The following is a 57,671-nucleotide window of genomic DNA, read 5'->3' as shown; positions in this document are numbered from 1 at the left end:
CAACAACGCCGCGCTGCATGCGGCGCCTAGGTTGGCATGTCCATCAGAGCCACGCGCCGCTCGATCACATCGCTGCCAGCTTTGCCCGGATTGACATGGAACGCGCAAAGCGGCGCAGCTAAGCCGCAGCGACCCCTGCAGTTCCAGCGCGGCGCTCCAGTCAGCCGTGCGCAACACGACGCGCCTTACATTCAAGGCGCTGTCGCGCGCTCCAGGGCGGCGAGCATCGCCAGCGCCTGCGTCCGCGAGCTGCCGCACATCTCCAATGAAGGACGCAGGCTGGCGCAGACCGCCGGGCGGCTCGGCTGCCCGAACAGGCGGCAGCCCCACTGCGCATCCAGCTGCACGCACGGCACACCGGCCGGCTTGCCGTGCGGCATGCCCGGAATCGGCGAACTGATGGACGGGGCAATGCAGCACGCGGCACAGCCGGAGCGGCACGAAAGGGTGGAGGTCATGCGCACAGTCTAAGAGCAGCTATCAAAAAACTACTGCGCAGCCGCCAGGCGGGCGCGGCCGGTGCTCGGAATCGGCATGTACCCACGTACACTCCGGTTCCTCCGCGCCGTCCGCACCCACCTGACAACTGCTCGCTACGTTTTGTTAGCCACTCTAAACCGCGGCCGCTCGCGCGCAGTTGCGAGTGCCTGCGCTATTGCTGCACATGGATGAACCGTTTGGCGCAGCGGGATGGCGTGCTCGACGTTTGATGTCATCGCCCCAGTGGCAGTCACGTTTGGCCGCCTGTTCACCCGGCAGCTGCGTGCTACCGTGCGAGATCACCGGAACGCGCCGCGACGGTTGCAGCAGCAACAGTCCTGGCGCGGTCTAATTGCCAGCCATCGCTCGCTCACGTTGTCGATCCCGCCATGCCCGAATACCGCTCCAAGACCTCCACCCACGGCCGCAACATGGCGGGCGCCCGCGCACTCTGGCGCGCCACCGGCATGAAGGATGGCGATTTCCACAAGCCGATCATTGCCATCGCCAATTCGTTCACGCAGTTCGTGCCCGGGCATGTGCACCTGAAGGATCTTGGGCAACTCGTGGCACGTGAGATCGAACGTGTCGGCGGCGTAGCCAAGGAGTTCGACACCATCGCCGTGGACGACGGTATCGCGATGGGCCACGACGGCATGCTGTATTCGCTGCCCAGCCGCGAGATCATCGCCGACTCGGTCGAATACATGGTCAACGCGCATTGCGCCGACGCGCTGGTGTGCATTTCCAACTGCGACAAAATCACCCCCGGCATGTTGATGGCCGCGCTGCGGCTCAATATTCCCACCGTGTTCGTCTCCGGCGGCCCGATGGAAGCCGGCAAGACCAAATTGTCCGAACATAAACTCGATTTGATCGACGCAATGGTCATCGCCGCCGACGACAGCGCCTCCGATGAAAAGGTGGCCGAGTTCGAACGCAGCGCTTGCCCCACCTGCGGCTCGTGCTCGGGCATGTTCACCGCCAACTCGATGAACTGCCTGACCGAAGCACTGGGCCTGTCGTTGCCGGGCAACGGCACCGTCGTAGCCACGCACGCCGACCGCGAGCAGCTGTTTCTGCGCGCCGGACGCGTGGCGGTGGAGCTGTGTCACCGCTGGTACGGCGGCGAAGATCCCACAGCCCTGCCGCGCGGCATCGCCACCTTCGAAGCCTTCGAAAACGCGATGACGCTGGATATCGCCATGGGCGGCTCGACCAACACCATTTTGCATCTGCTCGCCGCCGCGCAGGAAGGCGAAGTGCCGTTCGGCATGCAGGATATCGACCGCCTGTCCAAGCGCGTGCCGCAGCTGTGCAAGGTCGCGCCGAACACGCCGAAGTACCACATCGAAGACGTGCATCGCGCCGGCGGCATCATGGCCATCCTCGGCGAACTGGCACGCGGCGGCCTGCTGCACACCAACGCGGCCACGGTGCACGCACGCACGCTGGCCGACGCCATCGCGCAATGGGATGTCACCCAGACCGACGCGGAAGCGGTGCACACCTTCTACAAGGCCGGCCCGGCCGGCATCCCCACCCAGATTGCCTTCAGCCAGGCCACGCGTTGGGACACGTTGGACACGGACCGCAGCGAAGGCTGCATCCGCGATGTCGCCCACGCGTTCTCGCAGGAGGGCGGCCTGGCCGTGCTGTACGGCAATATCGCCCGCGACGGCTGCGTGGTGAAGACCGCGGGCGTGGACGAATCCATTCACGTCTTCGAGGGCAATGCCCGCGTCTACGAAAGCCAGGATTCGGCGGTCAAAGGCATCCTCGCTGACGAAGTGAAAGCCGGCGATATCGTGGTGATCCGCTACGAAGGCCCCAAGGGCGGCCCCGGCATGCAGGAAATGCTCTACCCCACCAGCTATCTCAAATCCAAGGGCCTGGGCAAGCAATGCGCCCTGCTTACCGATGGCCGCTTCTCCGGCGGCACCTCGGGCCTGTCGATTGGCCACGCCTCGCCGGAAGCCGCCGCAGGCGGCGCAATCGGCCTGGTGCGCGATGGCGACAAGATCCTGATCGACATTCCTAACCGCTCGATCAACCTACTGATCTCGGACGAGGAACTTGCTCTTCGTCGCGCAGAGCAGGATGCCAAGGGCTGGAAGCCGGTGGAGGTGCGCCCGCGCAAGGTCACCACGGCGTTAAAGGCGTATGCGTTGCTGGCGACCAGCGCGGATAAGGGTGCGGTGCGGGATAAAGCGTTGCTGGACGGCTAGGGCCAGCGAATACGACGTGGCGAGGCATGCATGCACGCCTCTCTTCGCGCGAGAGCACCGCAGGAATGCGCCTCGGCCGCTTGGCACGCACCAGATTTCCATCCACGGCAGCTCGATGCGCAGAACCTCGCGATAAAGAAATAACAGCGTTGCCAATGCCTGGTTCTGCATCCCCGCAGACACCTGCCCGTCGATCGCCAGCCGGGTCAGGAAGGCCTCGACGTCCGCCTGCTCCATCTGCCTCGGATGCCGCTTGCCGTTAGCCAGGATGAAACGCCGGATCCAACTTACGTACGCCTGCTCGGTGCGCACGCTGTAATGCCGCACGCGCAAGCGGTCGCGCACCTGATCCAGGCGCCTGATCGAAGGGCGTGCTGTTACGCCTTCGTTTTTCTGGCTGTCTCATCCGCCTGCGTCCTTGCTGGATAACGCCAAAAACATCCGTATGGTCGCGTCGGCTTGCCATCGTGCGACCCCGTGATTGCGGCTAGGAGTTCCTCCTTTTACAAAATTCTTGCAATCGAAGATACTCGCTGCGGCACCGCCTTTTGGCGGTCCGATAGTAGTTAGGGGGCATAGGAGGTTCCGTGATTACTCACCCAATACACGTAAGTGCTCGACAGTACCGAGGCAACGATCCGAAGAGACTTCGCAAGCACTCAGAAGAGTCTTCTGCTGCAATGGCGCTTGAGCGTTTGATCAACGGGATGCTTCTCGCGCAGGAGCGACCAGTTCAGATCTACCTGTACTACGACATTGCACGCGCCTCTGGCTACCCAATTGAGTTGGTACGCAAACTTTGCTTCGCAATTGACTGCGGAGGCAACGGTTTCACCGCCATCAAGCCGGGCATGACGTACGAGGAGGCAATGAGTGCGCACAGTGCCGCCTAACAGTTCATTCAAGCCGACGCTGCTTCGCGTCGCGGCTCAATTCAGGCATTAGGCAACATGAACAAGATTGCCGCCCAGCAATTCGCAGCAATGAGCGCGCCAATGCTTCGGCTTACAGAAGCAAGGTACCTGTTTGATCAGTTCAAATCCGCACGTAACGCAGAGCCCAACCAAGGCCTGTTCCTGCTCACGGTGTACTTCGATGCCTTCTTGTTCTGCTTTATATCCATCGAGGAGATGGTCGACACCGCAACACGTGACAAGTTGCGGGCCATTCCATCATTCACGTTCTTCAAGGCGCTTCGCAACATAGCGACACATCACAGCGTTCTTTCCGGAGTCAAGGGGAAGTTCGCCAGACCAATCTCCCGCATTGTCTCTGTTGGCGTTGGCTGTAATGTCGAGTTCTCGGAGCAATTCTTTTTGCTGCCAGAAAAACTTAGAGCCATATTCGACGCAGTCCTGCAGGAGCGTCCTGGCGAGAAGCGGACAATCGAGGCAGCGCGGAGCTACCTGTCGCAACTTGAAAATACTGGCAAGCAAATTATGCTCGTGGATCTGACTCAGGCAGTAGTCTCGGAAGTTGAGCCGCACGTTGCCTAGGAATTCATTCAAGCCGAAGCCGCTTCGCGGCCCGGCTTAACTCAGGTGTTAGGCGCTGCCAAAAAATTGGAATCAATCCGCATGAAGAGCATCCTTTCACTCCTTGCTGGCTTATTTTGCACTAGCGCATTTGCGCAAGATCCAGCCCAAGGGCGCGTTCAACTTGAACTCACCGATACAATGTCTGGGGTTCAGGACAGGAGCACCATTGCTGCCTCTTGTGCCAAAGTTGCAGACGCCGCGGTGAGTGCACATGCGGCCGGGAAACTTTCAGAAGTTATCAACCAAGCCGCAAAGGCAAAGCAAACCGGCTCCAGCGACGACCCTTACTTCAACAGTCTTGTTCGCAGCTATAGCTTCGACCCAAGAGATGATTTTATTTTCTCGGCCCTCTTCTTCTCTCAGCTGAATATAAAGTTGCTAGAGCAAAAGCAACCTTATCAAAGTGGGCTTGAGTCACTATACAAGGCATACGTAGCTGCTTCTTGTGCGCAAGTGGCCAAGATCAGCAGGAGCGACAAGTCATGAATCATGCGCCTAACAATTCATTCAAGCCGAACTGGCTTCGCCAGTCGGCTTAATTCAGGTGTTAGACCTCATGACTATCGACATCGACAAACTGACCGAGGCCGAGCTCATCGACCTCAATCATCGGATTGTTGAGAGACTTCGCTTCATGCAGCAAGCGCGAGCTCACGCAACTATGCTCCGCTTCAGCATTGGTGATCGCGTCACGTTTGAGCCGGACATGCGAGGGCCGGTTTATGGCGTTATCGTTCGCTACAACAAAAAATCGGTCTCCGTGCTTACGGATGACGGTCAACGTTGGAATGTAGCGCCTGGTCTTCTACGTCCAGCATCAATAAAGGGCACTAAGCATTCGTCTTCTGGCAACGTTGTCGCTTTGCCTCGCAAACCGCATAATGAAGCCTAACAATTCATTCAAGTCGACGCTGCTTCGCGGCGCGGCTTAATTCAAGCGTTACGCCTCAGAGGAGAGTGCAATGGCAGATGATGGTTTGGAAGGCGCAGAGAAGCGCGATCTCGCTATCCAGACTGGGTTGCAGCTGATTCCGTATGTCGGCGGCTCCCTCTGCACGCTCTATTTCGGAACAAAGCAGGAGAAGCGTTTTAAGCGCATAGAGTCGTTTTATGCTGAGCTGGCAGAAGAGCTGAAACAGGTTAAGGGGGCCATTCCTCCCGTCGAGAAGCAAGACGCTCCTGCCCTTGAGGCGATCATGGAGTCATTGCACGACAAGGTTGAGGCGGAGCCCACCGCTGAAAAGCGCCAGTTCTTTTTGAACTACCTCAAGCACACTCTGCTCCAGCCAGTCTCGGGAAACTTCGATGAGCGCAAGTACTTTCTCACTGCCCTAGATGAAATGAGCCTTCTAGAATGCGAACTTCTTGCCTTCATTAATGGCTCTGCTCAGGTACAGGTCGGGAGCATACAAAAGCCTGGCACTGAGCAGTACGCAATGGTTGGCGCCATTGGGCGGCTCAAGGCAAGAGGTTTCCTCACTGCCTCCCAAGGCTCCTTTGCCATTGGAGGCGGGGCGGATAACTCGCTCCAAGAAATCGTGCAGGTCTCGTCGTTTGGCAAGCGCTTCCACAGTTTCTGCCTAGATGCATAACAATTCATTCAAGCCGAAGCCGCTTCGCGGCTCGACTTTTACATCGATCGTGTAGGTGCTTGCTCAACCGTCTCCTGCTGCGACCGCTGCGCATCCAAGGCTTGAGACTGGCGGACGCTTTCCTGCAGTGGAGGCACGGCCTCAGACAGATCCACCTTGGCCCGGAAGCCCGGCGTCTGGCCAAGAATAAAGATGCTTCCTTGGTGCAGGGTCACGCTCTGCAGCTGATCGTCACGAAGGATGCCCGCGCGCTTGGCTTCGACGGTGGCGTGCATTGCAACCTCATCAGAGGTGCCCTCTGGCAGCTTGCTGTGAATCGATCGATACAGAGGGTCGTTTGAGACCATCGCAGGTGCAGGCGCAACGCAGCGCTCCAACGACCCACCAATCGGCATCTGCCAGCCCGGTGGCACATAAACTGGCGCATCCTCGCTTTGCATGCGCTGCTGCACCTCCTGCCACCGTGTCGCAGCCATTTCCGTGCGTCCGGCACCTGGGGGAAGCGGATCGCGCAAGTGATCGATGCCATCCGCCAGGCTCATCCCTTGAATGACCCTCGCATTGAAGGTCACGCCCATCCTCAACGTCTCAACATCGCCGCGATACTTGTCGATCATCGGCGCGTGTTGCCGGGCCAGCAGCTGCGTTTGAGGGTCTTCCAACACCGAGCGATCCGGTTTGCCGTTGGCGTCCAACGGAAGGAAGTTGTGGATCCGATGCGAATCTCCCAAGTCCGTTGCGACCATTGGATTGCGTGCATCCAAAAGACTGCTGTCGTTGGCGTAACCAGCCCTATCCAACGCAGTGGTCTCATGCGACGCGGCGTATACCTTCACCTGCCCATAGTGCTTACTTGCAGCACTCACGGCATCGCCTGCCATCACGTGATTGATCACGTCGTTGCCACCTTCCGGAATGCGCCGGTCCAGGCTGACCGCACCATAGGCGTTAAAGGTCTCTCCCTTAAGGCCGAAGTGGTGGGCAGTGACCTGGGCGAGGTTGCCGCCCAGAGAATGACCGGTGACGGTGACATCAGGAGCAGGTTGGCCGGTCTTGAGGTGCTTTTGTTCTGCATACTTCAATGCATTCTGAGTCAATTCGATCGCATCATCGACCTGACGATTGTGACGTGCTGCAACCATGCCACCGTCAGCATACGCACCATCTTGCTTCGGTTGACGATCAAACTCGGTACCGCGATGGGCGACGATAATTTCGCCTGTTTCTATTTTCTCGTAGATAATTCCCTGATAGCCGGACGGGCGATCCATATATTCCAGACGCCTGAACGAGACGCTGCCGATCTTTACTGGCGTACTGTCAGACCCGGTTTCGCCGGGTCGCGCATATACATCATTCGCGAGAAAGGCATTTTGCTGTTCGGCCAGGCTCATTTGGACACCTTCTCAGATTTTAGCGTCACCTGAAATAAACTTCCTCGATTTGACTCAGCATATTTATCCACACTGTATTCACCGGTGTCGGGATAGTTATCCATCTGACTTTGCGGATAGCCTCCTTTCCAGAAATAAAATTTAACGGGCGCTGAATCGTATATTTGCGTCTTAAAGAGCACCGGCTGGAAACGTGTCTCCTCTTTTTTGCCGGTCGCCTTCAGTGTGACACCAACACCATTGAGTTCAAAATTACACACACCCTTTCCGTAATAATCCGCATTGACCATGCCATCTGCATAGATCGTCGCCACATATGTCGTCGGATCTATTTTTTGAAATTTGATGGGTATCCCATCTTCTTTTGACTTACTCCAAACACCCGCAATAGGCTCTATCGGCGTGCATTGCTCATGGTTCGTCATTTGATAAAAGGCGGTGCCCGATATCCACTCAAACGGACCCGGCGCATCCTCGATCGTCATGGTGAGCTTGTAAGCTTCCGTCGGATGTTGATTTTTCCGATAGACCGGGTCTCCGTCGGCCGTGGTCTCGCCGTTTTTTTCGTACTTCTCAGACGCAGCATTCATTGGGTTGCACCCTGTCAAAAGGACTAGGAAAAGACATCCGACAATCTTGATTTTGAAATATACGTTCATGCCACCTCGGTGCCCTGCGTGTTTAGAGTTGGGAGCGAACGGCCTGCCGGTGCGGTACGGCCTGAGTCGCAGTGACTGCAAACCAAGACCTATCATCAGCCGTCCGGCACCCACGAAGCAGCTACTGGACCTTGGACAAATCCAGGAACACCGCTTGTGCAGCTGGAAGATCCTTTGTTGGAGTGTAGCGAATGTGCATTGACTAACCCGCTCTTGACCAATGCCCAGCTCTGACTTTGCCTGGTGAAGCGCCGACGCGCAGATCTTCTATCAACGCTATCCAGAGCGCCGGCATCAACCGGTTGACATGTCACGCAGCGCGTAGCAGTCTCCTCGGCAAGGAGCGTAGAAACTCCTCAGAGAGCGGTACCCACCTCCGTCAAACCGGTGGGTTTTTTGTGCCTGCAGATTCTGTGGGTGCAACCGACGCGATGCCTGCGTCGGGAGGGCGGCTAATACAACACCCTTCGGGGAAATACGCCCGCCGGCTCTCTGCGGTTTCTAACCTCCCGACATCCCGTCGCCACCCGGCGGCGGGGCCTGTTCGTCAAGGAGGGCTTTGCCATGCGTCGACCCACATCCCGTTCCACATCCGCACGCAAGCGCGCCACGGAGCCACCGCCCACCGAGATCGTCTGGCACTCGCTCGACCCCTCGATCAAGCCGCGGCCCTATGTCGAACGCACCCCCATCCCCCCACCTCGCATCGAAGCCCGGGCTCCACGCCCCGGCCACCCACGTGCACCGAGGCACTGCACCGTCGGCTACGGCTATTACCCCGCCAGCGACCTACGCGTGCCCACGCTGCGCCTGCGTGGCCGCTGGCTGGAACAGCTTGGCTTTGCCATCGGCAGCAAGCTGCAGATCCGCATGCGCGATGGCGAGTTGGTCGTCAGCCTGGCACCCGCCGACTGAGCCGGTGTGCCGCACACGCGCAGCATGCACGTGCGCGCCCGCATCGAGTGCAACGCGCACGTCGCACACCGTGCGCGCTTACTGCTCCCCGCGCAGAGGAGGACACAGATGGACCACCCCGCCGTCGTCTTGCATCTCACGCTGGACCAACGCGACCAGCTCGACCGCCTGCTACGCACCCTCATCGCCCACGGCGACGTCATCGCCATGAGCAAACCGGAGTGCCTGGAGGTGCAGACTCTGCCAACGTTGGGACAAGCCATCTTCGATGCTGCCCTTGCCGTGCGCGAGATGCTTGAGCAGCGGGTGGAGCAAAGGCCGGGCAGGTCGTATCTGCACGCCGAAGATGGCGGTTAGGTTGGTTTGAACCTACTGATGGCTAAATTGCTGTCGCATGACGGCATCTTGAAATCTCAGCGGCTTGCCGCGTTACGCCGCACGTCGTCGAACGTAACGCGATGTCCCTGCAAAGATGCGGCATGGCATATGGCCATGGGCAGCCGCACTGTTGCGAAGGCCATGCGATTCACAGGCTTGCAGCGATTGACGGCCGTCAACGCCTCGGCGAGGATCGTGTTACACCGCGCTCAGGCGGCCCAATGATAGCCAGGCGGCTTGGAGGTTCGATGGAGTTGATACTTCTTTTGGGTGCGGTGCTTGCTCTTGGCAATATCGTTGCATCGGTTGCAGTACTTCGCGTTTCGGTGCTCTCGCCATCGACATCCCTAGCATCTGGCGGAAGTTGAGGATCATGGTCTCGTTCGGCACATCATCCAGCCCGCCAATCCCGGTGAAACGACGCATCGACACCGTGTCAGACAAAGCTTCTTCCGCACCTGGGTTGCTCAGTGCTTACCATTGCTGCAAAAAGTGGATGCGAAGCACTGCTTCCGGCGGGCGCGGCTGACGGCCCGGCAGGCTTGACGTCGGATAGTGCCGCTTGATCAGTGCTAGCAGCTCCTTTGACGCCCCCCTGATCCATCTCGGAAAGAAACACCTCTCGACGCGTCCGCTTGCGCTTGCCGTTGTACTCCAAGTCGCCAAAAGAAAGCTGCATCGTCGTCGTCCGGTTGGGGCCGGTGGGAGTGTCGCAGCATAAGGGGGAGTTGTTCAGACCTTCCTTAGGGAACTGTCATTTGCTTGCCTCCACCACGAGAAGGAAGCTATGAGCGCTGATGGTGATCTTGCTTAGCTATAGAAAAAAAGCGCATTCCAATAGGCAACTTCGCTTTGGGCTTTTGCCGCCCAGGCAGAATTAGTAAAAATAGCGCTTGCGACTTAATCTTGACTCAATAGTGCATAGATTAACCTCATTATTCCAGAAAATGAATAGAGGCTGTAAAACCTACAATTGGGAGGTGAGTTCAGCTACCTTAAAAGCCGCCAAAGCTGTGCGTTAAGAGTGTCATGAGCATGGCGAGATGTCGCACACGCTTCCAGCCTGATGCTCTGTAAACCGCAGGTGCTCGTAATCCACACACGTCAAGTGCGCCGGATTATTTTAAGAAAATTTTAACCATACATAGGAGTTGATCATGTTAAAGGCCAAGCCAGTTATTCCAAAATACTCATCGTTTGAAAGATCAGAAACATCGGCGGATTCGGTGAGCGCTGAATTTAATAATAATAAATCAATTGTTGATGGGAAGGAAAGTGACACTTCACGCTTTTCAGTGCTTAGTTCCTCATTGTCACCTGCTCCACAACGCGCTCTTAAATTTAAGAAAAGCTATAGCGCAGCAACTATTGATGGGAAAATATATCATCCCAATGAAAAAACAGATTCAAGCATAGTTGACTTTCTTTCGCAGTCTTTATCGAACAATGCCTATCGTTCGGAAAAGCACCTCCGTAGGCGTGCGCTTGCATATATAAACCATATAAATGCCGAGAATAAACTTATTTCCAATGCTTGCTTCGCAATGAAAGATGTAAGCTCATTTGCTCACAAACAGTCAGAATGGCTTTGCCATCTAGAGCGTAGCTCATGGAAAGATGAGCCTGCGCTACAACGTCGTGACCGTCAACAGCTTGGCGATGAGATCCTTGGACTCAAACAGCCGGATGCACAATCCCCTTATGCCAAGCCACGTGCTTGGAGAATCTCGGATCAGGCAGCGTCCGCTTTTGCGATGATGTTGAAAGGAGAATTGGGCCCCTTCACTAAAGAGCAAGTAAAAACAGGCTTTGAACTGTGTCAAGAGGGCGAATTGTTGGCAGGACGTTTAAAAATACAGGCGAGAATGGCGTTTCGCTTGAAGAATCGCCACGACGCTAACCGCTCGGGGACACATTCAGTTAAGAGCACATCGGGAATGCATCTGTCCAACGATGTAGGCACCCAGATCCGCGAATTCTTTCAGATTCCAGTTATGTCGGGAACATCAGGGACATCGTCAGACGTGGTTATCGCTGCCCGCTATGCAGCTATGCATTCAGGTCTTCAATGGTCCGCGCCAGAGTTGACCGTTGATCAAGCGAAAGACGCCTTAATTGATTTGTCGTTGGATTTCTTCAGGCAAAATAGCCCTGCTATAGTAATGGCCCTACGTATGAATAGCGTACGAAAGAACCAAGGTCTTCCCCACAAGGAGGTGGATAGATATCAGGTATTTACCCATAGTTACGCTGAAATTCATGGTGCAATTTCACTCACGATTGATGGAATCGATCCGACTGACAAGGCCGGAGTTGAAAATCAGCTATACAGCTACACTCTTGATGCAAAGGCAACATTGATGAAGACAGCTGGTCGTTTGATTGAAGAAGCGACCGGTAGAAGTGAAACCGCTAAGATCAACGTCGCCTCTCTGCAAACTCCGCAGCTTCGGCGAGTTATAGAAAAAAAGAAAATAGTGCAAAAAGTAGCGGAACTTTACAACAAAATGGGTAAGGTTGGAAATTTTTCTGCGCTTGAGGAAATAATTAATGAATCGTCCGTCAAAGATCTTCTAGTAAATGACAAGTCGGAAATTTCTAGAGACTACGCTGATGGAAAACCCTTGATGGTTCGAAGTCTGCGATTCTCGCACGATCGTGAGGCTACCAACAGTTTTGGTTCAGCCGGGAAAACACCGGCAAAAAGAGAGATTGATACGCTTTGCAATAATTCAACGGCATTTGATATTGTGATGACGCCTTTTTCCATTATAAATGCAAAGGCAAAGGGCGCGACTATATCCGAGATGAAAGTCCCTCATAGGCCAAAGTGGAAAGGGTTACCTTCAGTACTATATAAGGCTACTGCAGTTGGCGATCTTCCGGAATATGCTAAGGCACGACCAGGATTTGGAGACGTTCATTCATTTAATTCGAATAAGGCATTTAATTCTGAATTTGCAAGGGTTTGTAACTTACTTAGCCACGCGGAGAAAATGGGGCTTATTGAAAATAGTTTAAAGCATTATATAAAGCCTGACCCAGATAGAAATTCATATGATTTCCACCACTCTCTTGATGATTTGGTCGATGCCCAGTGCATGCTGCAATCGAGAAAGCCTGGCTCTATTTTGAGGCACAACGAGTATTGCGCCAAGCTGGAATTATGGGATGCTAAAGCTATAGAAGTTGGAGAGTCACGCTCTGTAGCCGTGGCAACGTTAATCGAGTTCAATATCGAAATGTTGTCCGCTGCGCGTTATATTGAGGATGAGGGCTACGATGGAAAGTTAATCTCGGATTTTCTTGAGCGTCAATTGTCTTGGCTTGGCCAAAATGCTGCGCTTGGCAAGGAAGACACGCTAAAAAAGCTTTCGGGACTGTCTTTTCATGAAAGAAAAACTGTTGCGGAAAAGGTCTGTGAGGCGCTCCGCCAAGGCGTTTCGCTTTGTATTTACGAGAAAAATAAGGAAGGAAGTCGAATTCGAGAATTGAGCCTGCTTGACTTCAATGCCTATGACATTATGCGTGGGATCGAGCTCTTTCTTTCTTCCAAGCTTCTCCAGCCTCCGACTGCGGCCGGTCCAACTATCAAGTCCAGCCTGTAGTGGTATGCGCTGATGCTGGTCAGCTGGATTACTCGTCCGTATTCAAAGGCCATTACCGACGGGTTCTTTGTGCCTGCAGCGTCTTGCGGGCATAACCGACGCGATGCCTGTGTCGACTCCCCACAATTCAGTGCCAGCCAAAACTAGAGGTCTGCGGTAGATGTTGATCACGGAACTCGGCGGGCGTTAGCCCGCCCAGGCTGTCGTGCGGGATCTGCTGGTTGTAGTCGGCCAGCCAGTGTTCGGTCTGTTCGCGAACCTCGCTCAGCGTGCGTAAGAGATGCATGTCCAGCACGCCGCGCCGGTAGCTGCCGTTGAAGCGTTCGATAAAACCGTTTTGCATTGGACGCCCCGGCTCGATGAAGTCCAAGGCGATGCCTTTGCGCTCGGCCCACTCCGCCAAGGCTAATGCGACAAACTCCGGGCCATTGTCCAAGCGAAGTTTGGCGGGGTAGCCGCGCCAGGCTGCGATGCGTTCCAAGGTGCGGATGACGCGGGCGGCCGGAAGATTCAAGTCCACTTCGATCGCCAAGGCTTCCCGACTGAAGTCGTCAATGACATTGAACGTGCGGAAACGCCGACCATCCCACAGCGCATCGGACATGAAGTCGATCGACCATCCAGCATTGGGGCGTGCTCCGCATGCTAACGGTTGTGGATGACGGGTCGGGACCCGGCGCCTGCTGCGACGACGTTGATTGAGCTTCATCAGGCAATACACGCGCCACACCCTTTTGTGATTCCACACATGTCCGCGACGGCGGATGATCTGAAAGAGCTTTCCAAAACCACGCTCGGGGAAGCGCTCGACCAATTCGGACAACAGCGCAATGACCTCCTCATCCCGATCGGGACGACGCCGATAGCGCACTGTCGAGCGAGCCACGCCAACCACCGAACAGGCCCGGCGCTCGCTCCAGCCATGCTGCTCGATGAGCCAGGCAAGAAGCGGGCGTTTGTGCGCCGGGTCTACAGCTTTTTTGCGATGACATCCTTCAATGCATGGTTTTCCATGGCGAGCTCGGCGTACATGCGTTTGAGCTTGCTGTGCTCGGTCTCCAGGTCGCGAAGGCGCTGCACATCGGCTGCCTCCATGCCACCGTACTTGGACTTCCAGACGTAGTACGTCGCATCGGAAATACCCAGCTCACGGCATACATCTTTGACCTGGCGACCGCCCTCCACCTGCTTCAGCGTGGCGACAATCTGGCTCTCGGTGAACTTGCTCTTGCGCATCGTTGGTCTCCTCGGTGGCTAGTGTGCCCGGAGACCTCTAACTATGGATGGATCAATTTTACGGGAGGCTGACACCGCACCTGCTTGCTTACTACTTGCGAATCTTCATGGTGGCTTTGAAGAAGACTGGAGATGCGATAAGGCGGCGGCGCACGGATGCGAAAGTAATTTCGCAACCTGCTAATTCATTTCGCACCTGTCCGTTAAATTGCGGTGTAGCCGCCTCATAATAAGCGCTTATCTAGACCGTCGGTGGCGCCACACCTATAGATCAAACTTCGAATAAAACGCCATATCCTGCTTGCCCCTAAGCAAAAAGCATTCCAGATGCTCCGCGCCCTGCGTCCGAGGTTACTCTTCCCGAGGCGCTGCAACTGCGCCGCGTAGTCGCGCCATCCAGCTCCGCTGACCAGTCAGAATATGCCGACATTAGATCGATGTCACTTTTATTATATTGGAGATCTCCATATAGGCTAGACGATTTACCGCATTTGTTAACCGGAGGTGGTTGGACGGTCAATTAAATTCTGACCCGCGGCCAAGCATAGCGCTCATTGGCCAAGATCCCGCCTCATTTTTAATCATGAAACAGCGCATCAACGCGGCTCTTCCAGTAAAAATAAGAAGGTCCATGCCAAACATCTGGTGTTACGGAATGGCTTTCTCCATCTGGGCTGGGAAGGTCTCGCCACAAGCTGTATTTGCGTTACCCAAACCTGATGAATTTTCCATAAGGTGAACAATATGAAGGCAGTGCTTGCACGATCCCATTCCTTGTCGTCACTCGATCACATACGCCAACCTGAATCTGGCACGGATAATAACTCGGGTTTGGCACCTGACGCGCAGCTTAACCATAGCGTCTACCGTCAGTCCGAAGACAGCAGGCTGCCAACCACCAGGCCCCCGCAGCGGCGCGGTGTAAGCCTCCGGCCAGCTAGCCCAGAGGCTGCCGGGCAAGGATCCGGCCGCACTGATAACAATGGATTGGAAACCCCACTAATGACCTCGTTAGCGGCTTTTCAAAAACCCGGGCATGTCGGCTCGGTGCGCAGGGAGTCGGGCCGACTTGTTTCTGACAACCCGGTCGTGCACGCGTTGTTATCTTTCGCACAGGCTGACCAGCCATTCCCGTCACAGGCCGCGAGCATTGAGGGGGTCCGACTAGAGATGGCGTCGCGTCGAGACCCGGAGAAAGCGCTTGAGGAGTTCAAGGACGCATTCACGGTGGAAACGGCGCAACTGATGCCCGCCGCCGACTCGTCAGAGCGGACAGCTGAGCAAATCAATGCTGACATTCATATCCCCTTGTTGCTTAAGGCAATTGAGCAGGGTTCTGCAGCATTTGGTTCAAACGCGTTGATCGAGATGGCAGATGGCAGCCAGATCAGCGCGAAAGCGTTCCTCGCCTCGTGCGCCCCGAATGTCATGTCCAATGACGATGTCCTGTCGGCGTTCATCAACCAGAAACTCAAAGGGGACGAGGACCTCCAGGTTCGTCTGGGTGCACAGGAATTGCTACATGTGGCGACCAAGAAAGAGTTTCAGCTCGGCGGCCTGGCCGGTAGCATTGGCGTCAGCAGCATGCTCGGCTCCGCATGGGAACTCGGCGCTTCGGAACTGTTGAAAAAAGCCATCTTCGGCAAAAATTTCTCGCCCAGTCAGTATGCTCTGCAATTGGCCGGGATCGATTCAGTGCCGCCTTTGATAATCGAGACCATGGACACCATGTGTGTGCTCGCAATCATCAAGGGGATGAAGGGTGAGGACTGGTCCATGCGCGACCTACTCCCCAAGGCGATGAAAGCCGGTGCCATCTCTTCAGTTGTGTCATTCCCCAATAACGTCTTGCAGTACGCAGGCTTTAAATCAGGATTAGGTGATCTTGCGGCCAATACGACGACAACCGAAGCGGCCATTTTTGGCGCTGCTTCGGGCATTCCACCCGAAGTCAAGGAAAGCGAAGAGTTGATGCGTGCTGGATTGTTCCAGAGCATTAAGGATGGCGTGATGGCGCATCCCGGCGAGAACATGGGCCCGGAGGAGGCGATTGAGCAGATGACGCGCCATGCGCTCGATATTGCCCCCGGCGAAAGCACCGCTGTCAAGTCTATGGGGCTGGCATCCATTGTCGGGATGATCCCGCTGATCGCCAGCGACAAAGCCACAGGATTGCTCTCGGAAAAGGTGCTACGTATCTTCCGGAGCGCCGTCTTCAATCCGATCGAAGCCATCGCTCTGAACGCGCTGGCGCTTGGCGGACGCGTGCATGTTCCTGGGCTATTCGAATCCGACAATGCCAAGCACGCGCGCGTTGTGCAAACCATTCTGACGCGAGCAAGCGAGCACATGGAAAGCGGGGCACGGGAAATTACCGCAGAAGAGTTGCATCAGATTTTGGCTCCCAGGAGCGAGTTCCTTCGTCATGTAGGAACCGCGATTGTCAAAGGCATGAATGCAAGCTTCGAGGCCCTTCCCGCCCTGGCCCGTAAACTTGGATATGGCGAAACTCCTTTGGCCGAACGTATTCCGTATCAGGACCTGGCTGTGTCTGATACATCGCACCAACCCGCACCCTGAGCCGTAATCCACGGGATAGCCAGGGTTGCGATAGTGGTTGGATGGGTCATTGGGAGACCTCGCTCCGCAGCTTCGAGGGATGCACGGCGCTGGCGAAGTCAGCGCCGTTGCCTGCTGCCTAATCCAACAAGAGCGGTAGAGTACCTAGCACAACAACTGCAAATGGTTGTGCTAGGCATCTCAAGGCGTGCTACCAAGTTGTTTGCAACTCGGCCCAACCTTGGGTTGACAGCGCTTACGCCATCGCTTCGTCGGCATCCAGCGCGACGACCGCCTGCTGCGCATGATCGAAGCGTTCGCGTGCGGAGCGAATAGCTGCATGGTTTTCGCCTGCCCAGTTGAGCAACTGCGAGATCGGGCCGAGCAGCGCCACGCCAAGCTTGGACAATGCATATTCCACGCTGGGCGGCTTGGTGGCGTAGACCTTGCGGGTGATCATGCCGTTGCGCTCGAGGTTGCGCAGGGTCTGGGTCAGCATCCGCTTGGAGATGTCCGGCACGGCACGCTGGATGGCGCTGAAGCGGGAGGGCCCGGGGATCAACGTCAGCAGGATCAGCATGGTCCATTTGTCGCCGATCTGATCGAGCACATCGCGCACCGGGCACTTGGTGGCGTCGAAGGGCATGCCTTGCAGGGACGGCGGCGGTGGAAACAGAGCAATCGCGTTCACGGGGGTATCTCACGGTAACCAGGGGGAAGAAAACTGCCTCCTTGTGGAGGATCGAACGGCCCTGATAATGAGTGCGCGGACCTAGAGTCTAGATAGTAGACCACACCTCTTATCAATACCAACTGGAGTTCACCATGGCACACACGTCCCCCCTGATCCTCGTCACCGGCGCCAGCGGCCAGTTAGGCGCGTTGGTCGTCGAAGCCTTGCTAGAGCGTGTGCCAGCGGCACGCATCGTAGCAACGGCCCGCGATACTGCGTCACTCGCAAAGTTCGCAAAACGCGACATCAGCGTGCGTCGCGCCGACTATGCAGACCCGCAGAGCCTGGATGAGGCCTTCGCCGGGGTGGGCCGCGTGCTGCTGGTGTCGTCCAATGCGGTGGGCGAACGCGTGCCGCAGCACCGCAACGTGATCGAGGCGGCCAAGCGTGCCGGCGTGGAATTGCTGGCCTATACGAGCGTGCTGCACGCCGACAGCAGCACGCTGTCGCTGGCCGACGAGCATGTGGCCACCGAAGCGCTGCTGCGCGAGAGCGGCGTGCCGCATGTGCTGCTGCGCAATGGCTGGTACACCGAGAACTACACCGGCTCGCTCGCGGCCGAAGTGGCGCATGGCGCGGTGATCGGCAGCGCCGGCGAGGGCAGGATCAGTGCGGCCACGCGCGCCGACTATGCCGCCGCCGCCGCAGCGGTGCTGGCCGCCGACACACCGCAGGCCGGCAAGGTCTACGAGCTGGCCGGCGATACCGCCTTCACCATGGCCGACTATGCCGCCGAGCTGGCGCAGCAGTCCGGCAAGCCAGTGGCCTATCACGATCTGCCCGAAGCCGACTATGCGGCGGCGCTGGTGCAGATCGGCTTGCCGGCTCCGTTCGCCCAGGTGCTGGCGCAGTGCTCGGCGTCCTCGCGCGGCGGCAGCCTGTTCGACGACAGCCACACGCTGAGCCAGCTGATCGGCCGCCCGACCACCTCGCTGCACGATGCGGTGGCTGCGGCGCTGAAGGCGGCACCGGCGGCCTGAGTCGGGCGTCGGCACGGTGCTGGTCGACATGCGTTGACCAGCACCTGCTCGGCGATACGCCAGGGTGTTTGATCAGACGACGGCGGGCTCTGACCCGCCTTCGCCGCGTTTTGATCCATTCGTCCCCTCGCCCACCGCTGTTCGGGAAGACGACGACAGCGGCGCGGTTGCCGTACGCGGCGCGCGCCTTCCGCCCTGCATCACTATCCGCCTCATGGCGTGGCTGCCTGCCAGTGGAACTGCAGACTTGAGGACGCGCGGCGGCAACAAGAGCGCTGCAAAAACGCCCTGCACCTCACATTGCGTGCTGATGGGTTCGCCTCCCGCGCGTCGCATAACTGACATCAGCCGGACACGCTGCTGACACAGGTATGCGTACGCAGGCGCGGTCGATGTCACCAAACTGACATCAAATCTAAATATAACTGCTGCCATTGCCGCTACGTCAGGACGACCTGGGCGCCTGGCAGGCGCTCGGACGCCATGTTCGCCGCCCCGGTTGGGGGCAGCCGCAGGCCTGACGCTGCCGCCGACCCGTTTCCCTTGCACGAGCCGGACCCATGAAAAAACGCAATCTCGCCACCGTTCTGTGCGCCCTCAGCGCGACCGCCAGTGGCAGTACGCTGGCTGCAGAGCTGGAGCTGTACGTCGACCGCAAGACCAAGCAGATCTTCGCCGAGCCGGCACCGGGGCGCGACAAGCTGGGCAAGTTCGTGCAGGTGGACGAGAACGGCAAGCTGCCGGCCTCGGCACTGCCTGCTGCACCGGCATTGCCGCCACCGCCCGCCGCGCCAGTGGCCGCCGACACCGCCATCGCCCAGACCGCACCTGCACCCGTGCCGGCAGCAGCGCCGGCCAAGCCCGGCGAAGCTGGCAAGAAGTGGTACGACAAGCTGAGCCTGCGCGGCTACACCCAGATCCGCTACAACCAGGGCATCGGCGGCGACGCGCAGGACCTGCGTGCGCCCGGCGACCGCTTTATCGGCAACGACCAGAGCCTGGGCATCCGGCGTGCGCGTCTGGTGCTGAGCGGCGATCTCAACGAGCATGTGTCGCTGTACTTCCAGCCGGACTTTGCGAGCACGCCGACCGGTTCGACCACCTCCAACTTCGCGCAGCTGCGCGATGCGTATGCCGATATCTACTTCGACAAGAAGCGCGAATACCGCGTGCGTGTGGGCCAGTCGAAGATGCCGTACGGCTGGGAAAACCTGCAGTCCAGCCAGAACCGTCTCACGCTGGATCGCGCCGACGCGCTCAACTCCGGCCTGCGCGACGAACGCGATATCGGTGCGGTGTTCTATTACAGCCCCACCGTGGCCAAGGGCCGCTTCCAGGATCTGGTCAAGTCGGGCCTGAAGGGCTCGGGCGATTACGGCGTGCTCGGTGCCGGTGTGTACAACGGCCAGGGCGCCAACCGCGCCGAACGCAACGACGGCATGCATGCGGTGGTGCACGCCACCTATCCGTTCAAGTTCGCTAACGGCCAGTATCTGGAAGTGGGCGCCGATGCCTACAGCGGACGTTTCGTGCCGACTGCGGCTGCGGTGAATATCGGCGGCCGCAGTTTCACCCCCGCCATCACCGACCCGAACGGCTACACCGACCAACGCGTGGCCGCGCACATCATTTACTACCCGCAACCGTTCGGCCTGCAGGCCGAGTGGACAGTGGGCCGCGGCCCGGAGCTGGATGTCGCGCAGCGGCGTATCCGTACCCGTTCGCTGAGCGGCGGTTACGTGCAGGCGATGTTCAAGCACGACTTCAACTACGGCACGCTGCTGCCGTACCTGAAGTGGCAGACCTACCGCGGCGGTTCCAAGTTCGACACCAATGCGCCGCGCATGCGCCTGGACGAAGTGGAAGCCGGTGTCGAGTGGCAACCGATGGATGCGTTGGAACTGGTCTTCGCGTATTCGAAGATGAAGCGCACCGACGTCACCACTGCGCCGTATCCGGTGGTGGAAGGCGATCTGCTGCGGCTGCAGTTGCAGGTCAATTATTGATCGCTGCAACCCGATGGAAGACAAACAAGCCCCCGCATGCGGGGGCTTGTTTGTTAGTGCGGTGCCGGTCTCGGTCGCCCGTTGCAGCGGCGGGATAGCGTTCGCATCGGCCCGCATTCCTTCGGCCGCTGATCTACGCAAGCATCAGCGCGCTACCGCGCCGACAGTTCTGCGCGAATGATGTCTGCGCCTGCACTGAGGGCACTGAGCTTGCCTCGTGCAACGTGGCGGGCGAGCGGCGCCATCCCGCAGTTGGTGGACGGGTAGAGCTTGTCGGCGTCGACAAACCGAAGCGCTTTGCGCAGCGTATCGGCCACCTCCTGCGGTGTTTCGATCGTGTTGCTCGCCACGTCGATGGCACCGACCATCACCTTCTTGCCGCGAACGAGTTCGATCAGATCGATCGGCACATGCGAGTTGTGGCACTCCAGCGAGATGATGTCGATATTGGATGTCTGCAGCTTGGGGAACGACTCTTCGTACTGACGCCACTCCGACCCCAGGGTCTGCTTCCAGTCGGTATTGGCCTTGATGCCGTAGCCATAGCAGATATGGACGGCGGTCTCGCAGGTGAGCCCTTCGATCGCTCGTTCAAGCGTGGCAACGCCCCAGTCGTTGACCTCATCGAAGAAAACATTGAAGGCCGGCTCGTCGAACTGGATGATGTCCACGCCGGCCGCTTCGAGTTCTTTGGCTTCCTGATTGAGAATCTTTGCAAATTCCCAGGCCAGCTTTTCGCGGCTTTTGTAGTGCGCGTCAAAGAGGGTGTCGATCATCGTCATGGGGCCGGGCAGGGCCCATTTGATCGGCTGCCGGGTTTGCTGGCGCAGGAACTTGGCATCGTCCACGAAGACGGGCTTGGGTCGGCTCACTGCGCCAACAACGGTCGGGACGCTGGCGTCATAGCGATTGCGGATCCGCACGGTCTCGCGCTTTTCGAAATCGACGCCGCTGAGGTGTTCGATGAAGGTGGTGACGAAATGCTGGCGGGTCTGCTCGCCGTCGCTGACGATATCGATGCCGGCGTGCTGCTGTTCCTGCAGCGACAGGCGCAACGCGTCCTGCTTGCCTTCGGTCAGTTCCTCGTCCTGCAGCTTCCAGGGCGACCAGAGTTTCTCGGGCTGCGCGAGCCAGGACGGCTTGGGCAGGCTACCGGCGGTGGAGGTGGGGAGCAGCTTATTCATGATGGGCGATGTCTTGCGTTGGTGTTGACGAGAAAGCGTGGCTGGAGGCCCACTGCTCAAGAATGTCCCCGTAGGGCTTGATGAAATGCTCCTGGGTAAATTTGCCCTGCGTCACCGCGAGCTGGCTGCGCTCTTGCCGGTCGTAGACGATCTGGGTGGCGGAGTAATCCTGATGCTTCAGGCTCGGCTGGTAGATGGCCCCTGCTGCGGAATTGGCGTTGTAGATCTCTGGCCGGTAAATCTTCTGGAACGTCTCCATGGTGCTGATGGTGCCGATCAGCTCGAGATTGGTGTAGTCGTTCAGCAGGTCGCCGAGAAAGTAAAACGCCAATGGGGCGACGCTGTTGGGAGGCATGAAATAACGCACCTGCAGGCCCATCTTCTCGAAATACCGATCCGTCAATGAACCTTCGTCCTGCCTGTATTCGATGCCCAGGATGGGGTGCTGGTTTCCGGTGCGGTGATAGACCTTGCTGCTGGAGACGCTGATGCAGATGACCGGCGGCTTGGTGAACCGCGCCTTGTAGGCGTCCGAGTGCACGAAGTGCTTGAACAGCTTGCCATGCAGGCTGCCGAACTCCGCCGGCAGGCTAAAGTTGGACGCGTCCTGATTGTGCGCTGGCAGCAGCACGCTGAAATCGTAGTCGCGCACATAGGAGGAAAAATTATTCCCTGCGATGCCGTCGATGCGCGCGCCGGTTGTTTGATCGAGGATGCTGGGCTGCAATATCTCGATCAACGGGAATGCATCGCCTGTGTCGCGCTCGCCGATCTTCATCTCGACAGAGATGATGTCGAGTTCGACAGCGTAGCGGTCACGCGTGGGGTTATCCCAATGCGCCAGCTCGTTGAAGCGGTTGTTGATCATCGCCAGCGTGTTGCGCAAATTCTCCTGACGCCGCTGCCCTCTGGCCAGGTTGGCAAAATTCGTCGTGTTGCGCGTATTGGCCGCGGGACGGTACTCCTCATCGAAGCGGAGGCTCTTGATGCTGAAGGTCAATTCTTGAGTCATTGCACACTGACGCCTTGTTCTCGAAATCAATACGAAACGCCGTTTTCAGCGCAGCGGTTGATGCTGGCTGGATGGGGGCCGGGACACCGGATCGGCAAGCAATCCGCCAACGGACCCGGTGGCCCGCCAGCGGCGTGGTGGCAAGCCAGGCGCCCGTGGGCGGGTGGCCCTCAAGCCGCGGCCACGTTTTCTTTTGCGATGGCGCTTGCCTGCCGCGTCACTGCGATCAGCGGCAATGCCCGCTGCACCGCTAGCCTGGCGCGTTCGGCCAGGGCCTCGTTGTGCACGCGATAGTCCAGAAAATCCCGGTCGGTTGCGTAGACGCCCAGCGGCAACGTGCGTGCCTGGAAGAAACTGAAAAGCGGCCGCAGCTGGTGGTCGATCACCAACGCATGCCGCTCGCTGCCACCGGTGGCCGCCAACAGGACGGGCGTGTCGATCAAGGCATCTTGATGGACGAAGTCGAAGAAGTGCTTGAACAACCCGGTGAAGGAGCCGCGATACACCGGTGTGGTCACCACCAGCACGTCGGCCTGCTCCACCGCGACCAGTTCCTGCTCCACCGTTGCGGGCAGCTGGGAGCGCCAGAGTGCACCCGCGAACTGCGGTGCCAATGCCCCGAGTTCCACCAGATGCTGTTCGCATGGCACCTGCGTGGCGATCAAGGTCAGCAGGTGCTCGGCCAGGGCGGCCGCCTTGGAGGGCCGTTGCATCCCGCCGGACACCGCAACGATGCGGAGTGGGTGTGGCACGTTGACAGTCATGCAGATGGCCTTAAAACGACGAACCCCGATGCTAGGGCTCGCATTCGATGAAGTAAAATGGTGTTATTTCAACAATCCATGAACTCGGATCATCTGAATGCTTGAGCGCATCCATCTCTCCATCGTCCAGCAGGTCGAGCAGCAGGGCTCGCTGACGGCCGCCGCAGGCGTGTTGAACCTGACCCAGTCGGCGCTGAGCCACAGCATGAAAAAGCTGGAGCAGCAGCTGGGCACCGATGTCTGGCTGCGCGAGGGGCGCAGCTTGCGGCTGACCCAGGCTGGCCAATATTTGCTGGCGGTGGCCAACCGGGTGCTGCCGCAACTGGATCTGGCCGAAGAGCGCCTGGGGCAGTTCGCGCAGGGCGAACGCGGTGCGCTGCGCATCGGCATGGAATGCCATCCCTGCTACCAGTGGCTGCTCAAACTGGTGGCGCCCTATCTGGCCACGTGGCCGGATGTGGATGTGGACGTCAAACAGAAGTTCCAGTTCGGCGGCATTGGCGCCCTGTTCGGCTACGAGATCGATCTGCTGGTCACGCCCGACCCGCTGTACAAGCCCGGGCTGCGCTTCGAGCCGGTATTCGACTACGAGCAGGTGCTTGTGGTGGCCAGCGGTCATGCGCTGGCGTCGGCCGCCTACGTCACGCCGCCGCAGCTGACACGCGAGGTGCTCATCAGCTATCCGGTGGACCTGGAGCGGTTGGATATCTATAGCCAGTTCCTGCTGCCGGCCGGTGTCACGCCCAGGCGCCACAAAGCCATCGAAACCACCGACATCATGATGCAGATGGTGGCCAGTGGCCGCGGCGTGGCCGCCATGCCGCGCTGGCTGGTGGAGGAATATGCCGCCAGGATGGACGTGGTGCCGGTTCGGCTGGGTGCACGCGGCATCGCCAAGCAAATTTTCCTGGGCGCGCGCGAGGCAGATATCGCCATCGACTACCTGCGCGCCTTTATCGAACTGGCGCGCCAGCCTGGCAATGGCAATGGCAGCGGCACTGCGCCGTGACTCCACTGATGGACACCACCGCCCAGGCGCACGTGTTGCATGGCCGCCTCCACGCACGAACGCTGATGTGCGCGAGCCGACCACTCACCACCACAGGACGGCGCCGCCGTTGATGTCCCCGGATCCACCCAGCCGCGCCGCCACCATCACCGATGCCTATTCGTTGGAGGTCGGCGCACACGACATGGCGGCGCTGACTGCAGCAGCGCCAAAGATCATGCGTGGCTCAAGCATGTTCATTCCCTACCTGCCCAGCCAGAACGACGAGGCGCGACTGGCCGCCGCACAGAGGGTGCGCGCCCTCGGCTTCGCGCCTATGCCGCACCTGTCCGCGCGCCGCATGGCCTCGCTGGACGCGCTACAGGCGTTCGTCAGGCGCGCCGTCGATGACGCCGGCGTTGAACGCTGCCTGGTGATTGCGGGTGATGCGCGGTCTGCGGTTGGGCTGTTTTCCGATAGCGTGTCGCTGATCGAGACAGGCGTGTTTGAGCGCTCGGGCATCAAGGCCATCGGCGTGGCAGGACATCCGGAAGGGCACCCGAGCATGCCTGCAAGCGCGCAGTGGGATGTGCTGGAACGCAAGTGCCGCAGCATTGCCGAGCGTGGCATGGCGCCGCTGATCGTCACCCAATTCGCGTTCGATGCCGACACTGTGCTGACGTGGTTGGACGCGCTGCGCGCGCGTGGCATTGCCCATCCTGTGCGTGTGGGCGTGCCAGGTCCTGCGGGCGTCGCAGTGCTCGCACGCTATGCCGCACGGTGCGGTGTTGGCGCGTGTGCATCGATGCTCTCCAAGTACGGCATCTCGCTCGGCAAGCTGTTCGGGACTGCGGGGCCGGATCGCTTTGTGGATCGGCTCACCGCCGGCCTTACCCCAGCGCATGGAAATGTCAGCCTGCATTTCTATCCATTCGGCGGCATCGCACAGTCTGTCGCGTGGGTTGAGCAGTACCGCCACCGCAGCGCGCGTCCCCTGGCGGACTGACACCCGCCAAGTTTCGGGGTTCGCCATCAACCGCAAACCTCTGGTTTTCTGCGGCCTGCAGGTGCGAAAAATCGCAGGTCCACGACCTGGATCACACTCTGTACTTTTTATTTCGGCAGGGTTGTTTGTTGCGCGTGAGGTGTTGCAGCGCACAGCGGCACTGTCATGCGTGCGGGGTATAACCGACTCCGAGTCGCAGCGAGGGGGCGCTGCATCCGATGCCGCTGTGTTCGATCGCAGCGCATCACTTTGCAACTCCAAGGAGCGCTGTTGCCATGCATACGCCGTCGCTGTTGTCGTTGTCGTGCGCCCTCTCGCTCATCGCCGCGCCCCTGGGCGCGGCCGAGCTACAGCCCAAACAATTAGCCGGCCCGCCAGAAGAGTTCGCGCAGATGCGCGCGCCCGATCCGGCGGAATCGGCCATCCTTTCGAAAAGCGCATTACTGCCGGTGGAGCTTGCACCGGCCGGTGCCAGCGCACGCTGGCAAGGCAGCCTGCCGGTGGAAAACGGCCACCTGCGTTTCATGGTGCTGGCCGGTGACCAGCAGTGGGACGCGGCCGTGGCCGCACCGCGCGTTGCCGGCGCGCGCGCCGCAGCAGCGCCGCAACTGCAAGCACAACGTACACAGCTCGGCAGTGCCGACAGCGGCACCAGCGGCATGCGCTATGCAGTGGACGCTGCGCAGAACGGTGTGTGGTCGCTGACGCTGCAGTCGGCCTCGCCCACGGCGCAACGTGGCTATGTGTTGATGGAAGGCGACCCGCGCACGCAGCTGGCCTCCTATCCACGGCATCGCCACCAGCAGGTGGGCCAGTCGCTGACGCTCAATGCGCTGCTCAGCGGCAGCGATGCACAAGGCGCGGGCTTATTGGCTGGCCAGGCCGGGCAGATCGATCAGGCCAGCCTGCGCGTGCTCGATCCACAGGGCACGGCGCGCACGTTTGCGATGGCCGATGACGGCAAGCACGACGACGGCGCTGCCGGCGATGGCGTGTATGGCGGCAGCTTTCAGCCGACCAGTGCCGGCACCTGGATCGCACAGGTGATCGTGCATGGCCGCGACCAGGCCGGGCAGCCGTTCGTGCGGACCAGCGAGCACGTGTTACCCGTGCTGGACACCTCTGTGCGCCTGCTCGGCACCGCGCTCAGCGCGCGCGCCGCGGACGGCACGCGCCTGAGTATCGGGCTGCCGATCGCCGCACGCGGGCAGGCGCCCACGCATTACCGCGTGTTCGGTCAGGTGTGGGGTACCGATGCCAAGGGCAAGCAGATTCCGGTGGCCTGGATCGGCGGCATGCTCACGCCGCAGCAAGGCCAGCTGCCGTTGAGCCTGGACGAGCGCTGGGTGGCGCGTGCCGGTGCGCGCGCACCGTTCACGCTGCGCAGCCTGCGCATTGAAGACCCGGACCATTACATCCCGCTGGCGCAGGCCGACACGCTGCCGCTGCAATTACCTGCACTGCGCCGGGCGAGTATTGCGCGCACCACGGCCGGCATCGACGAAAGCATGCGCATGGGGCCACGCCCGCGCACGCTGGCCACTGCCAGTGCACTGGCGCAACCGCAGGCGGCCGGATCGCGGCTGGTGCTGGTGCATGGGTACTGCTCCAACGGCGTGTGGCCGGAAGCGCAGTTCAGCAACGCGTCGTCGTTTATCGATGCCAAGCAGAACCGCAGCAACGATCAGTTCGCGCAACGCTTGGCGCAGTTTGCCAGCCAGTGGTCCTCGTTCGCCACGGTGGCGCACAGCCAGGGCGGCATGGCCGCGCTGCATCTATACACCTACTACTGGAGCGGGCTGGATAACGCCGCCGGTGGGCGCGTGATGCAGTCGGTTGGCACGCCATACCAGGGCACCAACCTCTCCGGCATTCTGGCTGCAGTAGGTTCGTGGTTCGGCGTCGGGTGCGGCAGCAACACCGACCTCACCTACGACGGCGCCAAGGCCTGGCTGGCCGGCATTCCCGCCGATGCGCGCGCCAAGGTCAACTACTACACAACCTCGTTCGCCAAGACCAACTGGTACACCAACGACTACTGCAACGCCGCCTCGGACCTGGTCTTGAACGACCCCGAAGACGGTACCGTGGAGCAGGCCAACGCGCAGCTGCCGGGCGGCGTAAACCGGGGGCACACCACCGGGCAATGCCACACCACCGGCATGCGCGACCCGGCGCAATACCTGGATGCCAGCCGCAATGCGGTGATGAACGCCAACGCGGCGAAGTGATGTGGGTTTAGCGGTGTGCACTGCGATGGCCGGCGTTTGTGTCGGCCATTGCAGCATGCGTGGGACCACGTAGCGTGTTGCGTGCAGTCAGTTTTCTCTTGCTTAGGCGAGGCCCTACACAACGCCTGCGTTCACCGCTCTTGGTTGCCTTGAGAGGTGTTGAACGGTGTGGATTGGTTGGTTTTTTTTGAGCGAATGATCTGCGGGTTTGCTGCAGGGCGCTTGCCCGCTCACCATCGCGGGACACGCTGCAAGTAAGTCCTTGTAAGCTCTTACGCGGCATCCATGCCGCGTAAGGTCCCGCGACGGTGAGCGGGCAAGGACCAGTCGCGGGTGTCGGTGCGCATGGTGCTAGAAGCGCACGCCGTTCTTCTGATTCGCTCTCTTGTAGTTGTGACCCATACGGCAAACCAATGTAATTAGCGATGGCCCGCTGTTACCTCGCGGCGGACTCCTTTTTGGTGCGGCGCCCTCACGCTTGCGGGACCGTGTGGTTGCATGGATGCCGCCACCGAGCTTCCACAGGATGCGCCTGCAGCTGCGGTGAGAGACAGCTGCAGTTGCGAGCTTGCAGCGCTCCGCTAGCGAAACACCACCGTACGGTGCCCGTTGAGCACGATGCGGTGTTCGACATGGCGGCGTACCGCGCGTGCCAGCACCAGCGATTCGGTGTCGCTGCCCAGGCGCACCAGGTCGCGCGGGGTCATGGCGTGGTCCACGCGGGCGACGTCCTGTTCGATGATCGGGCCTTCGTCCAGGTCTTCGGTGACGTAGTGCGCGGTGGCGCCGATGATCTTGACCCCGCGCGCGTGCGCCTGGTGATACGGCTGGGCGCCCTTGAAACTGGGCAGGAAGCTGTGGTGGATGTTGATCGCACGCCCGGCCAATGCGCGGCACAGTGCAGGCGAAAGGATCTGCATGTAGCGCGCCAGCACCACCAGGTCCACCTGCAGGCGCTCGACCAGCGCCAGCAGCTGCGTTTCCTGTTCGGCGCGCGTGTCTGCGCTCACCGGCAGATGGTGGAAGGCGATGCCGTAGGACGCCGCCAGCGGTGCGAAGTCGGCATGGTTGGAGACTACCGCCACGATATCCACCGGCAACTGCCGGCTATGCATGCGGAACAGCAGATCGTTGAGGCAGTGGCCCTGCTTGCTCACCAGCACCAGCAGCCGCGCGCGGCGGCGCGCATCGTGCAGCTGCCAGGTCATTTCGAAACTGGCGGCCAGCTGTGAAAACTGTTGCTCCAGCTGCGCGATGTCGGTTCGCGGCGGCTTGTCGAAATGCACGCGCAGGAAAAACCGTCCGCTCTCGTCGTCGCCGAATTGCTGGGCGTCGAGAATATTGCAGGCAAGATCGAACAACAGCCCGGTCACGCGATAGACGATGCCGGTACGGTCGGGGCAGGACAGGGTGAGGATGTAGTCAGAGCGCATCGGCGAGATGATAGCCAATGGATGACACCGCTGGCGCAGTGCTTGCGTCGGTAACTTTTACGTTGCGCCGCGGTGCAACCGTTGGGACAGCCGCACTGCAGCTCTGCACCGTGGCACTGTGCTCGCCATGCATGCAGATCCGCTGACCAACGCATCGCAGGTGTTGCGCTGGTGGCATGCATCGCAGAACGCGGTGCGCATGCCACTGACGATGAGGATCAGCGCGGCGGCAGGCGCAGCATCAGCCGCCGGTTGATTTCGTCCAGCTGCGCAAGCGAGGCGTCGACCGAGGTCTCCATCGCTTCCTGGGTGGTGATGTGGGCGCGCAGATGCGCCGGGTCGTCCAGGGCGCCACGCACGAGGAACACGTTTTCGCCCACCTCGCCGAGATGGCGGCTGAGCACCACCAGATCCACCTGGTCGAAGCCATGCTGCTTGGCCAGCGGTAGCAGCCGCGCGGCCATGCGCATGCTGGCCTCGTCGGTAGGTTTACCCAGTTCGGTGTCCAGCACGCTCACCGCTTCCTGGATCTGTGAGAACAGGTGATGGTCCGGATGCTCGGGATGGTCCGGGCCGACTGGGCCCTGATGGATGACCGGTGCGCTGGTCATCGTGCGCCACCACCGGCGTGGGCCGATGTGCGCGTGGTGTGCACGGTCGAACCGGGCCTGATGTTGGGGTGTCGCATCGCATCCTCCCTGGAGCGGCGGCTGTTACGAGCAGGCACCTTAGCCGCTTGCCTGCCAGGCCTCAAGCCAGCCACGTCGCACCAGGCGTCATGCCTGCGGGCACCCCGCAAGATGCGCAACGCGGGCGCCTGATGCGCATGTCGTTGAAGGCGGTTGGCGCAGCGCGTGTGCTTGAGTCGCGTGCCGTCGTAGCCACACCGTGCTGCACGGCACCGCTCGCACACGATGCCACTGCGAACAGCGCGCGCGACTGCAGCAGTCACACGCGCCGGCGGTGTTAGGCCTGCCCTGCGCGGCGTGCGGAGACCTCGGCCAGCACCGCCCAGTCGGCGTTGCCATCGCCGTGCGCAATTGCCTCGTCCAGGCCGCTGCGCAGCAGCTCGCCCAGCGGCATCGGCACCTGTCGCGCCGCGCCGGCCTGGATCGCCAGATCCACATCCTTGCGGCCCAGGGTGGCAGTGAAGCCGGCAGGCGTGTATTGGCGCTGCATGATCAGCTTGCCGTAGCCCTGGTACGCGGGCGCAGCGAACAAGGTGCTGGTGAGCATGCCCAAAAACTGCGTGGCATCCACGCCATGCCCACGCGCCATCGCGCTGGCTTCGGCCATCGCGCCGATCGCACTGGCCAGGCAGAAGTTGGCGGCCAGCTTTACTGCGTTGGCCTGCTCGGGCGCGCTGCCAATCTGCCAGGTCTGCTGGCCCAGCACATCGAACATCGGCTGCACGCGGGCAAGCGCGGCGTCGTCGCCGGCGGCCAGGATGTTGAGCTTGCCCGCTTCGGCCACCTCCACGCGGCCAAGCACCGGGGCGGCGACGTAGGCCACGCCCCGCTCGGCATGCAGTGCGGTCAACTCGTGCGCCAGCGCCACCGAGATGGTGGCCATGTTGACGTGCACGCTGCCGGCCGGCAGCGCATCCAGCACGCCGCCCTCGAGCACCGTCTGCCGCACCGCGGCGTCGTCGGCCAGCATCGAAAACAGCAGTGGGCCGTGCGCGGCCTGCTGCGGCTGCTCCACCAAGTGTGCACCGGCCTCACGCAGCGGCTGCGCACGTGCCGGCGAGCGGTTCCATACCGTCAGTTCAAAGCCGCCGCGCAGCAGGTTGTGCGCCATCGGCAGGCCCATCGTGCCCAGCCCCAGAAATCCTATTGGCATGCATGCCCTCTGCTTGGTCGAGATGATCGGTCCATGGTCGGTTGTGCGCGTGTCAGCTGGCGAACACGCCACGCGCTTCGCGCGGTTCGCAGCGCTGGTACTGCGGCGCCGGGGTGACCGATGCGCCCAGCGCGGCGGCAGCATGCCACGGCCAGCGCGGGTCGTAGAGGATGCCGCGCGCCAGTGCGATCGCATCGGCCTGGCCATCGCGCAGGATCGCTTCGGCCTGTTGCGGCTCGGTGATCAGGCCCACGCCGATCACCGGCGTGTCCACCTGCGCGCGGATCGCCTCGGCAAACGGAATCTGGTAGCTCGCCTGCACCGGAATCTGCTGGCGCGGGTCCAGCCCGCCACTGGACACGTGGATGTAGTGCGCACCCCGCGCATCCAGCGCCTTGGACAACGCAATGCTCTGCGGCAGGTCCCAGCCGCCATCCACCCAGTCGGTGGCCGAGATGCGCACGCCGATGGCCATCTGGTCAGACACCGCAGCGCGTACCGCATCGAAGATGCGCAGCGTCAGTCGCATGCGGTTGTCCAGCGAGCCGCCGTACGCATCGCTGCGCTGGTTGCTCAGCGGCGACAGGAACTGATGCATCAGGTACCCGTGCGCGGCATGCAGTTCGATCAGCTGCAGCCCCAGACGTTCGGCACGTTTGGCCGCGGTCACGAAGGCCTCCACCACCGCATCGATGCCGGCGGCGTCCAGGGCCTGCGGCAGCGGCTGGCCGTCGCGGAACGGCAGTGCCGAGGCGGACACGGTCTGCCAGCCATTGGCGTGGTCGGGGGCAATCGCCTCGCCGCCCTTCCACGGCAGATCGGTGGAGGCCTTGCGCCCGGCATGTGCCAACTGGATGCCGATCGGCATCGGCGACCAGCGCCGTACCGATGCCAGCACCTCGCCCAGCGCCTGCTCGGTGGCGTCGTCGTACAGGCCCAGGTCGGCGTAGGAGATACGGCCCTGCGGCTGCACCGCGGCCGCTTCCAGGATCAACAGCGCGGCACCGGATTGCGACAGCGTGCCCAGGTGGATGCGATGCCAGTCGGTGGCGCGGCCGTCCTGTGCGGAGTACTGGCACATCGGCGCGATCACAATGCGGTTGGCGAGCGCAAGCGGACCAAAATTGATGGGGGTGAACAACTGGCTCAAGGCGACATCCACACGCGACGTAGGGATGCCCATTGCACTGCGCCACGCGCGTGGGCACAACCGCTGCGATGGATCACTGCGTCATGCCGAACGCGCACTGTGGTACCTGGCGGTGGCCGTGTGCAGGGGGTCCGGCGGCTGTTGCAGGAACGCCAGCGCCTGCGCGCAGGATTGCTCCACCTTCAGGCTGAGCAGGTCGTCGGCACGGGTGCGCCCGAAGTTGAGCGCGGCGATCGGCAGGCCTGCACGTGCGGCGGCCTGCACGAAACGGAAGCCGGAATACACCATCAACGAAGACCCCACCACCAGCACCGCATCGGCGGCCTGCAGATGCGCAAAGGCGCGCTCCACGCGCTCGCGCGGCACGTTCTCGCCGAAGAACACCACATCCGGCTTGAGCACGCCGCCGCACGCCGGGCACGCCGGCACCACGAAACTGTCGAAGGCCACGCTGTCCAGGTCGGCATCGCCATCGGGCGCCTGTGCGGCCTCCAGGTCGGCCCAGCCGGGGTTGTCGCGCTCCAGCAGCAACTGGAACTCGGTGCGCGGCATGCGTTGTTCGCAGCCCATGCAACGCACCACATCGAGCCGGCCGTGCAGATCGATCACCGCCTGGCTGCCGGCGGCCTGATGCAGGCGGTCCACGTTCTGGGTGAGCAGCAACTCCAGTTGCCCGCGCGCTTCCAACGCGGCCAGGGCGTGATGGGTGGCGTTGGGCCGCGCCAGGCCGAAGCGCGGCCAGCCCACCAGGCTGCGCGCCCAATAGCGCTGGCGCGTGGACAGCTCGCCCATGAACGCCTGGAAGGTCACCGGTTGCGGGCGCTTCCAGCCGCCCTGCAGATCGCGGTAATCGGGAATGCCAGAATCAGTGCTGCAGCCCGCGCCGCTGAGCACGAACAAGCGCTGGTGGCGCTCGATGAACTCCTGCAGCGCCGGGCCGGTCTGCGTGATCGCAACAGTCATCGTGCAACTCCGGTCATGGTGTGGTCACTGTGCAACAACGCCCGCGTGCGTGCCTGTAGCGGTGCAACACGTTCAGGCGCTGCGGTGAAAGCTGGCTGGTGCCACGGCCGTGGCCTGCACGCTGCGCGCAGGTGCTGGTTGCACATGCGGGCAGGCCTGTCCTTCATGCTCCACGTTGCCACGGACGCGCGCAGTAACGCGGTGCATGGGGCGGGGGATGACGCAGAGCGGTTCACGATGCAAAGACGCCACGGGAGATGGCCTTTCAATTGGGGTGCGTGGTGCGATTCCAAGCACAGGCGCATCTGCCTGCATCGCGGTTGCGCTCGTCTCCTGGTTGCACGCTGCGCGCGTGAGGCGCGGCGTTCACCTCTACCTGCACGCTAAATCTTGCGTTTCAACCGTCTTGGCGAACGCCACCATCACTGATGCAAAGTGCAACGCCGCAGCCGATGCGAGCGCAGGACGCGCCGATGACAGAGCGAAGTAAAGTCTGCACACGTCACAGTTCCACGCACTGCATCGGCGTTTTTGCGTGATCTGCCGCACACGCAACGCATCTGCAATATGACATCGCGAAAGTGACGCGCTCCCCCGCTCGCCCATGCCCGCCATGCCAACCACCGACATCCGGATCGCCTCCGGACTGCGTCGCGCCCCGCTGTGTCTTTGCCTGTCCCTCGCACTTGCCTCCACGCTTGCCGGCCCGGCGCTGGCGCAGCAGACCACCGCGTCACCGCCGGCACGTGCGGCCGACGACGGCATCTTTTCGCTCGACCGCATGATCGTCACCGGTGCCGGCCAGGCACAGAGCCAGTTCGAAGCGTCCTATGCGATCACCTCGATGACCGCCGAACAGATCGACAAACTGGCGCCGCTCAACCTCACCAGCCTGATCGGTTCGATGCCGGGCATTTACGCCGAATCCACCGGCGGCGAAGTGCAGAACGTGTACCGCATCCGTGGCATCCCCGATGAAGGCTCGTTCGCGGTGATCCAGGAGGACGGTATCAGCCCATATCCGGACAACAACGGCTACTTCTACAAGACCGAAGGGCTAGTGCGGCCAGACGTGATGGTCGAATCGGTGGAGACCGTGCGCGGCGGGCCCTCGCCGATCTTCGCCTCCAATGCCGCGGCCATCGTCAACTTCGTCACCCGCCAGGGCGGCGACACGCCCGAAGGCGCAGTGCGCACCACCGTGGGCGATACCGGCCTGTACCGGCTCGATGGCTACTGGTCGGGCAAGCTGGCGCAGGACTGGTACTTGGCCGCCGGCGGCTTCGTGCGCCGCAACGATGGTTACCGGGATGTGGGCTTTCCTGCCGATGAGGGCGGCCAGTTCCGCATGAACCTCACGCACACGCTGGACCACGGCAAGATCACCTTCACCGCCAAGCATCTGGACGACAAGAACGCGTTCTACATGCCGATCCCGCTGTATGACCCGCGCAACACCACGCGGTCGCTGGACCCGTTGATCGACCGCTTCACCGGCACCTTGAGCGCGCCGCAACTGCAGCACGCCACGCTCATTTCCAGCGATGCCAATGGCCAGCCGCAACGCGAGGCGCGCGATCTCTCCGATGGCCGCCACATGAAGTTCAATCATCTGGGCGCGAACCTGGACCTGGCGTTCGACAACGGCTGGAGCCTGTCCAACAAGGCGGTGGTCAATCGCCTGGACATGACCTTCGACGCGCTGTATTCCAGCAACGCGCCGCAGGATGCCACCGCCTATGCGAACAGCCGCCGTGCGGCCGCAAGCGCAGCGTTTCCGGGCCTGACACGGCTGGGCTACGTGTACACCGACGATGGCAGCCGCTTCGATCCGGCCAGCACCGACGGGCTGGTGATCCAGGGCCAGTAACGTGCGATGGATGTGCGCGCCGATTCCATCGCCGACGATCTGCGCCTGCACCGCAGCTTCGACTGGGGCGGCGATACCCACGACATCACGCTGGGCCTGTATGGCGCCTATTACGCGCGTTCCTACAACTCGCGCTATCAAAGCTACCTCTTTGAGATGCGCCAGAACCCGCGCAGCATCGACCTGCTCGGCTATGACGCCAACGGTGCGGTTGTCGGCGGCGTCACCCAGGACGGCGTGGTGATCTACGGCGCCGACCGCACCCAGGGCAAGGCCTACACCAGCATGTTGGCGCCCTACATCGCCGATACCTGGCAGGTGACCGACAAGCTGCGGCTGGAAGGCGGCGTGCGCCACGAGCGCTATCGCTACCGCGCCTGGGCCATGGCCCGCACCACCGGCACGTTGGGCATGCCCGCAACGCTGGCCGACGATGCCGCACGGCTGTTCACCGGTGCCCGCACGCAGACCGCGCTGGATGTGGGCGTGACCAACTGGACGGCGGGCTTCAACTACGACCTCACCCCGATTGTCGGTGTTTACGGCCGCGCCTCGCGTGCGCACCGCGCGCCCAGCGAGGGCGCCAACGAAGGCAACGTCAACATCCCCACCGCCGAACAGTACGAACTGGGCACCAAGCTCAACTTCGCCACGCTGGATGTGTTCGCCACCGCCTTCTACACCAAGTACGACCCGTACAACATCGGCACCAGCGCAGTGAATCCGTTGACCGGTGCAGCCGAGTCCAAGGATTACCGTGGCAGCGTCACCAACCCGGGCGTGGAAGTGGCCGCGGTATGGACGCCGGCGCAGTGGCTGCGCCTGGATGCCAATGTCACCTACAACGACACCAAGGTCTCCGACCTGACCGAAGTGGTGGCCAATGGCGCGGTGGCGGTGGTCGATGTGGACGGCAACATGCCCAACCGCCAGCCCAAGCTCTATGGCAACGTCGGGCCCACGCTGCTGTTCAGCACCGGGGCGTTCGATTGGGAAACCTCGCTGCGCTACGCCTACGTAGGCAAGCGCTACGCCGACCTGGAAAACACCACCGAACTGGCCGCCTATCACACGCTGGCGGCCAACATCCTGGTGCGCAACGGGCCGTGGGATGTGCAGCTGGCGGTGGACAACCTCACCAACACCTTCGCGCTGACCGAAGGCAACCCGCGCACCGACACCATCTCCGGGCAAGGCACGCGCGAACCCATCTACGGGCGCCCGATCTACGAGCGCAACACCCGGCTGGTGGTGACCTACCACTTCTGAGCAGCACGGCCACTGCCGCTTTTGCGTGCGCCGCGGCCCTGCCCGGCGCGCGCCCAATCAGGATCCATATGAAGCCTTCCCTGCTTGCTGCGGCCGTCCTGCTGACGGCCTGCTTCGCCCCCACGGCTGCGCTGGCCTGGGGAAAACGCGCCCACGCGGCGATCGATACCGCGGCAATCCAGGCACTGCCCGACGACGGGCCGGTGTTTCTCAAGCGCCATGTGCAGGTGATTGCCGATGGTGCGGTGCTGCCCGATGGCTGGCGCAGCGAAAGCGAGCCGTTCCTCAAGATCGAGGAAGATCCCAACCACGGCTGGTTCCGCGAGCAGTTCGCATTCATGCAGAATCCGCCGCGCTCGCGCTATGCCTTCGTGCTGGCCTTGTACGACGAACAGCGGCGCCTTGCACAACGCGACCCGGCCGCCGCCGAGCGCATGAATGTGCGCTGGGCCGGCGCCTTGCCGTATGCAGCCACCGAAGGCTACGAACGCATCGTTGCCACCATGCGCCAGATCCGCGCGTTACGTGCGGCCGGTGAGGACACGCGCGAACTGGAGCGCACCTGCGCGTTCCTGGTGAGCTGGTTTGCGCACTACATCGGTGACGGCGCGCAACCGCAGCACGACAGCATCCACCACGATGGCTGGCAGGGACCCAATCCACACGGCTACAGCACCGACCCGAAGGTGCACGGCAAGTTCGAGAGCGACTACGTCGACAAGATCGCGCTCACTCCGCAGGACTTGCTGACCCGCATGCCGGCATTGGCGCATCAGGACGGCGATGTGTTCGAGCAGTTGCTGGGTTTTCTCGCCATCGGCACCGGCCGCGTCGAGCAGGTGTATCGCCTGGAAAAGGCCGGTGCGTTCGATGATACCTCCCGCACCGACGGCCGCGCGATGGTCTATCTCACCGCCGGCGACGGCGCGGCGATGCTGCGCGATCTGCTGGTACGCGCGTGGCGCGAAAGCGCGCTGCAGCCGGTTTCCGTACGCGGGCCGCGCAGCATGGATCCGGCACATCCGCAGTACGACCCCAGCACCGGCAGCGCGCCTGCGCCGCGCTCACCAGCATTGCCTTCAACGCAAACGCAGTAACGCAGGCGCGTTCTAGCGGCACGCGCGTGATGCGGCACGCACGGTTGCCGTTGTTGCACGTCGTCGCGGCGCGCGGATGCAATGGCGGGCGTAACCGGTGCGCGCAGGTGCGCAATCACAGGCCGCAAGCACGTGAGTGCCGACCTTGCGGCAGAGCACATGCAAGCACGCCGACCAACCGTCTAGCGATCGTAGACAGCGCTGCGCTTATTCCCCGCGCGGTGGATGTGGCGCAAAGCGCCCGTACGGGCGCGAGTCGTCCGCACTGCGGCGTAGCACCTGCGCCGCCAGCAAGGCCAGGGCGAGCAAGCTGCCGCAGAACGCCACCAGCGCGCCCCAACCGCCGTGCTGCCAGAACCAGCCGCTGACCGCGCCGACCAGGCTGGCACCGCTGTAGTAGGCCAGCAGATACAACGACGCTGCATGGCTACGCGCCGCACCGCCCAGTCGGCCCACCCAGGCGCTGGCCGACGAATGCGCAATGAAAAACCCGATCGTCAGCAACACCACCCCGGCAATCACCACCGGCAAGGCATGCGCCAGCGTCAACGCCACACCAGCGGCGGCGGTGAGCGTGCCGGCCAGCACCACCGGGCCACGGCCGAAGCGGTCCGAAGCCGCACCGGCCACCGACGAGGACACGATGCCGAACACGTACGCGCTGAAGATCATGCCGATCTGGCTCTGGCTCAGGCCGTATTCCGCGCCGCCCAGGCGGAACCCGGCGTAGTTGTAGACGCTGACGAACACGCCCATCAACAGGAACGGGATCGAGAACAGCCACAACAACTGGCGGTTGCGCAGATGCCCGCCCCAGGCGCGCAGGTGGTAGCGCAGGTTGACGCCGTGCCGGCGCACGAAGTGACGCGAGGGCGGCAGCAGCCACACGAACGCCGCCGCGCACAGCAGGTCGAACACGCTCAACACTGCCAGCGCGGTACGCCAGTCGTAGTGGTCGGTGAGCAGGCTCATCACGATGCGCCCGCTCATGCCGCCAAACGCGTTACCGGCCACGTACAGCCCGGTGGCCGCGCCCAGTTTGCTGGCCGGCAACTCTTCGGCCAGATAGACCATGGCCACCGCCGGCACCCCGCCCAGCGCAATGCCGGACAAAGTGCGCACCGCCACCAGCGCGCCCCAGTGCGGCAGGAAGGCGGCGATCAGGTTGAGCACCGCGGCCAGCGCGATGGAGACAAACATCAGCCCGCGCCGGCCCAGATTTTCCGACACCGCGCCGGCACAGAAGATCGCAATCGCCAGCGCACCGGTCGCCAGCGACAACGGCAACGAGGCCGTGGCCGCATCCACGCCGAAGGTGCGGGCAAATTCCGGCAGCACTGGCTGCACGCTATACAGCAGCGAGAAGGTGGCAAAGCCGGCCAGGAACAACGCCAGGCGGATGCGGCCGGTTGCCGGCGTGTCTGCGGGCAGGGCGGCGGCGGACAGGGCGCCGGGGCGGCAATCGGAGGAAGACACAGGAGCGCAACCGAGACGTGGGACGGCGAGTATTCGCCCCGGCCCACCCCCTGTCCAATATATGATGGTGGCAGCTTCCATATGTGAAACAGATACCTTGGAACTTCGCCACCTGCGCTATTTCCTGGCCGTTGCCGAAGAAGGCAACTTCACCCGCGCCGCGGCACGCGTGGGCATCGGGCAACCGCCGCTGAGCCAGCAGATCCAGGCGCTGGAACGCGACCTGGGTACGCCGTTGTTCCGTCGCACCCATGCCGGCGCCGAGCTCACCCCGGCCGGCGCCGCGTTCCTGGGCGAGGTGCGCCGGGTGTTGGTCGATGTGGAACGGGCTGCCGAAACCGCACGCCGCGTGGCGCGTGGCGAATCCGGCCGGCTGCGGCTGGGCTTCACCGCCTCGGCCGCGTTCAACCCGGTGGTGCCACGGCTGATCCGCGATTTCCGCCGGCAGTGGCCACAGGTGGAGCTCCTGCTGGAAGAAACCAACACCGCTGGTTTGCTGGTGGCCCTGGCCGAAGGAAAGCTGGATGCGGCGTTCGTGCGTTACGGCCTGAGCACACCGCCGGACCTGCAGTTGCTGCGCTTTGCCGACGAACCGATGAAGATTGCCGTGCCCGCCGCGCACCGGCTTGCCGCGTTGGACAGTGCACTGTTGGCGGCCCTGGCCGGCGAGCCGTTCATCCTGTTTCCGCGCAGCTTCGGCTCCAGCCTGTACGACGAGATCCTGGCCGCCTGCCGCGCCTCCGGCGTGACCTTGCGCATCACCCAGGAAGCCCCGCAGATGTCATCGATCGTCAACCTGGTGGCCGCCGAATTGGGCGTGTCGGTGGTACCCGCCTCCACGGCACAGCTGCAGCTGCCCGGCGTGCGCTATCTGGACATCGAAGGCCAGATGCCGCTGGCCCGCCTCGCATTGGCGGTCTCGCCGGGAGCGTTGGAGAGCGCACCGTTGGTGCGGCATTTGTGGGCGTTGGCGGAGTTGATTTGAGGGTAGGTGAGTAGCGGCAGATGGTTGCGATGTCATCGGCCCGGTAGGAGCGCGCTTGCGCGTGACCGTGGCATTCCCGGTAACGCGTTCGCGCACGAGTGCGCTCCTACCAGGGCACGTGCCTATGTGCACTCCATACATGCGGGCTGTACACGCAGCAGTTGCACCGTGCACACCCAACGTAGGAGCGCGCTTGCGCGCGATGTGGCTTTACCGGTAACGCGTTCGCGCACAAGTGCGCTCCTACAAGGGCACGTGCCTATGTGCGCTCCACGCGTGCTGGCTGCATACGCAGCAGCTGCGCTGTGCACAGCCACGTAGGAGCGCGCTTGCGCGCGACGTGGCATTCCCGGTAACGCGTTCGCGCACGAGTGCGCTCCTACAGGGGCACGTGCCTATGTGCATTCCATGCGTGCGGAGATTGCAGACAAACCGCTTGACCTCAACCATGCTTGAGGTCGTTGAATGGGCGCTCCTTCTGACTGGTGTGCTTGCCATGCGTCTGCGTCATCTGCTGTTGCCGTGTCTGGATCCGGATCTCACCCTGCGCTTCTATCGTGATGTGTTGCAGCTGCCGCTCGCCGGCAACAGCGTGCGCATCGGCTGGAGCACGCTGGAATGCGTGCAGGCGCAGCAGCCGGTGGGTAGCGTGCATCTGGCCTTCAATGTGGCACCTGCGCGCTTCGATGCGGCAGCTGCCTGGATCGGCGCACGTGCCGCGCTGCTCACCGATCCACTTGGCCAGGAGCGCTTCCAGCTCGATGGCGCGTGGCAATCGCAGTCGGTGTATTTCGCCTGCCCCGATGGCGCCGTGCTCGAACTGATCGCCCGCAACGCGCTGCAGGACGCACCCACCGGCGAGGGTGCGTTTCACGGTAGCGAACTGCTATGCCTGAGCGAGATCGGGCTGCCCAGCAGCAATGTGGCTGCGGTAACCAGCAGCGTGGGCCATCACTTCGGGGTGCAGCCGTTTGCACCGACGCTGGAAGGGTTTGCCGCGCTCGGCGACGACCACGGGCTGTTGATCGTGGTGGACCAGGCGCGGCGCTGGTTTCCGCAACAACGCCAACTGCCGTGGGCCAGCGGCCTGCGCGTCAGCGTGGACGCGCCGCAGCCAGGCCTGCGATTGCGCGATGCACAGGGCTGGGAATTGCTGGCGGCGTGAACACCGCCGCCGCACTCACGCGGCGGTGGCAGGCACCGGCAGCCGGAAGAATGCGCGCGCGGCGGCCGTGCTGTTGGCAGCGGTCACCGCGACATCCTCGCCGCGGTCGCGCGCCAGCTCTTCGACAATGTGCGAGAGAAACATCGGTTCGTTGCGGCGGTCCTTGGGCAGCGGCTTGAGCGTGCGTGGCAGCAAGTAGGGCGCATCGGTTTCGATCATCAACCGGTTGGCCGGGATGTTGCGCACCAGCTCGCGCAGATGCGCGCCGCGGCGCTCGTCGCACAACCAGCCGGTGATGCCGATGTAGTAATCGCGGTCCAGGTAATCGAACAGTTCTTCGCGCGTGCCGGTGAAGCAGTGCACCACCGCCGCGCCCAGGCGGCCGTCGAACGCGCGCATGATCGAGAGGAAATCGTCATGCGCATCGCGCTGGTGCAGGAACAGCGGTTTGCCGTTATCGGCAGCCAGCTGCAGCTGCCGTTCGAAGGCCTTGTGCTGGGCCGGGCGCGGCGCGAAATCGCGGTAGTAATCCAGCCCGCATTCGCCCACCGCCACCACCTGCGGCTGGGCCTGCAGCGCGCGCATTTCCCGCTCGCATTCGGCGGTGAATTCCACCGCATGGTGCGGATGCACGCCGGCGGTGGCGTAGAGAAATCCAGGATGCTGCTGCGCCAGCTGCAGGGCCAGCGGCGAATGCTCGCGGCTGGCACCGGTGATCACCAGCTGCGCCACACCGGCATCGCGCGCACGTTGCAACACGGCATCGCGGTCGCGGTCGAAGGAGTCATGGGTGAGGTTGGCGCCGATATCGATCAACTGCATGTGCGGGTGTCGTGTGGGGGAAGCCCGGCAAGTTTAACTAACGGAAGTTGTATGCGCTTGGCGTCCCTTCTCCCATCGGGAGAAGGTGGCGCGCAGCGCCGGATGGCGCCTCCTGCATCTGTCAGTGCCTGCAGTGACAACGCGTCGCCACGCGCCTTCAGAAGTGCTGCACCGACTGCTGCGCCGCCGTACCCTCACCCCAACCCCCGCTCCGCGCCCCGGCCCGCGTTTGCGACGCGGGCGCTCCAAGGCACGCGCGCCAGTGGCGCGCAAACTGTGCCCGCTCGCCCCGAGGGGAGAGGGGCTTTGCTCCGTTCTTCCAAGAGGGAGAGGGGTTCAACCAACCGCCGGTACCGCCATCGCGTCGATCTTCGCCGCCAGCGCCTGGATCGCCAGCTGTGCCGAACGCGAGAGCTGGCGCTGCGGGGCCACGCACAGGGCCAGGGTCATCGGTTTGGTCAGGTGCTGGCGGAACGGCACGAAGGCCAGGCGGCCGTCGGCCACATCGGGGGCGGCGTCCAGCCACGACATCAGGCCCACGCCGGCGCCAGCCCGCACCAGCCCACGCAGCGTGCGTACGTCGTTGCAGTGGGTGAGCCGCTTCACGTCGATGTGCTGGCGCTGGTACAGCACCTTGGCGTGCTCGCCCACGATCAACGGCGCAGCCGGCAACAGCAGGCGGTGCTCCAGCGTTTCGCTCAGCTGCAGCTCGCTGCGGCTGCTCAACGGGTGGCCCACCGGCATCGCAATGCCGAGCGGAATGTCGGCAAATGCACGCACCTCCAGGTCCACGCTGCTCACCGGGTCCAGCAGCAGGCCGATGTCCACATCCGCCGAGGTCACCATCTCCATCACCCGCTGGTTGCGCGCGGTGGACAGGTTGAAGGTGATGCCGGGGTATTCCTGCACCAGCGCCGCCACTGCGGCCGGTACCACGCCCTCGCTGAGCGCGTCGATCATGGCGATCTCCACGTGCCCGCGGCGCAGCCCCTTGAGCTCGTCGAAGCGCTCCAGCGTGCGCGCATAGGCCTTCTCCCACTGGCGCACATCCACCAGCAGCAGCTCGCCGGCGGCAGTGAGACGCAGGCGGCCGGGCAGGCGTTCGAACAGCTGCGCGCCCAGCTCTTCCTCGGCCTTGAGTATCTGCCGGTCGATCGCCGAGGCGGACACGTGCAGCACGTCCGATGCCTTGCGGATGCTGCCGCAGCGGGCCACTTCGATGAAGTAGCGGGTGAAGCGGGAGAAGGTCAGCATGGGGCGGGGCTCGGTTGGCCGTTGCATTTTTTGCAATGGCTTGGCGGAAAAACGATGTTTGATCACACACCCCCGGCTTCCTAGAGTCAATCCGGCACCGCTCCCGCCTTACGCCAGAGACCGCCCCATGGATGTCGCCGTCCCCGCCCTGCCACTGCACTGCACCTTTGAGGCCGCCGACTGGCAGCGCCTGGCCCAGCACTGGCACGCGGTGGCGCTGAGCAGCGAGGTGAGCGAGGCGCCGTTCAAGGCCATGCTGCTGGACGAGCCGCTGGTGCTGTACCGGCTGGGCGCCGAGCTGGTGGCCGCGCGCGATGTCTGCCCGCACCGCGGCGTGCCGCTGAGCATGGGCAGCGCCGACGGCGCCGGGGTGGTGTGCGCCTATCACGGGCTGCGCTTCGGCAGCGGCGGGCGCTGCAACCACATCCCGGCCAGCCCGAACCAGAACATCCCCGCCAAGATGCGCCTGCACACCTATGCGGTGGCCGAGCGCTACGGGCTGATCTGGGTGTGCCTGGCCAAGCCGGCCGGGGTGAGCGCGGCCGAGGTGCAGATCCCGCCGATGCCGGGCTGGGACGAGGACGGCTTCCAGCAGATCGTGTGCCCGGGCTTCGACATCGCCGGCAGCGCCGCGCGGCAACTGGAAGGCTTCATCGACGTGGCGCATTTCGCCTTCGTGCACACCGCCACTTTCGCCCAGCCAGACAAGCGCGAAGTGCCGGCCTACACCACCACCGAAACGCCGACCGGTTTCAACGCCGATTACCTCAGCAGCGTGGCCAACTATTCGGTGGACATGCCGCTGCCCGACGTGGACCCCGGCTTCCAGTGGCTGCGCCATTTTGAAGTGCACCTGCCGTTCACCGCCACGCTCACCATCCACTTCCCGGTGCCGGGCAAGCGGCTGGTGATCATGAACGCCGCAAGCCCGGTGTCCAAGCACAAGACCCGGCTGCTGGTGCCGATTGCGCGCAACTTCGACACCCATCTGCCGGTGGAGGATGTGCATGCCTTCAACCTGCGCGTATTCGAGGAAGACCGCGCGATGGTGGAAGCCCAGCGCCCCGAATACCTGCCGCTGGACCCGCTGCTGGAAGTGCACATCCCCGCCGATCGCAGTTCGATCGCCTATCGCCGTGGCCTGCGCAGCCAGGGCTATAGCGACTTTTTCCTGCGTTGACCGGCGAGGATGACGGCATGAGCCTGCATGAGGTGCGTGTGGCGGAAGTCGTCGACCAGGGACATCGCCAGCGGGCGATCCGGTTGGAGCCGATCGGCGCGGAGTTGCCGGCCTTTGAAGCCGGCGCGCATGTGGATCTGCACCTGCCCGATGGTTTGATCCGCCAGTACTCCATCGCCAGCGCGCCGCATGCGCGCGACCATTACCTGTTGTGCGTGAAGCTGGCCGACGCCTCGCGCGGCGGCTCGCGGCATCTGTGCGAACAACTCGCGGCCGGCGACCGGCTGCAGATCTCCACGCCGCGCAACCTGTTCCCGTTACACCCGGGCGAACGCCATGTGCTGCTGGCGGCCGGCATCGGCATCACTCCGCTGCTGTCGATGGCCGAGGCGCTGGAAGCGCGCGGCGAGGCCTTCGTGCTGCACTACTACGCGCGCCGGCAGGCGGATGTGGCCTTCGGGCAGCGCCTGCAGCGGGGCTTCCAGCACGGCCAGGTGCAGGTGCATCTGAGCGATGACGGCGAGAGCCCACGTGTGCACATCCCCACCGAACTGCACCAGGCACGCACGCGTGACCAGCTGTATCTGTGCGGGCCGGCCGCGTTCATGGATCACTTCAGCGCGCTGGCCCTGGCGCAGGGCTGGGCGCCGGCGCAGCTGCATCGCGAACACTTCGCCGCGGTCGCGCCGGCCGTGCCGCACGCCGCCGACGACGCCTTCGAAGTTGAGCTGGCCGCCAGCGGGCGCGTGGTGCAGGTGGCGGCCGATTGCAGTATCGCCAATGCGCTGATGGCCGCAGGCGTGGAGGTGCCGCTGTCGTGCGAGCAAGGCATGTGCGGGGCCTGCCTGACCGGCGTGCTCGACGGTGTGCCCGATCACCGCGACAGCGTGCTCAGCGACAGCGAACACGCGCAGAACACGCAGATCACCCTGTGCTGTTCGCGCAGCCGCACGCCGCGGCTGGTGCTGGAACTTTGAGCACAGCGACAGGGCCGACACGTGATGCGACCGACGCGGCAACGATCAAGCGCGGGCGCGTTGGCGATGCTCGAACACGCTGTGATCCATGTCCCCGCTAGCGACCCCTGCCTTCACTGGCGCCGCTGCGTCACGCTCGCCGCCATTCATCGAAAGCACGAGTCAGCTGTTGCGGTTGCCGGGTGCCGTGTGCGATGCAGACATCAGCACGCTCGGCTTGCCGCCCAGGCACACGCGTGGCGCAACGGCGCGCTGCAACCTTCTCATCAGGCGTTGCCAACCAACGCCATCCACAGGCCACTGCGCATTTCGGGCAACACGTCCACGGCATGCCACCGCGCACAGTGCAAGATACGCAGCCCGCGCTTACGCGCCGGTGCCTGTGTTCGATGAGACGTTGCCGATGACACTGTTCTGCTGTGCCGCCGCCTGCCGGCCGCTGGGGCGCGCCTGATGCGCTGGCCCGACTTTGCGCTTGCCGCCAACGGCAGCAACGTGCGCACCGAACTGCTGGCCGGCGCCACCACCTTCCTCACGATGGCCTACATCGTGTTCGTCAACCCGGACATCCTGGCCACTACCGGCATGGATCACGGCGCGGTGTTTGTGGCCACCTGCCTGGCCGCGGCATTCGGCTCGGCGGTGATGGGCCTGCTGGCCAATTACCCGATCGGCATGGCGCCCGGCATGGGCTTGAACGCCTTCTTCGCCTTCAGCGTGGTGGGCACCCTGGGCTACAGCTGGCAACAGACGCTGGGCCTGGTGTTCGTGTCCGGCTGCGTGTTCCTGCTGCTCACCCTCACCGGCGCGCGCCGGTGGCTGGTGGACGGCATCCCCACCACGTTACGCAGCGCAATCGCCGCCGGTATCGGCCTGTTCCTGGCGGTGATCGGCCTGCAGAAAGCCGGGCTGGTGGTGGCCCACCCGCAGACCTTGATCACCCTGGGTGACCTGCACCGGCCCGAGCCCTTGCTGGCGTTGGCCGGGCTGCTGCTGATCGGCGTGCTGGAGCTGCGGCGCGTGCGCGGGGCGATGCTGCTCGGCATCCTGGCGGTCACCGCTGCGGCACTCGCACTCGGGCTGGTGCAGTACCAGGGCGTGATCGCTCTGCCGCCGAGCCTGGCACCCACCTTGCTGCAACTGGATATTGCCGGTGCCCTGCAGGGCCACGCTGGCGAAGGCGCATTGACCGCGGTACTGCACGTGGTGCTGGTGTTCGTGCTGGTGGAGATGTTCGATGCCACCGGCACCTTGATGGGGGTGGCGCAGCGCGCCGGCTTGCTGCGCACCACTGCCCAGCGGCGGCAGTTCGACCGCGCCCTGCTCGCCGACAGCAGTGCCATCCTGGCCGGTTCGCTGCTTGGCACCTCCAGCACCACGGCTTATGTGGAAAGCGCCGCCGGCGTGCAGGTGGGTGGGCGCACCGGGCTGACCGCGCTGGTGGTGGCCGCGCTGTTCCTGCTGGCCCTGCTGTTCTCGCCGCTGGCGGCCATGGTGCCGGCCTACGCCACCGCACCGGCGTTGTTGTATCTGGCGGCAGTGATGCTGCGGGAATGCGCGCATCTGCAGTGGGACGATGTCGGCGAAGCATTGCCGGCGGCCATGTGCATGCTGGCGATGCCGTTCACCTATTCGATCGCCAATGGGTTGGCGTTGGGTTTCATCACCTACGCGGTGCTCCGGCTGGGCAGCGGGCGCTGGCGTGAAGTGCATCCAGCCACCTGGGCCATCGCCGGCCTGTTCGTGCTGCGCTATGCACTGGAGTGACGCGCCTGCACCGCGCTGCCTGCAGGCGCGCAGCGCGCGCTGGCCGTGCAACGCACTGCAAGGCAAGCTATTCCTCCGCTGGGCGCACGTGCGCGCCGGTACACCTTCTTGCGAGTTTTCTGGATGCCCATGCTGCGTCGTTGTCTGATCCTCACCGTGTGCGCGCTGCTGCCCGCACTTGCGCAGGCGCGCCACACGCCTGCGCCGGCACAATCGCGCGAGCAGCAGGTTGCGCAGCTGTTTCGCGATGCAGCCGGCCAATCGGCGCAACTGCGCAGTTGGTTGCAGGCCATGCCCAAGGGCGGCGACCTGCATAACCATCTCTCCGGCTCGGTGTATGCCGAGGACTACCTGCAGTGGGCCAGCGAAGACGGCGCCTGCGTGCAGCTGGACGACCTGAGCCTGCGCGCACCGCCGTGCGTGGCCGGCCAGGAGTCCGCACGCGGGCTGGCCACGCGCGATGCCGCGTTGTATGGCCGGGTAGTGGATGCCTTGTCGATGCGCAATCACCTGGCCATCCCATCCCAACCCAGCGGGCACGGGCAGTTCTTCAGCACCTTCGGCAAGTTCGATGCGGTGGTGCGCGCACGCGTGGCCGACACCGTGGCCGCCGTGCTGGAGCAGGCCGCGCGCGACCGCGTGCCGTACGTGGAAATCATCGCCAACCCGCCGCAGATGGACGACGCCGCGCAGCGCATGCAGGCGCTGCCCTGGCATGGCACCGACGATGCCGCCAACCTGCGCGAACTGCAGGACGCGCTGCCGCCGCTGGTGCAGGCCGCGCAGCGCAGTCTTGCCGATCTCGACGCGCAGGTGCGCCGCGTCCTGCAGTGTGACCAGGCGCAGCCACGCGCGGCCTGCCAGGTGCAGTACCGCTATGTGCCGTATGTGTTGCGTGTGCTGCCTGCGCCGCGGGTGTTCGGGCAGATGGCGCTCGCCCATGCGCTCGTGGCCGCCGGCGGCAGCCGCGCGGTGGCGGTGAACATCGTCGCGCCCGAGGACAACCCGGTGGCAGTGGCCGATTACGCGCGCCACATGGCGATGTTCCGGTTCTTTGCACAGCGCTACCCCGGCGTGCCGTTGTCCTTGCATGCCGGCGAGCTGACCCTGGGCCTGGTGCCGCCCGCACAGCTGCGCTCGCATATCCGCCAGGCGGTGGATGCGGGTGCGCGGCGCATCGGTCATGGCGTGGATCTGCCTTACGAAGACGACGCGCAAGAGCTGCTGCAGCGCATGCGCCGCGACCAGGTGGCGGTGGAGATCAACCTCACCAGTAACGATGTGATCCTGGGCGTCAGCGGGGCCGCGCATCCGTTGGCGATGTATCTGCACGCCGGTGTGCCGGTGGTGCTCTCCACCGATGATGCCGGCGTGTCGCGCGCGGATATGACCCATGAATATCAACGTGCAGTGCAGGAACAGGGCATCGACTACCCCACACTCAAGCAACTCGCCCGCAACGGGCTGACGTACAGCTTCCTGCCGGGCGCGAGCCTGTGGAGCGCCGACGGTAAAGCTGCGCAGGCCTGCGCCACTGCATTACAGCGCGAAACCGATGATGCTGGGTGCCAAGCATTTCGCCAGAGCAGCGAGAAGGCACGGCTGCAATGGCAGCTTGAAACCGATCTGGCGCAGTACGAGCGCATGCTGATGGAGCAGCGCAAAGTGCAGACAACACCAGCTGACGCATAACCCATAGGAGCGCGCTTGCGCGCGAAGAGGCTTCACCGATAACGCCTCATCGCGCGCAAGCGCGCTCCTACAACGCGACTTCCGCTGCATCGCCGCTGCAATACATTTTCCCTCCATGACCACAGCGCAATGACCCACTCGCACGCCGCCCCATCCAAACGCCGCGTCATCCTCGAAGACGACATCGACGGCTTCACGCCGGCGCAGTTGCTGTTGCTGCAGTCGCCGGAGGTCGAGGTGCTCGGCATCAGCGCGGTCAGCGGCAACATCTGGCGCGATGAGGTGATCGCACACAGCTGCCGCCTGCTGGAACTGGCCGGGCAGCCGCAGATTCCGGTGCATCCCGGCCCGGTGCACCCGCTGCTCAACAGCGAGCTGGCCACCGAACGGTGGGAAGCGCTGTACGGCAAGCTGGTGTGGAAAGGTGCATGGACCAAACACTGGGTGGATGGCGACACCGTGCAGAGTGCGCCGCGTTATCACGCGCACGACGTGGTGCCCGACCTGGCGTTGGGCAATCCCAGCGTGGTGCGCGCATCCGACGAACCGGCGGCGTTGTTCATGCTGCGGATGGTGCGCCAGTACCCCGGCGAGGTGAGCATCGTTGCCACTGGCCCATTGACCAACCTGGCCCTCGCGCAGGCGCTGGACCCGGCCTTCGCCACGCTGGCGCGCGAACTGGTCTACATGGGCGGCAGCCTCAATCCACGGCAGCAGCGCGACAGCGTGAGTGCGCGCCAATTCGCGCGCGAGTTCGTCAACTCGCCACGCCGCGAATTCAACATCCGCTGGGACCCGGAAGCCGCCAGCATCGTCATGCGCGCACCGTGGCGCAAGATCACCATGGTGCCGGTGGATCCCTCCACCGCCACCGAACTCACCCCGGAGCTACTGGCGCGCATGAGCGCGGCCGATACCCCCATCGGCCACGCATTGCGTCGCCGCGAAACCGGCTTTCCGATGTGGGACGAGCTGGCCACCGCGGTGTGGCTACGCCCCGAATTGGCGACGCACACCGAAACGCTCTACATCGACACCAACACCGCGTTCGACGCAGGCTATGGCGACATCCTGTCGTGGGCACCAGGCTATCAGCCTGGACTGGGCGAACAGGCACAGACGGTGGTGCATGCGGTGAATGTGGAAGTGTTTGAGCAGCTATTGGTCGATCACCTCACTACGCCGCAACCACCAGCAGTCGGATTACCGCTCCCCCTTCTCCCGTCGGGAGAAGGTGCCCGAAGGGCGGATGAGGGTACGGCAACTGAGAAAAATGCTGCGCCAGTTGAGTAGGTGGCAAGCAAGGTAAACGCGTACCTGATACATCTCCAACTAGCGGGGCACCCTCACCCCAACCCCTCTCCCGGCGGGAGAGGGGCTCGAGCAACACCCACACCCGCGACTCCCAGCAACCCAAGGTGACCCCATGCAACTCCCAGCGCAGTGGCAGGCCGGCATCGATCGCAACACCGAGGTCCTGCGTGGTCACGCGCAGCTGCTCGCCAGCTTCAACGCACCGCGCCCCGCATCACCGGACACAAGCACTTCGCGCGGGCAGATCGCTTCCATCGTCGGCAGCACGCGCAGCCAGCCCGCACAGGCGGCGCGCCTGGCCACCCAGACACTGGGCCGCATCAATCAGGCCAACGACGGCCTGCATGCCATCACCCGCTTGTTGCCTGCGCGCGCCGCGGCCGATGCCGCGCGCGTGCAGGCCGCGCTGGCCGGCGGCAGCGATGGCGGCGCGCTGGCCGGCGTGCCGTTCGTGGTCAAGGATCTGTTCGATGTGGCCGGGCAGGTCACCACCGCTGGTGCTGCGCTGCGCGCACAGAGTGCGCCGGCCACGCGCGATGCGGCTGTGGTGCAGCGCCTGAGCGATGCCGGTGCAGTGCTGGTGGGCACCGCCAACATGGACGAATTCGCCTACGGCTTTGCCACGGTCAACGCGCATTACGGCACCACCGCCAATCCACACGACCATCGCCATCTGGCCGGCGGCTCGTCCGGTGGCTCGGCCGCCGCGGTGGCGGCTGGATGGGTGCCGTTTGCACTGGGCTCGGACACCAATGGTTCGATCCGCGTGCCGGCTGCCTTGTGCGGCGTATACGGGTTGCGACCGACCCACGGCGCGCTGCCGTTGCAGGGCGTGTTCCCGTTCGTGGATGCGCTGGATGTGGTGGGCCCGTTCGCCACCTCGGTTGCCGACCTGCGCCGCGTCTACGAGGTGATGCAGGGTCAGCCGGTACCCGCTTGCAGCGTGGAGACGCTGCGTATCGCGCAACTGGGCGGCTGGTTCCAACGCAATCTCGATCCCGAGCTGGAGGCCGGCCTCGGCACGCTGCTCGCCGCGATCGGCAGCACCGCCATCATGGAGTTGCCGGACGCCGAACGCGCGCGCGCCACCGCCTTCGTGCTCACCGCCGCCGAGGGCGGGCACCGCCATCGCAGCAGCCTGAGCACACAGGCCGCCCAGTTCGACCCGGCCACCCGCGACCGCCTGTTGGCCGGCCTGCAATTGCCGGCCAGCGCGGTGGCCGATGCACAGCAGTTCGCGCACTGGTTTGCGCGTGCCATGCGCATGTTGTGGGACCGTGTGGATGTGTTGATCGCACCGGCCACACCTGGCGTGGCGCCGCGCATCGACCAAGAGAGCATCATCATCGATGGCCTGCCGGTCTCGGCACGCGCCAACCTGGGCATCTTCACCCAACCGCTTGGGCTGGCCGCCTGCCCGGTGCTGGCCGCGCCGCTACCGCGGCCGGGTCGCTTGCCGCTGGGCGTGCAGCTGATTGCCGCGCCAGGCCGCGAAGACCGTCTGTTCGCGCTGGCCGCGCAACTCGAACGCGATGGCCTGCTCGCCTTCAGCGCACCGGCGGAGACACGCTGATGCTGCACACCTTGCGCGCACGCCGCGGCATGGTGGTCGCGCCTCACCATCTGGCCGCGCAGGCCGGGCGCGACATCCTGCGCGCCGGCGGCAACGCCATCGAAGCAGCGGTGGCCACCGCCGCCTGTCTGGCCGTGGTGTATCCGCACATGACCGGCATCGGCGGCGATGGCTTCTGGCTGATCCACGAACCCGATGGCCGCGTACACGCCATCGACGCCTGCGGCCGTGCCGCACAGGCGGCCACGCTGGACTTCTATCGTGGCCACGCCCACATCCCCTGGCGCGGCCCGGGCGCTGCCAATACCGTGGCCGGCACCGTCTCCGGCTGGGCACTCGCGCTCTAGCACGGCGGTGGCACGCTTCCGCTGCAGCAGCTGCTGGAAGAGGCCATCCACCATGCCGAGGTGGGCGTGCCGATCACGCTCGGCGGTGCGCACATCGCCGCCAGCAAGGGCGATGAACTGCGTTGCCTGCCGGGCGCCTATGCGCGCATCTTCGAGCCGCGTGGCGCGCCCCTGCACGAGGGCGCCGTGCTGCAGCAACCGCAGCTCGCGCGCACCCTGCAACGGCTGGCGCACGATGGCCTGGACAGTTTCTACCGCGGCGCGCTCGCCAATGACATCGCCGCCGACCTACGCGTACTCGGCAGCCCCTTGCATGCGGATGACCTGGCCGCACACACCGCCGAGGCCGGCGTGCCGCTCTCAGTCGCCATCGCCGGCGCACGTTTGTATAACCACGCACCGCCCACGCAAGGGCTGGCCTCGCTGTTGATCCTGGCGCTGTTCGACCGCCTGCCGGCCACGCAGGCAGACAGCTTCGCGCACCTGCATGGCTTGATCGAAGCCACCAAACAGGCCTTCCTGATTCGCGATGCCCATATCGGCGACCGCGCCTGGATGACGCTCGACGCACAAGCCCTGCTCGACGACAGCGCTGCGCTGGACGCACTGGCCGCCCGCATCGACCTGCACGCGGCCCTGCCCTGGCCGCAGCCCTCGCAGGCCGGCGACACCGTCTGGTTCGGCGCCATCGACGCGCAGGGCCGCGCGGTGAGCTGCATCCAGTCCACCTATTTCGAATTCGGCTCCGGCCTGGTGCTGCCGCATACCGGCATCACCAGGCAGAACCGCGGCTGCAGCTTTCGCCTCGCCACCGACGGCTGGAATGCACTCGCCCCAGGGCGCAAACCGTTTCACACCCTCAACCCCGCCCTGGCCACCTTCGACGACGGCCGCGTCATGGCCTACGGCACCATGGGCGGCGAAGGCCAACCGCAAACCCAGGCCGCGCTGTTCTCGCGCTACGCCCACTCCGGCATGCCGCTGCAACAGGCCATCACCGCACCGCGCTGGCTACTCGGCCGCACCGGGGGCGAAGACAGCACCACGTTGAAGCTGGAAGACCGCTTCGACCCGGCCGTGGTGCAAGCACTGCGCGACGCCGGCCACGCCGTCGAACTGTTACCGGCCTATAGCTCGGTGATGGGGCATGCTGGCGCCCTGGTGCGTGAGGTCACCGGCGTGGTGAGTGGTGCGAGCGACCCAAGATCGGATGGTGCGGTGGCTGGGTGGTAAGGGTTGGGTGCGACCTCTCGTGCCTGCGTCATCAAACGTTACAAGCGCTCACGCAAGGCCTTTGCGAAGGCATGGTTGCGTACCAGCACGTTCGCCTCCAGGTTCAGTGCCAGGCTGAGTGGGTCCAGGTTGCTGGAACCGACCGTGCTCCAATACCCATCGATCACCGCAACCTTGCCATGGAACGGCCGCTCGCAGTACTCGAAGACCTGCACCCCGGCAGCGAGCAGCTGGCGGTACAGCAATCGCGCCGCCAACAAGGCAAGCGGGGTGTCGGGTTGTCCCTGCACGATGAGGCGCACGTGGACGCCGCGCCGCGCGGCCGCACACAGATCACGCAGCAATCCATAGCCCGGGAAGAAGTACGCGTTGGCGATGATGATTTCCTGATGCGCGTCGGCAAATGCCTGCCGGTAGGCCTGCTCGATGCTGCGCGAGCGTGAGCCGTTGTCACGCGCGACAAAGCAGACCTCTCCGCTCTCGGCAGCTGTTGACGCGGTCGATGACGGATCCGGCGTCCAGCCCTCGCCGGTCCCACTACCACGCGCGGCCTGCTGCATGAAGGCGGCGATATCACACACCACCGGCCCCTGCAGCTCGATGGCGTAATCCTGCTTGCCCTGCGGCCCCGACCCGGCCAGTTGATCGGCCGAATAATTGATGCCGCCGACGAAGGCAATGGCCTGATCGACGACGAGCAGCTTGCGATGCAGGCGGCGGAACACATTGATACGCCTGCGCAGCGGCGTGGGCTCCGGGTCGAACAGGCGCAGCCGCACGCCCGCCTCGGCAAGGTCGCGTGCGTACTGCGCGGACAATGCGCGCGAGCCGAATGCATCCACCAGCAGGTGCACCCGCACGCCACGCTGTGCCGCGTCGATCAGGTGCTGCTGCAATCGCAAGCCCACCGCATCGTCGAACAGGATGAACGTTTCCAGCAGAATCTCGTCTTGCGCGGCAGCGATCACCTGGTAGATGCGTGCGAAGTAGTCCTCGCCATTTTCCAGCAGGCGCATGCGATGCCCTTGGCGCCAGCAGAGCGCGGGCTGCTGGCTCATGGCGCAATACTCGCCAGTAATGGCAAGTGATCGGAGAGCCGCGACCACGGCGGACCGGACAAGACGCGCGCCTGCACCACCCGCAGATTGCGCAGATAGATGCGGTCCAACGGCAAGACCGGAAAGCGCGACGGAAAGCTGCGTGCCACGTGCCCGTGCATGCATTCGACGGCCTCGACCAGACCACAGCGCACAAGCAGCGGATGGCCGCGCCTCCGCCAGTCGTTGAAGTCGCCCGCCACCACGACCGGCGCATCGGCCGGGAGCGCAGCCACGCGCGCGCACAGCAGGCCGATCTGCTGCTGCCGGTGCGCTTCGTGCAAGCCGAGGTGCACGCAGAACACATGTAGTTGCTCCGACCAGCCCGGCACCTGCAGCACCGAGTGCAGCACACCCCGTGGCTCGTGGCCGGGCACGGACACATCGTGATTGGCGAAACTTGAGATAGGAAACTTCGACAACACCGCGTTGCCATGGTGCCCGTGCGGATACACCGCATTGCGCCCGTAGGAGAACTGCGGCCACAGTGTTTCCGCGAGATATTCGTAATGCGCTACGGCAGGCCACTGCGCGTGTCGCCGGGCATGCAGCGCGTGTTCGCCCAGGACTTCCTGCAGGCACACGATCTCGGCGCAGACCTCGCGAATGGCGTCACGCAACGCGGCAAGAATGAAGCGCCGCTTGAGCAGGTCAAAGCCCATGTGGGCATTGAGGGTCAGTACATTGATCAACGGATGTCAGTTGCGTGGGGCTGACGACCGATTGTGCCGATGACGTGTTCAGTGCATGTGTGAGCGCGCGGCCGGCGTTGTGCCAGCGACCGCTCGGCCTCCTTTGAGTCAGCACCTGTGCGGATGTGACGGATCGGCTCGCTTTGGTCGATCTCTCCGTTGTTTGGCTCTGATTTGGACGTTGCCGATCTACCTGGCGCAGCGTCGATCAATTCTTGTAGCAGCAGCAAGCAGAGTGCCTGACCAGTCGCCAGGCTGCACGCGTTGCACGGAGAGCCCTGTCGCGCTCCCAAGCTACGTATGACCTCTCGCGGCCGCTGAGCACGCAGATCGCACATGCAAACCAGTCGCTGAGAACACCAGCCAGATCAGGCGTAAGTGGCTCACCGCAGCAGGCCGCGTAAACCCTAAAACCGTCTCGCCGCTTCGCCTGAAATTGAAGCGAATTTGGCGGTCAAGGCCGCAACCGCGCGCCATTACCGGCCACCAGCGATGCAGCCAGCAGCAGCACGCTGGCACCGATGAAGGTGGCGGCGATGGAGACGTGATCCAGCAGCACGCCGCCCAGCGCGCCACCGAGCATGATGGCCAGCTGGATGGCGGCCACAATCAGGCCGCCACCGGCTTCCGGTGCGTCCTTGATGCAGCGGCTCAGCCAGGTGGACCACGCCACCGGCAATGCCGAATTGAGCGTGCCCCACGCAATCATCACAATCGCCACGCCCCACAGCAGATGGCTGGTCAGCAGCATCGCCATGGTGGCCACGCCCAACGCCACCGGTAACACCGTGAGCAGGCTGAACAAGCGCTTCGGCAGCAGGGCCGTGGCGGCATAGGTGCCGGCAAAACCGGCCAGTCCCAGCCCGAGCAGCAGCAACGACAAGTGCGATACATCCACGTGCGCGGCGTTCTCCAGGAACGGACGGAAATACGTAAACGCAGAGAACGCACCGGCGAAGCCCAACATGATCGCCAGCATCGCGCGCGCCACGTAGCGACGCTTGAGCAATGCAACGATGCTGCCCAGCGAGGTGCCGCCCTGCGCAGGCAAGGAGGGCAGGCTGCGCCACTGCCAGGCGATGGTCAGCGCCACCAACGGCACCATGCCCCAGAACACGCCACGCCAGCCGATCACCGCGCCCAGATAGCTACCCAACGGCGCGGCAAGTGCGGTCGCCACCGCGTTGCCGATGTAGACGATGCCCAGCGCCTTGGGTACCGCCTCCTCGGGCATCATGCGCATCACCGTGGCGGTGGCCAGCGCCCAAAAACCACCGATAGTGATCCCCAGCAGCGCACGCGCCGCCATCAACATGCCGAACGAATGCGCATTGGCGATCAGCAGCAACGACAGCAACATCACCGCGCTCAGGCTGATCAGCACATGCCGGCGATTGAAGCGCGATGTGACTGGCGCGATGAGCAGGCTGGCCAGCACCGCAAACAACCCCGAGATGGAGATCGCCTGCCCGGCCATGCCGGCAGTGGCATGCAGATCGGCCGCGATCGGCGTGAGCAGGCTGACCGGCATGAACTCGGAGGCGATCAACAACGCCACGCACAACGACAACGAGCCCACCGCACTCCAGGTCTGGCGGCTGGCGCTGGGCGCTGGGCGCATAGCGGCGGAAGCAGTGGATGCGGAAGACATGCAGGATCCTTTGAAGACTGGAACGGGAGAGCGCCACTGCGCTTTAGCGCCGCACATCGACGGCGTGGGAGCACCGAGCTGTGGCGTGCGCATACGCTGCGCTGTGAGGCATTGTTCTGAAGAAGTCACGGTTGGCGCGTAACGCCCACGCCGCAATGCACGCAGCGTTGCAAGCCTCAATACGGTCAACGCCAGGCTGCGCAGCGTACGCAGGAGGGCCAGTGCGATAAAGCTGGCCAAGCCGCATGGGCTTATGAGCGCTGTTCATTGGATCGGGTGCTTGCCGCTGCCTGGCCTTCTGCGGCATCTGTCTACTGAGGCTTGGGCGGAGGTCGTGCGCCCGGTGCGGAACGCGGCGCCGGCTGGCCACGCACATGCCCTCCGTAGGCGCGCGCTTGCGCGCGATGGGGTGTTACCGGGACAGCTTCATCGCGCGCGAGCGCGCTCCTACGTGATGTGCCGTCATCACGCATGGCGGCTACAGTCACGCATACGACACCTCTGCCAAACAGTCGAATCTGCGGCGCCTGGTCTGATGTCCCGGCACTCCCACACGCGTCGGCAGTCGTAGGAGCGTGCTTGCGCGCGATGGGCGTCACCGCGACAGCTTCATCGCGCGCAAGCGCGCTCCTACATGATGTGCTCCGCCGTCACGGATGGCAGTCACAGTCACGCGTGCAACGCCTCCGCTAAACAGGCAAAGCTGCGGCGCCTGGTCTGATGTCCCGGCACTCCCACACGCGTCGGCGGTAGTAGGAGCGCGCTTGCGCGCGATGGGGCGTCACCGAGACAGCTTCATCGCGCGCAAGCGCGCTCCTACGTGATGTGTACCGCCATCACGGATGGCGGCTACAGTCACGCATACGACACCTCTGCCAAACAGGCGAATCCGCTGTGTCTGGTCTGATGTCACGACACTTCCGCACGCGTCGGCGGTCGTAGGAGCGCGCTTGCGCGCGATCGGGCGTTACCGGGGCAGCTTCGTCGCGCGCGAGCGCGCTCCTACGTGGTGTGCGATGACGACAGCGTTGGTGTAGGCCGGCGTGTCGCGCACCGCGCCGCCGAGAAAGTCAGTGGCAATGGCGCCGGGCGCCAACGTGTTGACCGTGGTACTGCGCGGCCCCAGCTCCCTGGCCAGATACACGGTCACCATTTCGACCGCGTCCCAACACCAGCGCAACCCTCAGCCCTTATGCCGCAGCGCCTCCAGCACTAGGTTGAACGCGGGCGAGGAATGCCGGCGGCTGGGGTAGAACGCATGCAGGCCGGGCCAGGTGGGTGACCAGTCCTTCATCACCCAGCGCAGCCGCCCGGCCTTGATGTGCGGCCGC

At 63.2% G+C, this 57,671-nt stretch carries 47 protein-coding genes, 1 other RNA gene and 3 pseudogenes (1 of these 51 only partly in view); 28 read left to right on the top strand and 23 right to left on the bottom strand.

The features are described 5' to 3' along the window. Positions 1 to 191 precede the first annotated feature (191 nt). Positions 192 to 458 (bottom strand): YkgJ family cysteine cluster protein, encoded by a 267-nt coding sequence (locus tag ACD584_RS02220; RefSeq protein WP_076037943.1) that lies wholly within the window; start codon positions 456 to 458, stop codon positions 192 to 194. Between the two features lie 76 nt (positions 459 to 534). Here ACD584_RS02220 and ACD584_RS02215 point away from each other — a divergent pair. Together ACD584_RS02215 and ilvD are read left to right on the top strand one after the other, a co-directional pair. Next, a non-coding RNA gene (locus ACD584_RS02215) (sX9 sRNA) lies at positions 535 to 609 on the top strand. Between the two features lie 260 nt (positions 610 to 869). Beyond that, entirely contained in the window at positions 870 to 2,708 is a 1,839-nt protein-coding gene (ilvD, locus tag ACD584_RS02210) for a dihydroxy-acid dehydratase (RefSeq protein WP_076037404.1), read from the top strand. 40 nt (positions 2,709 to 2,748) lie between these two features. On the opposite strand, the pseudogene ACD584_RS02205 reads toward ilvD, so the two are convergent. Next, positions 2,749 to 3,071, bottom strand: a pseudogene (locus tag ACD584_RS02205) (phage integrase N-terminal SAM-like domain-containing protein); the annotation flags it as partial. A gap of 224 nt (positions 3,072 to 3,295) precedes the next feature. On the opposite strand from ACD584_RS02205, the gene ACD584_RS02200 reads away from it, so the two are divergent. The 5 genes from ACD584_RS02200 to ACD584_RS02180 all read left to right on the top strand — a co-directional run bounded on the left by ACD584_RS02200 (position 3,296) and on the right by ACD584_RS02180 (position 5,838). Continuing rightward, positions 3,296 to 3,601 (top strand): hypothetical protein, encoded by a 306-nt coding sequence (locus ACD584_RS02200; protein ID WP_139328403.1) that lies wholly within the window; start codon positions 3,296 to 3,298, stop codon positions 3,599 to 3,601. 57 nt (positions 3,602 to 3,658) lie between these two features. After that, complete coding sequence (locus ACD584_RS02195) at positions 3,659 to 4,204, top strand: hypothetical protein (protein WP_076037405.1); 546 nt, start codon at positions 3,659 to 3,661, stop codon at positions 4,202 to 4,204. 81 nt (positions 4,205 to 4,285) lie between these two features. After that, a complete protein-coding gene (locus ACD584_RS02190; RefSeq protein ID WP_139328404.1) occupies positions 4,286 to 4,732 on the top strand; it encodes a hypothetical protein in 447 nt (148 codons plus the stop codon). A gap of 70 nt (positions 4,733 to 4,802) precedes the next feature. Next, complete coding sequence (locus ACD584_RS02185; protein ID WP_076037944.1) at positions 4,803 to 5,138, top strand: hypothetical protein; 336 nt, start codon at positions 4,803 to 4,805, stop codon at positions 5,136 to 5,138. Between the two features lie 70 nt (positions 5,139 to 5,208). Continuing rightward, positions 5,209 to 5,838 carry a hypothetical protein gene (locus tag ACD584_RS02180; protein ID WP_076037406.1) on the top strand — a complete coding sequence of 210 codons (630 nt, stop codon included), beginning with the start codon at positions 5,209 to 5,211 and terminating at the stop codon, positions 5,836 to 5,838. A gap of 38 nt (positions 5,839 to 5,876) precedes the next feature. Here the strand turns inward: ACD584_RS02180 and ACD584_RS02175 are convergent, their stop codons facing one another. Continuing rightward, on the bottom strand, positions 5,877 to 7,232 hold the full coding sequence (locus ACD584_RS02175) for a DUF6792 domain-containing protein (protein WP_076037407.1): 1,356 nt from the start codon (positions 7,230 to 7,232) through the stop codon (positions 5,877 to 5,879). After that, complete coding sequence (locus tag ACD584_RS02170; RefSeq protein WP_076037408.1) at positions 7,229 to 7,891, bottom strand: hypothetical protein; 663 nt, start codon at positions 7,889 to 7,891, stop codon at positions 7,229 to 7,231. The genes ACD584_RS02175 and ACD584_RS02170 overlap by 4 nt, the downstream gene beginning before the upstream one ends. A gap of 564 nt (positions 7,892 to 8,455) precedes the next feature. On the opposite strand from ACD584_RS02170, the gene ACD584_RS02165 reads away from it, so the two are divergent. Together ACD584_RS02165 and ACD584_RS02160 are read left to right on the top strand one after the other, a co-directional pair. Then, positions 8,456 to 8,806, top strand: a complete 351-nt coding sequence (locus tag ACD584_RS02165; protein ID WP_076037409.1) for a SymE family type I addiction module toxin — start codon at positions 8,456 to 8,458, stop codon at positions 8,804 to 8,806. A gap of 108 nt (positions 8,807 to 8,914) precedes the next feature. After that, entirely contained in the window at positions 8,915 to 9,163 is a 249-nt protein-coding gene (locus ACD584_RS02160) for a hypothetical protein (protein WP_076037945.1), read from the top strand. A gap of 369 nt (positions 9,164 to 9,532) precedes the next feature. Here the strand turns inward: ACD584_RS02160 and ACD584_RS02155 are convergent. After that, positions 9,533 to 9,863: pseudogene (locus ACD584_RS02155) on the bottom strand (transposase); the annotation flags it as partial. A gap of 478 nt (positions 9,864 to 10,341) precedes the next feature. Between ACD584_RS02155 and avrBs1 the strand changes: the two are divergent. Continuing rightward, positions 10,342 to 12,792: an AvrBs1/Avra family type III secretion system effector gene (avrBs1, locus tag ACD584_RS02150; RefSeq protein ID WP_217694199.1), complete on the top strand. Its 2,451-nt coding sequence runs from the start codon at positions 10,342 to 10,344 to the stop codon at positions 12,790 to 12,792. Between the two features lie 127 nt (positions 12,793 to 12,919). On the opposite strand, the gene ACD584_RS02145 is transcribed toward avrBs1, so the two are convergent. Next, positions 12,920 to 14,028, bottom strand: a protein-coding gene (locus tag ACD584_RS02145; RefSeq protein ID WP_116923806.1) for an IS3 family transposase whose coding sequence is annotated in 2 segments (ribosomal slippage) — positions 12,920 to 13,767 and positions 13,767 to 14,028 — 1,110 coding nt in all. Because the reading frame shifts where the segments join, the coding sequence is not laid out codon by codon here. 1,002 nt (positions 14,029 to 15,030) lie between these two features. On the opposite strand from ACD584_RS02145, the gene xopB reads away from it, so the two are divergent. Next, positions 15,031 to 16,608, top strand: a complete 1,578-nt coding sequence (gene xopB, locus ACD584_RS02140; protein ID WP_076037411.1) for a XopB/HopD1 family type III secretion system effector — start codon at positions 15,031 to 15,033, stop codon at positions 16,606 to 16,608. Positions 16,609 to 16,843: 235 nt separating this feature from the next. On the opposite strand, the gene ACD584_RS02135 is transcribed toward xopB, so the two are convergent. Further along, the gene (locus tag ACD584_RS02135; RefSeq protein WP_076037412.1) at positions 16,844 to 17,278 is read right to left on the bottom strand and encodes a helix-turn-helix domain-containing protein; all 435 of its coding nucleotides are present in this window, start codon (positions 17,276 to 17,278) and stop codon (positions 16,844 to 16,846) included. A 134-nt stretch (positions 17,279 to 17,412) separates the two neighbouring features. Between ACD584_RS02135 and ACD584_RS02130 the strand changes: the two genes are divergently transcribed. Together ACD584_RS02130 and ACD584_RS02125 are read left to right on the top strand one after the other, a co-directional pair. Beyond that, a complete protein-coding gene (locus tag ACD584_RS02130) occupies positions 17,413 to 18,300 on the top strand; it encodes an SDR family oxidoreductase (RefSeq protein ID WP_076037413.1) in 888 nt (295 codons plus the stop codon). Positions 18,301 to 18,860: 560 nt separating this feature from the next. Then, the gene (locus tag ACD584_RS02125; protein ID WP_076037414.1) at positions 18,861 to 20,306 is read left to right on the top strand and encodes an OprO/OprP family phosphate-selective porin; all 1,446 of its coding nucleotides are present in this window, start codon (positions 18,861 to 18,863) and stop codon (positions 20,304 to 20,306) included. A 152-nt stretch (positions 20,307 to 20,458) separates the two neighbouring features. Here the strand turns inward: ACD584_RS02125 and ACD584_RS02120 are convergent, their stop codons facing one another. The 3 genes from ACD584_RS02120 to msuE all read right to left on the bottom strand — a co-directional run bounded on the left by ACD584_RS02120 (position 20,459) and on the right by msuE (position 23,266). Beyond that, positions 20,459 to 21,490 carry a methionine synthase gene (locus ACD584_RS02120; RefSeq protein ID WP_076037415.1) on the bottom strand — a complete coding sequence of 344 codons (1,032 nt, stop codon included), beginning with the start codon at positions 21,488 to 21,490 and terminating at the stop codon, positions 20,459 to 20,461. Further along, positions 21,483 to 22,502 carry a DUF1852 domain-containing protein gene (locus ACD584_RS02115; RefSeq protein ID WP_076037416.1) on the bottom strand — a complete coding sequence of 340 codons (1,020 nt, stop codon included), beginning with the start codon at positions 22,500 to 22,502 and terminating at the stop codon, positions 21,483 to 21,485. Before ACD584_RS02115 ends, ACD584_RS02120 begins: the two co-directional genes overlap by 8 nt. A gap of 170 nt (positions 22,503 to 22,672) precedes the next feature. After that, positions 22,673 to 23,266: an FMN reductase gene (msuE, locus tag ACD584_RS02110; protein ID WP_175611726.1), complete on the bottom strand. Its 594-nt coding sequence runs from the start codon at positions 23,264 to 23,266 to the stop codon at positions 22,673 to 22,675. 97 nt (positions 23,267 to 23,363) lie between these two features. On the opposite strand from msuE, the gene ACD584_RS02105 reads away from it, so the two are divergent. From ACD584_RS02105 to ACD584_RS02095, 3 genes are all read left to right on the top strand, one after another. Next, positions 23,364 to 24,275 (top strand): LysR family transcriptional regulator, encoded by a 912-nt coding sequence (locus ACD584_RS02105; RefSeq protein ID WP_076037417.1) that lies wholly within the window; start codon positions 23,364 to 23,366, stop codon positions 24,273 to 24,275. Positions 24,276 to 24,384: 109 nt separating this feature from the next. Next, entirely contained in the window at positions 24,385 to 25,260 is an 876-nt protein-coding gene (locus ACD584_RS02100) for a methylenetetrahydrofolate reductase (protein WP_175611884.1), read from the top strand. 275 nt (positions 25,261 to 25,535) lie between these two features. Beyond that, positions 25,536 to 27,491 (top strand): choice-of-anchor X domain-containing protein, encoded by a 1,956-nt coding sequence (locus tag ACD584_RS02095; protein WP_175611727.1) that lies wholly within the window; start codon positions 25,536 to 25,538, stop codon positions 27,489 to 27,491. A 581-nt stretch (positions 27,492 to 28,072) separates the two neighbouring features. Here ACD584_RS02095 and purU read toward each other — a convergent pair. The 5 genes from purU to ACD584_RS02070 all read right to left on the bottom strand — a co-directional run bounded on the left by purU (position 28,073) and on the right by ACD584_RS02070 (position 32,879). After that, complete coding sequence (gene purU, locus ACD584_RS02090) at positions 28,073 to 28,924, bottom strand: formyltetrahydrofolate deformylase (protein WP_076037419.1); 852 nt, start codon at positions 28,922 to 28,924, stop codon at positions 28,073 to 28,075. A 218-nt stretch (positions 28,925 to 29,142) separates the two neighbouring features. After that, positions 29,143 to 29,535, bottom strand: a complete 393-nt coding sequence (locus tag ACD584_RS02085; RefSeq protein WP_011035564.1) for an XVIPCD domain-containing protein — start codon at positions 29,533 to 29,535, stop codon at positions 29,143 to 29,145. 355 nt (positions 29,536 to 29,890) lie between these two features. Beyond that, positions 29,891 to 30,766: an NAD(P)-dependent oxidoreductase gene (locus tag ACD584_RS02080; RefSeq protein ID WP_076037420.1), complete on the bottom strand. Its 876-nt coding sequence runs from the start codon at positions 30,764 to 30,766 to the stop codon at positions 29,891 to 29,893. Positions 30,767 to 30,818: 52 nt separating this feature from the next. Further along, positions 30,819 to 31,949: an NADH:flavin oxidoreductase/NADH oxidase gene (locus tag ACD584_RS02075; RefSeq protein WP_012437089.1), complete on the bottom strand. Its 1,131-nt coding sequence runs from the start codon at positions 31,947 to 31,949 to the stop codon at positions 30,819 to 30,821. 48 nt (positions 31,950 to 31,997) lie between these two features. After that, positions 31,998 to 32,879 (bottom strand): NAD-dependent protein deacetylase, encoded by an 882-nt coding sequence (locus tag ACD584_RS02070; protein ID WP_076037421.1) that lies wholly within the window; start codon positions 32,877 to 32,879, stop codon positions 31,998 to 32,000. A gap of 613 nt (positions 32,880 to 33,492) precedes the next feature. On the opposite strand from ACD584_RS02070, the gene ACD584_RS02065 reads away from it, so the two are divergent. The 3 genes from ACD584_RS02065 (at position 33,493) to ACD584_RS02055 (ending at position 37,115) form a co-directional block, all read left to right on the top strand. Beyond that, complete coding sequence (locus tag ACD584_RS02065; protein WP_076037422.1) at positions 33,493 to 34,749, top strand: TonB-dependent siderophore receptor; 1,257 nt, start codon at positions 33,493 to 33,495, stop codon at positions 34,747 to 34,749. A 12-nt stretch (positions 34,750 to 34,761) separates the two neighbouring features. After that, positions 34,762 to 36,018: a TonB-dependent receptor domain-containing protein gene (locus ACD584_RS02060; RefSeq protein ID WP_228438003.1), complete on the top strand. Its 1,257-nt coding sequence runs from the start codon at positions 34,762 to 34,764 to the stop codon at positions 36,016 to 36,018. Positions 36,019 to 36,086: 68 nt separating this feature from the next. Then, entirely contained in the window at positions 36,087 to 37,115 is a 1,029-nt protein-coding gene (locus tag ACD584_RS02055) for a nuclease (RefSeq protein WP_076037424.1), read from the top strand. Between the two features lie 207 nt (positions 37,116 to 37,322). Here ACD584_RS02055 and ACD584_RS02050 read toward each other — a convergent pair whose 3' ends face one another. Beyond that, positions 37,323 to 38,591 carry an MFS transporter gene (locus tag ACD584_RS02050; RefSeq protein ID WP_162277024.1) on the bottom strand — a complete coding sequence of 423 codons (1,269 nt, stop codon included), beginning with the start codon at positions 38,589 to 38,591 and terminating at the stop codon, positions 37,323 to 37,325. Positions 38,592 to 38,688: 97 nt separating this feature from the next. On the opposite strand from ACD584_RS02050, the gene ACD584_RS02045 reads away from it, so the two are divergent. Beyond that, positions 38,689 to 39,576 (top strand): LysR family transcriptional regulator, encoded by an 888-nt coding sequence (locus tag ACD584_RS02045; RefSeq protein WP_076037426.1) that lies wholly within the window; start codon positions 38,689 to 38,691, stop codon positions 39,574 to 39,576. Positions 39,577 to 40,072: 496 nt separating this feature from the next. Continuing rightward, positions 40,073 to 40,741, top strand: a complete 669-nt coding sequence (locus tag ACD584_RS02040) for a hypothetical protein (RefSeq protein ID WP_175611728.1) — start codon at positions 40,073 to 40,075, stop codon at positions 40,739 to 40,741. Positions 40,742 to 40,756: 15 nt separating this feature from the next. Here the strand turns inward: ACD584_RS02040 and ACD584_RS02035 are convergent, their stop codons facing one another. Together ACD584_RS02035 and ACD584_RS02030 are read right to left on the bottom strand one after the other, a co-directional pair. Next, positions 40,757 to 41,563 carry a TatD family hydrolase gene (locus tag ACD584_RS02035; RefSeq protein ID WP_076037428.1) on the bottom strand — a complete coding sequence of 269 codons (807 nt, stop codon included), beginning with the start codon at positions 41,561 to 41,563 and terminating at the stop codon, positions 40,757 to 40,759. 336 nt (positions 41,564 to 41,899) lie between these two features. Beyond that, positions 41,900 to 42,817 (bottom strand): LysR family transcriptional regulator, encoded by a 918-nt coding sequence (locus ACD584_RS02030; protein WP_011035553.1) that lies wholly within the window; start codon positions 42,815 to 42,817, stop codon positions 41,900 to 41,902. A 127-nt stretch (positions 42,818 to 42,944) separates the two neighbouring features. On the opposite strand from ACD584_RS02030, the gene ACD584_RS02025 reads away from it, so the two are divergent. From ACD584_RS02025 to ACD584_RS01995, 7 genes and pseudogenes are all read left to right on the top strand, one after another. Then, complete coding sequence (locus ACD584_RS02025) at positions 42,945 to 43,997, top strand: aromatic ring-hydroxylating dioxygenase subunit alpha (protein ID WP_012437084.1); 1,053 nt, start codon at positions 42,945 to 42,947, stop codon at positions 43,995 to 43,997. A 17-nt stretch (positions 43,998 to 44,014) separates the two neighbouring features. Then, positions 44,015 to 44,974, top strand: coding sequence for a PDR/VanB family oxidoreductase (locus ACD584_RS02020; protein ID WP_175611729.1), 960 nt, complete (start codon positions 44,015 to 44,017; stop codon positions 44,972 to 44,974). A 453-nt stretch (positions 44,975 to 45,427) separates the two neighbouring features. Then, positions 45,428 to 46,741 (top strand): NCS2 family permease, encoded by a 1,314-nt coding sequence (locus tag ACD584_RS02015; RefSeq protein WP_076037430.1) that lies wholly within the window; start codon positions 45,428 to 45,430, stop codon positions 46,739 to 46,741. A gap of 123 nt (positions 46,742 to 46,864) precedes the next feature. Then, entirely contained in the window at positions 46,865 to 48,433 is a 1,569-nt protein-coding gene (locus ACD584_RS02010; RefSeq protein ID WP_175611730.1) for an adenosine deaminase, read from the top strand. Positions 48,434 to 48,562: 129 nt separating this feature from the next. Continuing rightward, positions 48,563 to 49,726, top strand: a complete 1,164-nt coding sequence (locus ACD584_RS02005) for a nucleoside hydrolase (RefSeq protein WP_076037432.1) — start codon at positions 48,563 to 48,565, stop codon at positions 49,724 to 49,726. A gap of 133 nt (positions 49,727 to 49,859) precedes the next feature. Continuing rightward, positions 49,860 to 51,320 (top strand): AtzE family amidohydrolase, encoded by a 1,461-nt coding sequence (locus ACD584_RS02000; protein ID WP_076037433.1) that lies wholly within the window; start codon positions 49,860 to 49,862, stop codon positions 51,318 to 51,320. After that, positions 51,320 to 52,900, top strand: a pseudogene (locus tag ACD584_RS01995) (gamma-glutamyltransferase family protein). Before ACD584_RS02000 ends, ACD584_RS01995 begins: the two are co-directional and overlap by 1 nt. A 38-nt stretch (positions 52,901 to 52,938) precedes the next feature. Here ACD584_RS01995 and clsB read toward each other — a convergent pair. The 5 genes from clsB to ACD584_RS01970 all read right to left on the bottom strand — a co-directional run. Beyond that, positions 52,939 to 53,958: a cardiolipin synthase ClsB gene (clsB, locus tag ACD584_RS01990; RefSeq protein ID WP_076037434.1), complete on the bottom strand. Its 1,020-nt coding sequence runs from the start codon at positions 53,956 to 53,958 to the stop codon at positions 52,939 to 52,941. Then, positions 53,955 to 54,689, bottom strand: a complete 735-nt coding sequence (locus ACD584_RS01985; protein WP_228423510.1) for an endonuclease/exonuclease/phosphatase family protein — start codon at positions 54,687 to 54,689, stop codon at positions 53,955 to 53,957. The genes clsB and ACD584_RS01985 overlap by 4 nt, the downstream gene beginning before the upstream one ends. Before the next feature lie 454 nt (positions 54,690 to 55,143). Continuing rightward, positions 55,144 to 56,340: an MFS transporter gene (locus tag ACD584_RS01980; protein WP_076037435.1), complete on the bottom strand. Its 1,197-nt coding sequence runs from the start codon at positions 56,338 to 56,340 to the stop codon at positions 55,144 to 55,146. Between the two features lie 967 nt (positions 56,341 to 57,307). After that, on the bottom strand, positions 57,308 to 57,490 hold the full coding sequence (locus tag ACD584_RS01975; protein ID WP_343124421.1) for a hypothetical protein: 183 nt from the start codon (positions 57,488 to 57,490) through the stop codon (positions 57,308 to 57,310). A gap of 33 nt (positions 57,491 to 57,523) precedes the next feature. Continuing rightward, a protein-coding gene (locus tag ACD584_RS01970; protein ID WP_016944922.1) for a LysR family transcriptional regulator crosses the window boundary here: on the bottom strand, positions 57,524 to 57,671 show its 3' end. Its footprint extends 746 nt past the window's final position; 148 of the gene's 894 nt are visible here — the last part of the coding sequence; its start codon lies beyond the right edge, outside the window — the gene reads right to left on this strand; its stop codon occupies positions 57,524 to 57,526.

The sequence above is a fragment of the Xanthomonas sp. NCPPB 2922 genome (assembly GCF_041520885.1).
GTDB classification, from domain to species: Bacteria; Pseudomonadota; Gammaproteobacteria; order Xanthomonadales; family Xanthomonadaceae; genus Xanthomonas; species Xanthomonas campestris.
The sequence above is the reverse complement of the archived record's forward strand: the minus strand, read 5'-3'. Positions and strand labels throughout refer to the sequence as shown.

Excerpts from the sequence above, each read along its gene's own strand:
- ACD584_RS02000 (WP_076037433.1), top strand. The coding sequence starts at position 49,860 with ATGCAACTCCCAGCGCAGTGGCAGGCCGGCATCGATCGCAACACCGAG.
- purU (WP_076037419.1), bottom strand. The coding sequence starts at position 28,924 with ATGCGCTCTGACTACATCCTCACCCTGTCCTGCCCCGACCGTACCGGC.
- ACD584_RS02125 (WP_076037414.1), top strand. The coding sequence starts at position 18,861 with ATGAAAAAACGCAATCTCGCCACCGTTCTGTGCGCCCTCAGCGCGACC.
- ACD584_RS02040 (WP_175611728.1), top strand. The coding sequence starts at position 40,073 with ATGCGTCTGCGTCATCTGCTGTTGCCGTGTCTGGATCCGGATCTCACC.
- ACD584_RS02115 (WP_076037416.1), bottom strand. The coding sequence starts at position 22,502 with ATGACTCAAGAATTGACCTTCAGCATCAAGAGCCTCCGCTTCGATGAG.
- ACD584_RS02165 (WP_076037409.1), top strand. The coding sequence starts at position 8,456 with ATGCGTCGACCCACATCCCGTTCCACATCCGCACGCAAGCGCGCCACG.
- xopB (WP_076037411.1), top strand. The coding sequence starts at position 15,031 with ATGACCTCGTTAGCGGCTTTTCAAAAACCCGGGCATGTCGGCTCGGTG.
- ACD584_RS02195 (WP_076037405.1), top strand. The coding sequence starts at position 3,659 with ATGAACAAGATTGCCGCCCAGCAATTCGCAGCAATGAGCGCGCCAATG.
- ACD584_RS02075 (WP_012437089.1), bottom strand. The coding sequence starts at position 31,949 with ATGGGCATCCCTACGTCGCGTGTGGATGTCGCCTTGAGCCAGTTGTTC.
- ACD584_RS02065 (WP_076037422.1), top strand. The coding sequence starts at position 33,493 with ATGCCAACCACCGACATCCGGATCGCCTCCGGACTGCGTCGCGCCCCG.
- ACD584_RS02015 (WP_076037430.1), top strand. The coding sequence starts at position 45,428 with ATGCGCTGGCCCGACTTTGCGCTTGCCGCCAACGGCAGCAACGTGCGC.
- ACD584_RS02095 (WP_175611727.1), top strand. The coding sequence starts at position 25,536 with ATGCATACGCCGTCGCTGTTGTCGTTGTCGTGCGCCCTCTCGCTCATC.
- ACD584_RS02020 (WP_175611729.1), top strand. The coding sequence starts at position 44,015 with ATGAGCCTGCATGAGGTGCGTGTGGCGGAAGTCGTCGACCAGGGACAT.
- ACD584_RS02055 (WP_076037424.1), top strand. The coding sequence starts at position 36,087 with ATGAAGCCTTCCCTGCTTGCTGCGGCCGTCCTGCTGACGGCCTGCTTC.
- ACD584_RS02035 (WP_076037428.1), bottom strand. The coding sequence starts at position 41,563 with ATGCAGTTGATCGATATCGGCGCCAACCTCACCCATGACTCCTTCGAC.
- ilvD (WP_076037404.1), top strand. The coding sequence starts at position 870 with ATGCCCGAATACCGCTCCAAGACCTCCACCCACGGCCGCAACATGGCG.
- msuE (WP_175611726.1), bottom strand. The coding sequence starts at position 23,266 with ATGACTGTCAACGTGCCACACCCACTCCGCATCGTTGCGGTGTCCGGC.
- ACD584_RS02025 (WP_012437084.1), top strand. The coding sequence starts at position 42,945 with ATGGATGTCGCCGTCCCCGCCCTGCCACTGCACTGCACCTTTGAGGCC.
- ACD584_RS02030 (WP_011035553.1), bottom strand. The coding sequence starts at position 42,817 with ATGCTGACCTTCTCCCGCTTCACCCGCTACTTCATCGAAGTGGCCCGC.
- ACD584_RS02190 (WP_139328404.1), top strand. The coding sequence starts at position 4,286 with ATGAAGAGCATCCTTTCACTCCTTGCTGGCTTATTTTGCACTAGCGCA.
- avrBs1 (WP_217694199.1), top strand. The coding sequence starts at position 10,342 with ATGTTAAAGGCCAAGCCAGTTATTCCAAAATACTCATCGTTTGAAAGA.
- ACD584_RS02010 (WP_175611730.1), top strand. The coding sequence starts at position 46,865 with ATGCCCATGCTGCGTCGTTGTCTGATCCTCACCGTGTGCGCGCTGCTG.
- ACD584_RS02185 (WP_076037944.1), top strand. The coding sequence starts at position 4,803 with ATGACTATCGACATCGACAAACTGACCGAGGCCGAGCTCATCGACCTC.
- ACD584_RS02070 (WP_076037421.1), bottom strand. The coding sequence starts at position 32,879 with ATGACTGTTGCGATCACGCAGACCGGCCCGGCGCTGCAGGAGTTCATC.
- ACD584_RS02005 (WP_076037432.1), top strand. The coding sequence starts at position 48,563 with ATGACCCACTCGCACGCCGCCCCATCCAAACGCCGCGTCATCCTCGAA.
- ACD584_RS02080 (WP_076037420.1), bottom strand. The coding sequence starts at position 30,766 with ATGCCAATAGGATTTCTGGGGCTGGGCACGATGGGCCTGCCGATGGCG.
- ACD584_RS02105 (WP_076037417.1), top strand. The coding sequence starts at position 23,364 with ATGCTTGAGCGCATCCATCTCTCCATCGTCCAGCAGGTCGAGCAGCAG.
- ACD584_RS02160 (WP_076037945.1), top strand. The coding sequence starts at position 8,915 with ATGGACCACCCCGCCGTCGTCTTGCATCTCACGCTGGACCAACGCGAC.
- ACD584_RS01980 (WP_076037435.1), bottom strand. The coding sequence starts at position 56,340 with ATGTCTTCCGCATCCACTGCTTCCGCCGCTATGCGCCCAGCGCCCAGC.
- ACD584_RS02175 (WP_076037407.1), bottom strand. The coding sequence starts at position 7,232 with ATGAGCCTGGCCGAACAGCAAAATGCCTTTCTCGCGAATGATGTATAT.
- ACD584_RS02085 (WP_011035564.1), bottom strand. The coding sequence starts at position 29,535 with ATGACCAGCGCACCGGTCATCCATCAGGGCCCAGTCGGCCCGGACCAT.
- ACD584_RS02170 (WP_076037408.1), bottom strand. The coding sequence starts at position 7,891 with ATGAACGTATATTTCAAAATCAAGATTGTCGGATGTCTTTTCCTAGTC.
- ACD584_RS02180 (WP_076037406.1), top strand. The coding sequence starts at position 5,209 with ATGGCAGATGATGGTTTGGAAGGCGCAGAGAAGCGCGATCTCGCTATC.
- clsB (WP_076037434.1), bottom strand. The coding sequence starts at position 53,958 with ATGAGCCAGCAGCCCGCGCTCTGCTGGCGCCAAGGGCATCGCATGCGC.
- ACD584_RS02120 (WP_076037415.1), bottom strand. The coding sequence starts at position 21,490 with ATGAATAAGCTGCTCCCCACCTCCACCGCCGGTAGCCTGCCCAAGCCG.
- ACD584_RS02130 (WP_076037413.1), top strand. The coding sequence starts at position 17,413 with ATGGCACACACGTCCCCCCTGATCCTCGTCACCGGCGCCAGCGGCCAG.
- ACD584_RS02220 (WP_076037943.1), bottom strand. The coding sequence starts at position 458 with ATGACCTCCACCCTTTCGTGCCGCTCCGGCTGTGCCGCGTGCTGCATT.